The organism is Paeniroseomonas aquatica (assembly GCF_030409335.1).
Lineage (GTDB): Bacteria > Pseudomonadota > Alphaproteobacteria > Acetobacterales > Acetobacteraceae > Belnapia > Belnapia aquatica.
Genome location: NZ_JAUFPN010000020.1, coordinates 55,297 through 109,434, shown reverse-complemented (window position 1 = coordinate 109,434; position 54,138 = coordinate 55,297). Strand labels below are relative to the sequence as shown.

Below are 54,138 nucleotides of genomic sequence, written 5' to 3'. Positions count from 1 at the left end.
GCGAGGCGCATGTCGAGGGCGCCGTCCATCCGATGCGCCCCGGCACCTGCTTCTTCTTCCCGCGCGACCGGCCGCACAGCTTCCACAATACCGGCAGCGGGCCGCTCACCTTCCTCTGGATCATCCTGCCGGGCGGGCTCGAGACCTTCTTCGCCCGCATCGGCCGCCCCCGCGCCGAGGGCGAGGCCCCGCCGGCGCCCTTCCCGCGGCCGGAGAACGTGGCGCAGATCGAGGCCGAGACGGTCTTCGGCCAGGTCCCCGCCGCCAGGGTCTGACCCTCGGCCGCACTGCTGCGCTTCGCACCGCATCCCGGCGGCACGGCGCCCGCCGCCCCTGGCTGCCATCCGCCCCGTCGCGGACGGCAGCGGGCCTGCTAAGCGAAGACGATGCCGAGTTCGACCTGGGCACCGGCCTGGAACTGCAGCCCCTGCCAGTTGAGGTAGATGTTGTTGGCATCGAAGCTGATGTCCGTGGCGTCGAGGCCGGCATTGTTCCCGTTCTGCAGAAGGGTGACGCCGGCGATGTCGCTGACCGTGCCGAACTTGTCGGCAAGCCGGAAGCCATTGAAGGATGCGGCATTCCAGCCCACGGGGTTGTTGAAGGTGACCAGCACATGGTCATTGCTGATATCCATCGAGCCGATATTGGAATCCGGATTGATGGATGCGAGCTCGATACCCGCGCCGACGGTGACATCCCTGGCGGTGTTCCCGTAGGCATCCGAGATGGCCGGGAAGAGGTAGGTATAGCCGATGGTCTTCCCCTCGAATCCCGGAACCACGTCGGTGACGCCGGATAGGGCCACGCCGACCGTCCCCGTGGCCTGGCCGCCTGCGCCGTCACTCACGGTGTAGGAGAAGCTGTCGTTGCCGCTCTGGCCGTTGTTTAGCGCCTGAAGCTGGGCCGAGGTGGTGGGATCGTAGTGGATCTGGCCGCCGATGAGGCTGATCGTCGCGCCCAGGGCGGTCTGGTTGCCTGCCTTGCCGGGATCGGCATCCGAAAGGGCGGTGATGGTCAGGGGGTCGCCGTCCGCATCGGTGAAGGCGGCGAGCCCGTTGATGGTGATCGCCGTGTCTTCGTTGGTCGCCCTCCCGACCGCGCCGCTGGCCACCGGCGCGTCGTTGGTACCGGTGACGGTGACGGTGACCACCTGGCTGGCGGTGCCGCCATGGTGGTCGTCGACGGTGACCGTATAGGCGAGTTCGAGCACCTGGTTCCGGGCCAGGAAGTTGAAGGCCTCGGTGCCGGAATTAAAGGCCAGTTGATCTTGCCGCCGGCGGTCGCCGCCGTATCGGTGGAGCCGGCGGTCATGAAGCCCAGCAGCTGCACCGGGCTCAGCCCGGCCGGCAGCAGGGCGGCGCCCTGGGTTACGTGGAGCACGGTCACCGCAGCGGCGACCACATCCGTGACATCGGCGTCGCCCAAGGTCAGGCTGCCCGAGGCGGTCAGCCCGGCATTGGTCTCGACCAGCGCGGCCGAGATCCGGTCGGTCGCACTGGCCGACAAGGCCGGCCCGTCATTGGCGCCGGCGATGGTCAGGTCGACGGTGGCGTTGCCGAAGTCGCCATCGGCATCGGTCACCCGGTAGCTGAAAGCGACATGGGCGAGCTCGCCCACCGCCAGATACTGGAAGGCGAGGCCGGGGTCATAGGTGAAGCTGCCGCTGGTGGTGTTCAGGGCGAGCGTGCCCTTGCCCGCCGGCAGCGGCGTGGTCAGCAGCACGCTGGCGACGAGGTCGGGGATGGTATCGTTTCCGACCACGTTGCCGCTGATGGGCAGGGAATCCTCGCCCAGGGTGAAGAGATCGTCCCGGGCGGTCACCGCGTCATCCGCGACCGACAGGTCGGTCCCGTCCACCCTAACGACGCCGCTCTCGAAACCGGCGGCGGTCAGCCCGAAGGTGCTGAAGGTGAAGCTCTGCCAGGCCGCGTTCGGGCTGGCCAGGAAGGCCGCATAGCGGGCGATATCGCCCTGCACCGAGGCCGAGGCCCACTCCGCCCTGGTCAGCTCCAGGCGCAGGGTGTCGAAGCCGGAGCCGCCATCGGCGAGGTCGGCGGCGCCGCCATTGGCGGCCCGGCTGTAGACCACGGTGTCGTTGCCGTCGCCAGCCCAGACCGTGTCGCTGCCGGCTCCGGCGTCGATCAGGTCATCGCCGCCGTCGCCCGTGACCAGGTCGTTGCCGCCGCCCGCGAGCACGCTGTCGCCGCCCTGGCCGGCGTAGACCGTGTCGTTGCCGGCACCGGCCGATATCCAGTCGGCGCCGTCGTCGCCGGTGATGAGGTCGATCCCCGACCCCGTGGTGAGGATGTCGTCGCCCAGGCCGCCGTAGACGGAGTTGTTGCCGTCACCCGCGCTGATGCTGTCGTTGCCGGCATCGCCGGTGATGCTGTCGCTGCCGGTGCCGGCGGCGACGCTGTCGTTGCCGCTGCCGGCCCAGATGACGTTGACCCCGTTGCCGGCACTGATCCAGTCGTCGCCGTCGCCGCCACCGATGGTGTCGTTGCCGGACCCGGCGATGATCCGGTCCTGGCCCGCCCCGCCGGTGACGTTGTTGTTGCCGGCGCCGGCCGCGATCGAATCATCGCCGTCGTCGCCGGCCAGGATGTCGTCGCCGGCGCCAGCGTTGATGGTGTCGTTGCCGATGCCGCCCCAGGCGGTGTTGTTGCCTGCGCCGGCGTCGAGCCGGTCCTCGCCCGCCCCGCCGTCCAGCTGGTCGTCGCCAAGGCCGCCGCTCAGGCTGTCGTTGCCGTCGCCGCCGTAGAGGCTGTCGCGGCCGGCGCCGCCGGTGATGGTGTCGGCGCCGGCATCGCCGTAGCCCTGATTGTTGCCGTCGCCGAGCAGCAGGCGGTCGTTGCCGACACCGCCGAAGGCCATGTCGTCGCCGCCGCCGCCGTCCAGCGTGTCGTTGCCGTCGCCGCCGTAGAGCTGGTCGTTGCCGTCCTCGCCATAGAGGTAGTCGTCGCCGCCATTGCCCCAGAGCTGGTCATTGCCCAGCCCGCCATGCAGCCAGTCGCTGCCGGCGCCGCCCCAGACCCCGTCATTGCCGGTACCGGCGAAGACGTTGCTGCTGTCGCCTGGGGCCGCCAGCTGCGACCCGACATCGATCCAATCCGATCCGGATGTGCCGTTCAGAGTCTTGCGCGGGGCGAGGGCCATGGACACAACCTGCTGTTGATAGGGTTTACGAACCGTAAACCAAACGATAATAAACCGCAATGAGTTTGATAAGCTTCGGCTAACCGACGGCCCGCCTCAGGCCCATCCCGGAGAAGGCATCGCTCCTTCCTGGGGAGCGTCCCCGGGATGCCGTCTGACCGGGCGATGGGCGGGGATCTCGGCGCCGGCCAGGCCCTCGCGGCGGAGCAGCACCAGACGCTCGTCACCGACGGCATGGCGGGCCCCATGGACGGCGAAGCCCATCCCCGGTGGACCCTCGGCCGGATGCGGCCAGGATTCGGCCTGCCGAGCCCGGCCGCCTCACCCGGCGCGGGCGAGCAGTTCCGTCAGCTCGGTGCTGCTTGCCAGCGTCTCGAGCCCCGCGACCAGCGCCACCACCCGTCCGGTTGCGGCCGCATCCAGCATCCCCGCGACATTGGCGCGGAACTTCGCTTCCACCTCGGCCGGGGACACCGGGTTCTCCGGGCTGGCGCGGCGGTGCAGCACCTCGTGCCGGTGGACCCCGCCGTCCCGGGCATGGACGACCATGCGGCAGGCATGGCGGAAGGGGGCGCCCATGGCCTCGAGCTCCGCGTCCTCGGTCACCGCGATGCGCGGGATGAAGCCGAGGATGGCGGGGTCGGCCAGGTACGCCTCGCGGTAGAAGCCGGCGGTCGGCGCGCCGTGCAGCGCGGTCACCGCCAGGCCGAAGAAGATGTTCATCTGCGCCGCGGTGACGCCAGCCGGCCGGTAGGGCCAGGCGGTATGCACATGCGTCATGTGGCCGACCCCGACCTCGATCCGCGCGATGTCGGCGGCCGCGAGCTTCGCCTCCGCCATGACATGGCGCAGGGCGTCGAGGGCGCTGTGGATCGAGGTGACCGAGGGGTACATCTTGAAGCCGGTCTTTGCGGTCTCCCAATCCTCGCCCAGGCCGGCGGTCAGCCTCGCCGCCGCCGGGGTGCGGGCGAGGGCCGAGAGGAAGCCGCCATAGGGCGCCTCCAGCACGTCCGAAATGCCGGTGAAGCCGGCCTCGGCCAGCAGCGCGGCGCGGACGCCGCTCTCGGCCGCGCGCCCGGCATGCAGGCGCTTGACCATGGCGCCTTCCTGCGCCGCCATCAGCCCGGCGCCCATGGAGCCGGCGATGCCGAGGCCATGCCGCATCCGCGCCGCATCGAGGCCGAGCAGCCGCCCGGCCGCGGCGGCGGCGCAGAACACCCCGCTGGTGCCCTGCGGGTGGAAGCCGTTGAGGAACAGCGCCATGGTCGCGGCATTGCCGACCCGGGTGCCGGTCTCGTAGCCGGCGACGATCGCGGTCAGCAGGTCGCGGCCCGGCAGCCCGCCGCGCATCTCGGCGAAGCCCAGGGCGACCGGCGTGGTCAGCGAGTTCGGGTGCAGGATGCTTTCCTTGTGGATGTCATCCATCTCGAAGCCATGTCCCGCAGTGCCGTTGACCAGCGCCGCCTGGGCCCAGGAGCCGCGCCGGCCGGTCCCCCAGAGCGTCGCGGCCGGTGTCGCCCCCTCGGCCAGCGCCAGGGCCTGCACCTGCCGCGTCCAGGGCAGGGTGGCGCCATGCAGGCAGACGCCGATGCCATCCAGCAGCGAGAGCTTCACCTGGGCGATCACCGCGGCGGGGATCGCCTCGAAGTCCAGCCCGGCGGCGAAGGCCGCGAGGTCGCGCGTCGCATGCGCCAGCAGGGGCGGGGCGGCATCCATCCCGGTCAGCCCTGCGTCGCCGGCACCCGCAGCACCAGCCCGTCGAGCGCCGGCGTCACCGGGATCTGGCAGCACAGCCGGCGGCCCGCGGGGACGGAGCCGATGGTATCCTCGATCATGTCGCGCTCGTCCGGGCCGGCGGGCGGCAGCCGCGCCACCCAATCCTCGGGCACGTCGACCATGCAGGTGGCGCAGGCGAGCTGGCCGCCGCATTCGGCCGGCAGCCCGGCCACGTCGGCGCGGATGGCCACATGCATGACGGTCGGTTCGTCCCCGGCCTCCAGCGCCCGGCGCGTCCCGTCCGGCTGCACGAAGGTGATCGACGGCATGCCCTGCTCCCTCAAACCGGCCGCCATCCTGCCCGCGGGCTACTCCGGCTTCAATCCGGCCAGGTCGATGGCGCGGCGGGACAGCAGCCGCTCGCGCTCGATGAGCGCCGCGAAGCCCTCGGGCGTCCGCTCCGCCGGCGTCGCCAGCAGGTTGCCGATGGCCTCGACCCGGGCCTGCAGCGCCGGGTCCGCCAGCGCCCCGGCGAAGGCCTGCTGCAGCCGCCGGCGGGGCTCCTCCGGCGTCGCCGCCGGCACCAGCAGGCCGATGAAGGAGACCAGCCCGCCATCCTGCAGCCCGACCTCGGCGAAGGTCGGCACCTCCGGCAGCAGCGGCGCCCGCTGGCCGAGCCCGATCCCGAGGATGCGCAGCGCCCCGTCGCGGTGCTGCGGCAGCGCCGTGGTGATCTGGTCCATCGAGGCCGTCAGCGCGCCGGAGAGCAGGTCGGCCAGCGACGCGCCGCTGGCGCGGTAGGGGACATGCACCATGCCCATGCCGGTCGCCGCGTTCAGCAGCTCGATCAGCAGGTGGTTGGTGGTGCCGGTCCCGGCCGAGGCGCAGGTCACCCGGCCTGGCCGCGCCTTGGCATAGGCGATGAATTCGGCCAGCGAGGCGACCGGCAGCTTCGGGCCGACCACCAGCACGTTCGGCGTGCGGAAGCCGAGGCCGATGGGGGCGAAGGCGCGCGCCGCGTCGTAGGGCATCCGGGCCATGAGCATCGGGTTGGTCACCAGCCCGCCGTTGGAGCCGACCAGCACCGAATAACCGTCCGGCGCCGCGGTGGCGACGAGTTCGGCGCCGAGGTTGCCGCCGGCGCCCGGCCGGTTCTCGATCACCACCGGCTGGCCGCCGAGGCGCTCCGACATCCCAGGCGCCACCAGCCGGGCCAGGGTGTCGAGGTTGCCGCCGGCGCCGAAGGGCACCACCAGCCGCACCGGGCGGTCCGGGAAGGCGGCCCGCGCCAGCCGCGGCATTGCCAGCAGGCCGGCCGCGGTCAGCATCCCACGTCGCGTGACCATCCGCATCCTCCCTCGTTTTGCCGCCAGCCTGCGCGGCGCCGGGCGCGGCGGCAAGCGCTGGACAGCGGCGGGCGCGGGCGGCATCACGGCGGGACAACACGGGGAAGGAACCGCACCATGGCCTATACGCCATTCGATCTGACGGGGAAGGTGGCGCTGGTCACCGGCGGCAACGGCGGGATCGGCCTCGGCATGGCCGAGGCGCTGGCCCAGGCCGGCGCCGATGTCGCGATCTGGGGCACCAACCCGGCCAAGAACGCCGCCGCCCGCGCCCGGCTGGAGGCGACCGGCCGCCGCATCCTGGCGCTCGAATGCGACGTCGGCGAGGAGGACCAAGTCGAGGCCGCCTTCGCCGAGACCGTGCGGGTGCTGGGCCGGGTGGACGGGTGCTTCGCCAATGCCGGGATCTCCGGCGGGCGGTCGAGCCCCTTCCTCGAGCGCACCAAGGAGCAGTGGGACCGGGTGCTGCGGGTCAACCTGACCGGCGCCTTCCTGACCTTCCGCGCCGCGGCGCAGCACATGAAGGCGCGCGCCGATGCCGGCGACAAGGGCGGCGTGCTGGTCGGCACCGCCTCGCTCGCCGCCATCGAGGGCGCGGCGCGCAACGAGCATTACGGTGCCTCGAAGGGCGGCATGGTCTCCATGGTCCGCGCCCTGGCGGTGGAGCTGGCCCGGCACGGCATCCGCGCCCATTCCATCCTGCCCGGCTGGATCGAGACGGACATGACCGCGCGCTCGGTCGCCGACCCGAAATTCGCCGGCAACGTGCTGCCGCGGGTGCCGATGCGCCGCTGGGGCAATGGCGGCGACTTCGGCGGCATGGCGATCTATCTGATGAGCAGCGCCAGCGCATTCCATACCGGCGACACGCTGGTGATCGACGGCGGCTACTCGCTGTTCTAGCCAGGGCGGCGGCGCTAGCCTGAGGCAAAGTCCAGGGAGACGCCGCCATGTCCGCGCCGCTCGAATTCGGCTGGTTCCTGCCCACCTCGGGCGACACCACCTGCTACGGCGACCGCAGCTGCGCCGTGCCGCCCTCCGCCGCGCTGTTCGACCGGGTGGTGCTGGCGGCCGAGGCGGCGGGCTTCGAGTATTTCCTCGTCCCCGTCGCCGCCACCTGCTGGGAGGCCTGGATCAGCAGCGCCATGGCGGTGGCGAAGACCAAGCGCATCAAGGCGCTGGTCGCGGCCCGGCCGGGCTATGTCAGCCCGGTCCAGCTCGCCAGGATGGCGGCGACCTTCGACCAGCTCTCGAGCGGGCGGCTCTCGGTCAACCTCATCGCCGGGCAGAGCGAGGCGGAGGCGACCGCCGAGGGCATCACCCTGGCGAAGGAGGACCGCTACGCGCTGATGGCCGAGGATGTCGCCATCATGAAGGCGCTCTGGACCGCGCGCGGGCCGGTCGATTTCGCCGGGCGCTTCCATACCCTGAAGGGCGCCCGGATCGCGCCGCAGCCGCTGCAGCAGCCGCATCCGCCCTTCTACCTCGGCGGCGGCTCGGCCGAGGCCTGGGCGCTCTCGGCCGAGCATGCCGACACCCACCTCTTCTGGGGCGACACCCCTTCCCGCATCGCCGAGAACATCGCCACCATCCGCGGCCTGGCGGCCCGCCACGGCCGGGCGGAGGCGATCGGCTTCGGCATGCGGCTGCAGATCTGCTGCCGGGAGACCGAGGCCGAGGCCTGGGACGCCGCGCATGAGCTGGTGCGCGACGTGACCGAGGCGCAGACCCGCTTCATCCGCACCCATTACGCCGCCTCCGTCGCCAACCAGCGGGTGCAGCAGCTGGCGCGGGAGAAGGGCGAGCTGATCGCCCCGCATCTCTGGACCGGCATCACCCGGGTGCGGCCGGGCGCCGGCATCGTGGTGGTCGGCGACCCGCGGCAATGCGCCGCCACCCTGCAGGAATTCATCGACCTCGGCTGCCGGTCCTTCTGCCTCTCGGGATACCTGCACGACGAGGAGGCGATGCGCTTCGCCCGCTGGGTGCGGCCGCTGCTGGCCGAGCGCAACCCGGGCCGCATGCTGGCCGCCTGAGGCGGGCCGGGCTAGGCTGGGCGCCAATCACCGGGAGACACGGCCCATGACCGAGCTGAACGCGACGCACGACCCGGACCGGCAGAGCTGGCTCGAATCCGCGAACGAGCCGGACTGCGACTTCCCCATCCAGAACCTGCCGCATGGCGTCTTCTGCTGGCCCGGCGAGGCGCCGCGCGGTGGCGTGGCCATCGGCGATGCCATCCTCGACATGGCGACCGCGGTGGAGGCGGGCCTCTTCGCCGGCATCCCCGCCGAGGCGGCCCGCGCCGCGGCCGAGCCCTCGCTCAACCGGCTCATGGCCATGGGCAACGGCGCCGCCTCGGCGCTGCGCGCCCGGATCTCGGACATCCTCCGCGCCGACCATCCGGATGCCGCCCGCTTCGCCGCCATGGCGCAGCGCATCCTGGTGCCGATGGAGGATGTCGAGATGCGTCTGCCGGCCGGGATCGGCGCCTTCACGGATTTCTTCACCAGCAGCTACCACACCGAGCGCGGCCGCCGCGCCCGCGGCGAGGAGCCGGCGCTGCCGCCGAATTTCCAGTACCTGCCGATCGCCTACAACAGCCGCGCCAGCTCGGTCCGCGTCAGCGGCGAGGCGGTTCGCCGGCCCAACGGCCAGCGCCAGCGGGCCGATGGCACCGTCGCCTTCGGCCCCTGCGAGGGCCAGGATTTCGAGCTCGAGCTCGGCATCTTCGTCGGGCCCGGCAACATGCTGGGCGAGCCGATCCCGCTGCGCGCCGCGCCCGAGCACATCTGGGGCTTCTGCCTGGTGAACGACTGGTCCGCGCGCGACATCCAGCGCTGGGAGAGCACGCCGCTCGGCCCCTTCCTGTCCAAAAGCCTCTCGACCAGCATCTCCCCCTGGGTGGTCACCGCCGAGGCGCTCGCACCCTTCCGCGCCCCGGCGCTGGTGCGCCCGGCCGGTGATCCGGCGCCGCTGCCGCATCTGGCGCATGACCAGGACCAGCGGCTCGGCGGCTTCGACATCGACCTCGAGGCCTGGCTGCTGACGCCCGACATGGCCGCGTCGGAGGAGGAGCCGGCCCGCATCACCCGGACCAATTTCCGCCACATGTACTGGACGCTCGGGCAGATGCTGACCCACCACGCCAGCAACGGCTGCAACCTGCAGCCCGGCGACCTGATCGCCAGCGGCACCGCCTCCGGCCCCACCGACGAGAGCCGCGCCTGCATGGCCGAGATGACCCGCGGCCGCGACCCGATCACCCTGCCGAACGGCGAGACGCGGATCTGGCTGCAGGATGGCGACGAGGTGATCCTCCGCGGGCGGGCGCATCGCCGCGGGCATGTCGGGATCGGCTTCGGCGAGTGCCGCGGGCGCATCGACCCGGCGCTGGCCTGGCCCGCCTGAGCCGCCACCGCGTTCCGCAGGACCAGCACAGGGGAGAAGGCTGAATGGCCCGCCGCTTCATCGATATCTCCGTCGCCCTCAAATCCGGCATCAGATCCGATCCGCCGGGGATGGAGCCGAAGATCGAGTACACCGACCACCACCAGTCGGCGCCGAAGATGGCGGCCTACATGGGCGTGCCGGTCGAGGCCCTGCCCAACGGCGAGTACGCCGCGGTGGAGCGGGTCGACATCAGCACCCACAACGGCACCCATCTGGATGCGCCCTACCACTACTTCTCCCGCATGAACGAGCGGCTGGTTCCCGGCGGCGAGGCCTCCTGGCGGATCGACGAGGTGCCGCTCGAGTGGTGCCACAACCCCGGCGTGAAGCTGGACTTCCGCCACTTCGAGGATGGCTATGTCGTGCAGCCGGCCGATGTCGAGGCGGAGCTGCGGCGCATCGGCCACACGCTCAAGCCGCTCGAGATCGTCGTGGTCAATACCCGCGCCGGCAGCCGCTACGGCGAGGACGACTACATCGACACCGGCTGCGGCATGGGCAAGGCGGCCACCCTCTGGCTGCTGGAGCGCGGCATCCGCCTGGTCGGCACCGATGGCTGGTCCTGGGACGCGCCCTTCAGCCACACGAAGCGGAGGATCGAGCAGGGCGGCGATGCCTCGCTGATCTGGGAAGGCCACCGCGCCGGGCGGGAGATCGGCTATTCCCACCTCGAGAAGCTGCACAACCTGGAAGCCCTGCCGGCGGACGGCTTCCAGGTGGTCTGCTTCCCGGTGAAGGTCCACCGCGGCTCCGCCGGCTGGACCCGCGCCGTCGCCATCATCGACGACTAGAACAACAGGCCAGAGCGGTCTCCGTGAGCCAGTGCGAACGGAAACCGCTCCAGGCCGGGCCTGCCCGCGGCCTCACCGCCACGGGATGGGCACCGTCGGCGGCGGCGCCACCTCGAAGGTGTTCAGCTGCATCGCCAGCAGGCTGTAGTAGCCGACCAGCCCGGTCAGCTCGACCGTGCCGCGGTCGCCCAGCAGCGCCTGGGCGGCGGCGTATTCGGCCTCGGGCACCCGCCCGGTCCGCAGCAGCGCCCGGGTGAAGCCGACCACCGCCGCATCCGCCGGCGCGTCGAAGGGGATGCGCTCCGCCCCGGCGCCGACCGCGGCGATCACCGCCGCCGGCACGCCCTGCTGCGCTGCGATCTGCGCATGGGCGAACCATTCGTAGTCGGCCCGCCAGTGCTGGCCGACGCAGAGGATCGCCAGCTCGCGCAGCCGCATCGGCACGCTGCACTCGTAGCGGATGAAGACGCCGAGCTGCTCGACCCGGCTGCAGAGCTCGGGGCTGCGGATCAGCGCGGTGAAGGGGCCGCCCACGCCGCCCCGGGCGCCGGCGGCGATGCGGTCCCAGCCCGCCTGCGCCGCCGGGTCGAGGCTGGCGCGGTCGGGCGCCGGCAGCCGGCTCATGCCGCGGCCACCGCGTGCGACGGGCCGAAGGCCGGCATCACCTCGGCGGCGAAGGCGCGGAGGTTGGCGATGCTGGCATTGGGATCGACCAGCAGGATGGTCTCGACCCCGCCGGCCGCCAGCCGCCGCACCCGTTCGACGATCTCGGCCGGGGTGCCGAGCAGCGGTGCGTCATCCTCCTCGATGCTGGCGGCCTTGCGACCCTTGTGCAGGTCGCCGATGACGCCGACGACGCGCCTGCGGGTCTCATAGGCGGCGGCGCGTTCCTCCTCGCTGCGGACCATCTGTAGGGCGCGGGCCACGGCGACCATGCTTCCGTCGTAGGCGCGGCCGACCCGCGTGCATTCGGCGCGGAAGATCGCCACCCGCTCGGTGATCTGCTCGACCGAGGCGAGCTGGTCGAGCAGCAGGTTGAAGCCGTCCCGCGCCGCGCGCCGGATGCTCTCGCCGCTGCCGGCGGCCAGCCAGAGGGGCGGGTGCGGCCGCTGGACGGGTGCGGGCTCCACCACCACATCCTCGAAGTGCCAGCGCCGGCCGTGGTGGCTGAAGCGCTCCTCGCTGGTCCAGGCGCGCCGGATCACCGCGATGGCCTCGTCGAAGCGTTCGGAAGCCTCCTCCGGCGGGATGCAGAAGCCGTCGAATTCCGCGGCTCGGTAGCCCTTGCCGACGCCGAAGTCGAAGCGCCCGCCGCTCAGCAGGTCGAGCGTCGCCGCCTGCTCGGCGATCAGCACCGGGTTGTGCCAGGGCAGCACCACCACGGCGGTGCCGAGCCGGATGCGCGAGGTCTTGGCCGCGAGATAGGCGAGCAGGGTGAGCGAGGCCGAGACCTGGCCCTGGCCGGTGAAATGGTGCTCGACCATGAAGACGCTCCGGAAGTCGAGCCGCTCGGCCTCCTGGACATACTGGATGAAGCTTTCGTAGCCCTGGCTATCCGCCAGGCCGACCGCACGCCTGGCGCGCGCCCCCCCGAACAATCCGAAGCGCATCCGCGGCATCCTCCTCGCCCGCCCCGGGTCCAGGATGGACCCGGGGCGGGCGGAAAAAAAGGCCGCAATGCGCGGGGATGCCGTGACACTCTGCCCGCCAGGCCCCGCCATGCCGCCGCCCGGATGGGGCAGGGCCCGAGGGAGCGCCGCCCATGCCGCTGCAACGCCTCCAGCACGTGCTGATCCAGACCACCGACCTCGCCGCCACCAGCCGCTGGTGGGAGGAGGTGCTGGGCCTGCGCGCCGGTCCGCACCCGGACTTCGGCTTCCCCGTCGCCTGGCTCTATTGCGGCGAGGAGGACGTGGTCCACCTGACCGAGGGCGGCGCCGCGGTCTCGGCCAACCGCCAGGCCTATCTGGCGCAGCAGAGCCAGGCCGAGCGCGGCACCGGCGTGCTCGACCACATCGCCTTCCATGCCACCGGGCTGGCGGAGATCCTGGCCCGGCTGCAGGCCCGTGGCGTGCCCTTCCAGTCCCGCCGGGTCGATGCCCAGGGGCTGTTCCAGCTCTTTCTCTTCGATCCCAATGGCGTGAAGGTGGAGCTCAACTTCGCCGGGAGCGAGGCCGATGCCGCCGGCATCGCGCCCCAGCTCATGGCCAGCAGCCTGCCGCGCTGAGCCGGCCCGGGGCGGGGCGGTGCGATGATCCAGGGCATCCGCCCGCCCTCCGGCCGGCCCGGGACAGCAGGGCGGCCGCGACGGGCAGGGTCTGGTCCCGCCCCGGCCGCCGTAGCAGACTGTGCGCTGCAGCAAAGGTTGTCCCATGCCGAAGATCGATGCCGAACGCTTCCTCAAGGACCTGAACGATCTGCGGAAGATCGGCCAGTACCGGACCGGCGTGCATCGCCCGACCTATTCGCCCGAGGACATGGAAAGCCGCCGCTGGCTGATGGCGAGACTCGAGGAGATCGGGCTCGAGGCCAGCATCGACGGCATCGGCAACGTCTATGGCCGGCACCGCGGCCCGGGCCCGCACCTGCTGGCGGGCAGCCACATCGAGAGCCAGAACCAGGCGGGCTGGCTCGACGGCGCGCTGGGCGTCATGGCGGCGGTGGCGCTGGCCCGGGCCGGGCTGCCGGTGGACGTCGCCGCCTTCGCCGATGAGGAAGGGCATTTCGAGGGCGGCTTCCTCGGCAGCAAGTCGATCATCGGCATCCTGTCGGAGGAGGAGATCGACCGCAGCCGGAGCCGCAACGATGGCACCCCGCTGCGCGAGGCGCTGGCCGCCGCCGGCCTCGCCGGCCTGCCGCGGATGCAGCTCGAGCCCGGCCGGCACAAGGCCTTCCTCGAGATGCACATCGAGCAGGGCACGCAGCTCGAGAATGCCGGGCTGCAGGTCGGCGTGGTCACCGGCATCGTCGCCATCTGGCAGTGGCGCATCACCATCGAGGGCATGCAGGACCACGCCGGCGGCACCACCATGGCCGAGCGCCGCGACGCCGGCCTCGCCGCCGTGCGGCTGCTGGCGATGATCGACGCCGAATTCCCCAAGGTCTGCGGCGAGCGCAGCACCTGGACGACCGGCCGCATCGCAGTCGAGCCCGGGGCGCCCAGCATCATCCCCGGCCGCGCCGATATCCTCTTCCAGTTCCGCGACATCGCGCTGCCGGTGCTGGAGCGGATGGAGGCCTGCCTGCGTGCCTGCGTGCAGGAGAGCAACCGGCGCGAGCGCTGCACCGCGACCCTGACCAATGTCAGCAAGTCGCTGCCCGCGCCCTGCGACCCGGCCACCATGGCGGCGCTGGAGGCGGCGGCCGAGACGCATGCGCCCGGCCGCTGGCAGCGGATGCCGAGTGGCGCCGGGCACGACGCGCAGTACATCGCCCGGGTCATGCCGGTCTCGATGCTCTTCACCCCCTCCATCAAGGGCATCAGCCACCACTGGGCCGAGGACACCAAGGAGGAGGATCTGGCGCTCTGCTGCCAGGTGCTGGCGGATGCGGCGGAGGCCTATCTGAAGGGCTGAGGCGCCGCTGCTCCGCCGACACGCCGGCCACCAGCGGGCGCCAGCGCGCCGTCTCCGCCGCCGCCACCCGGGCGAAGGCGGCGCCGTCGCCCGGGTGGCGGCACGGTGCCCTGATGCCGGAGGCGGGCCTGGACCTCGGGCGCCGCCAGCGCCGCGGCGACGGCGGCGGCAAGCCGCGCCGGCACCGCCTCCGGCACGCCGCGCGGGGCGACGATGCCGCTGACCGAGCCGTTCCCGAAGCCGGGCAGGCCCGGCTCGGCCGCCGTCGCCACCTCCGGCAGCAGACCGAGGCGTTCGGGCGCGGCCACGCCCAGCGCCGGCTGGCTGCCGGCGCGGACCTGCCCGGCGACGATGGGCGTGGCCTCGGCGGTCGCGTCCACCCCGCCCGCGAGCACCGCCTGCACGCTGGCGGCGCCGCTGCGGCAAAGCATCGTCAGCAGCCGGGCCGCGGCCAGGGACTGCAGCAGCAGGGTCAGGTGCGGCGAGGAGCCGCTGCCGGCGGTGCCCCAGCTGACCGCCTCCGGCCGCGCCGCCTCACGGCATCAGGCTCACATGCGCGGCGACGATGCGCCAGCCGTCGTCCGGGAAGCGGACCCAGGTCTGGCTCTGCCGGCCGCGCCGGCCGGCGCGGAGGAATTCGGTATTGGCGGTGGCGAAGTCGCGGCCGTAGGTGGTGATGACGGTATTCTCGAGGCTGCGCTCCAGCCCGACCGGGGAGCGCCCGGCGCGGAAGGCGGCGATGGCGTCCCAGCCCAGCAGGTTCTCGGCCGGGCCGTAGCGCAGCGTGCGCGGGTCGCGGCGGAACAGCCGCTGCAGCACCGCCACGTCGTTGCCGGTCAGCGCCCGTTTGTATTCGGCGAAGCAGGCCCGCATCTCGGCGAGCACCTCGGGGATATCGACGTCCATCACGTGTTGTCCTTCATCGCCAGATAGGCCCGCCAGCCGCCGGTCGCCGAGATGTCGGGCGTGCCCGCCGCCCCCGCCGCCTCGCAGAGGAAGCCGAGGGGGGCGTTGCCATCCGCCAGCTCCACCCGGCCGAAGCCGAGGGGGGGCGGGATCTCCGCCAGGAAGGGGCCGATGGCGGCGGCGGGGAAGGCCCAGACCTCGCCGGCCACGGCGACGCCGCCGGCGGCGACCCGCACCAGCCCCGGACGGCCGCCGAGGTCGTGCAGCCGGTAGGCCGGCGCGGTGGCGGCCTCGGCCAGGAAGCGCCCGCCGTGGCGCAGCATCTGCGGGTTCAGCGGCAGCCCGGACATATGCGCGCCGATCGCCAGCAGCGGCAGCTCGTCGGCGGCGAGGGCCGGCGGCGCCGGCGGCGGCGGCACCGCGGCCCCGAGGGCGCCGAGCCCGCCCCCGGCGGCGGCATGCAGCGCGGCGCCGAGCCCGGCCAGCCGCGCCTCGGCGAAGGCCGGGCCGACCAGGGTCAGCCCCACCGGCCGGCCGTCCCGCCGGTACCCCGAGGGAATGGCGAGCGCCGCGAGGTCGCAGATATTGACGAAATTCGTATAGGTGCCGAGCCGGGAATTGGCGGCGACCGGCGCGGCCGCCAGCTCGGCCAGGCTCGGCAGGCCGGGGGCGGTGGGCAGCAGCAGCAGGTCGGCGCCGGCGAAGAGCACGCGGGCCAGCCGCCGGGCCTCGGCGGCGGCGTGGAAATCCTCCCAGGCGTCGATGGTCAGCAGGGGCAGGCCGGCGGCCAGGATGCCGCGGGTGATGGGGTGGAGGCTGTCGGGCTTCTCCGTCAGCATCCCGCGCAGCGCCGCGCTGCGCTCCGCCACCCAGGCGCCGTCGTAGAGCCGCCGGGCGATGGCGAGGAAGGGCGCGATATCGACGCGCGCGATGCGGCCGCCGAGCGCCGCGGCGCGGGCCAGCGCCGCCTCGTACAGCGCGGCGTCATCCGGGCTGTCGAAGATGAGCTGCCCGTCCAGCGGCACCGCCAGGCGCCAGCCGGGCTGGGGGGCCGGGGCCGCCCGCCAGCCGGCCGGCGCGGCGCGGGCATAGCGGTCTGTGGGCGTCGGGCCGGCGATCACCGCCAGCACCGCGGCGGCATCGGCGACGGTCAGGGCGAAGACCGAGACGCAGTCGAGCGAGCGGCAGGCCGGCACCACCCCCTCGGTCGGGACCAGCCCGAGGCTCGGCTTCAGCCCGACGATATTGTTCGCCATGGCCGGCACCCGGCCGGAGCCCGCGGTATCCGTGCCCAGCGAGAAACCGGCGATCCCGGCGCCCACCGCCGTCGCCGAGCCGGAGGAGGAGCCGCCGGGGATGCAGGCCGCCGCCACCGCGTTGCGCGGCGTGCCATGCGGGCTGCGGGTGCCGTTCAGCCCGGTGGCGAATTGGTCGAGGTTGGTCTTGCCCAGCAGCACCGCGCCGGCGGCGAGCAGCCGGGCGACGGCGGGGCTGTCGGCCGCCGGCTGGTAGGCATGGTCCGGGCAGGCGGCGGTGGTCGGCAGGCCGGCGGCGTCGATGTTGTCCTTCACCACGAATGGCACGCCATAGAGCGGCCGCCCGCGCGGCCCTTCCGCCGCAAGCGCCGCGGCCCGGGCCCGCACCGCCTCGGGCGGGACGGCGGTGATGAACAGCGCCGGGTCGGCCCAGGCCGCGATGCGGGCCAGCGCCGCCTCCGCGACCTCGGCCGGCGAGCCGCCTGCGGCGTGGAAGGCCGCGAGCGCATCCAGGGTGAAGGCGGGCGGTACCGTCATCGTCGGTGCCTCAGCAGGGCTTCGCTGGCGCGCGGCAGCTCGCCGCCCGGGGGCTGCTGCGCCTCCAGGATGCGGAAGTGATCGGCGCTGGCGACGGGGATGAGCGGTCCGGGCGCATGCGCCCCGGCCCGCCGGGCATGGACGTCGCGCGACTGCCGCGCCGGGAACAGGTCCCAGGCATTGCGCGGGCCGGCGTCATAGCCGAGGCCGGGGTGGCCCGGCCGCGCCGCGCGGAAGGGCGCGGCCTCGGCGTTGCGCGCCGCGATCAGCGCCGCGCTGTCCGGCACGGCCCGGCCGCTGTCATGGGCCGCGCTGCGTTCGGCGGGGCTCGCGGCGGCCCAGAGGCCGGGCAGGGGCGTATGGCGCATCGGGCGGATCCCATTCTCGCTGCCGGCGGAAGGCCTGCCTGCTTGCAACGCCCGGGCCACCGGCCGGCAACGCCCGTGCCGCGGGCAGGCCGGGGCGGCGGCCGCCGCCGCCGATCCCCCGGCCTGCCCGCGCAGCAGGCAGCCGCCGCTCAGTCGGCGCGCAGCTGCCGCACCGGCGCCCCGGCCAGGTAGCCCTCCACCGCCTCGACCGCGCCGAGGAAGTACTGGCGGTAGTTCTCCTCGGTCACGTAGCCGAGGTGCGGCGTCAGCACCGTGTTCGGCGCCGCCAGGATCGGGTGGCCGGGCGGCAGCGGTTCGGCGTCGAAGACATCGAGCCCGGCGCCGGCGATGCGGCCTTCCTGCAGCGCCGCGATGAGGGAGGGTTGGTCGATCAGCGGGCCGCGGCTGGTATTGACGATGACGGCGGTCTTCTTCATGCGCGCCAGATCCGCGGCGCCGATGATCCCGCGCGAGCGGTCGGACAGCACGAGATGCATGCTGACGACATCGGCCTCGGCCATGAGCGTCGCCTTGTCCACGGCGGTGGCGCCGGCGGCGGCGGCCTTCTCCGCGGTCAGGTTCTGGCTCCAGCCGATGACCTTCATGCCGAAGGCGGCGCCGACCTTCGCCACGCGGGTGCCGAGGTTGCCGAGGCCGACCATGCCCAGCGTCTTGCCCTCGAGCGTGTCGCCGACGCTCCCCCCCGGGGCGAGCTGCCAGCCGCCGGCCCGCAGCGAGGCCTGCTGCTCCGGGATGCGGCGCATGAGCGAGAGGATCAGCCCCCAGGTCAGGTCGACCGTCGGGTTGCCGAAGCCCGGGGTGCCGCAGACGGTGATCCCCTGGGCAGCGGCGGCCGCCAGGTCGATGCTGCGGTTGCGCGCCCCGGTGGTGATGAGCAGCCTGAGGTTCGGCAGGCGGGAGAGCAGCGGCTGCAGGAAGGCGGTGCGCTCGCGCATCATCAGGATGGCGTCGAAGGGCGCGAGGCGGGTGGCGAGCGCGTCGACATCGGTGAGGGTGTCGCGGAAGACCTCGAGGGTGATCTCCCGGGGCAGCCGGTCCCAGGGGCCGCGGGTCAGGGCGACGCCCTGGTAGTCGTCCAGGATCGCCAGACGGGTCAGCTTCGGCATGTTGGTTCCTCCAGGGAGAGTCTAGCCGCGCAGCACCCGCAGGGCATTCAGGATGACCGCGACGTCGATCCCCTCCTGCAACACCGCGCCCTGCACCGGTGTCAACTGCCCCGCCGCCGCCGCCAGCATCCCGAGGGTCGAGAGGCCGATGCCGGCGCCGACGCTCTGCAGGGCGATGCCCCGGGCGCGGCGGGCGATGCGCATCGCTTCGGCCAGCCGGTCGATGCGGTCCACCAGCACCACCGCATCGGCGGCCTCGGCGCTGGCCACGGTGCCGCGGGCGCCCATGGCGACGCCGATATCGGCCGCCGCCAGGGCCGGGGCGTCGTTCACCCCGTCGCCCAGCATCAGCACCGGACCTGCCGGCTTCTCCCGCAGCACCGCCGCCACCTTCTCGGCCGGGGAGCGCTCGGCCAGCACGGCGTCGACGCCGAGGCTCCGCCCGACTGCCTCGGCGATGGCCAGCCGGTCGCCCGAGAGCAGCACCACCCGGCGGATGCCGGCCGCCCGCACCGCCGCCAGCATGGCCGGCGCCTCGGCGCGCACCGGGTCGGCGAAGACCAGCACCCCGGCGGGGGCGCCATCGAGCGCGACCAGCACCCGCGCCGCGCCGGGGGCCTGGACATCGGCCAGCGCCGGGAAGTCGCCGACGAACTCCGGCCCGCCGAGCGCCACGCTGCGGCCCTCGACGATGCCGGCGATGCCGGCGCCGGCGACTTCGCGCAGCGCCATCGGCGTTGCCAGCGCCAGCCCGGCCTCGCGCGCCGCGGCGACCAGCCCGACCGCCAGGACATGCGCCGAGGCCTGGTCGAGCGAGGCGGCCAGCCGCAGCAGGTCGGCCGGATCGACGCCGGGCAGCACCAGGGTCTCGACCAGCCGGGCACGGCCCTCGGTGAGCGTCCCGGTCTTGTCCAGCATCAGCACCCGCACCCGGCCGAGCAGCTCGAGCGCCGCGCCGCTTTTGACCAGCACGCCGACCGCGGCGCAGCGCGACAGCCCCGCGATGATCGCCACCGGCACCGCCAGGATGAGCGGGCAGGGGGTCGCCACCACCAGCACCGCCAGCACCCGGCGCGGGTCCCCGGAGGCCAGCCAGGCCAGCAGCGCGATCGCCGCCGTCGCCGCCAGGAAGCCGAGCGCCCAGCGGTCGGCCAGCCGCGCCATCGGCGCCTTGCTGGCCTGCGCCTGGGCCACCAGCCGGATGATCCCGGCAAAGGTGCTCTCGGCGGCCGGCTTCGTCGCCAGCAGGTCGAAGGCCTCGCCGGCATTGCTGCTGCCCGAGAGGATGCCGGCGCCGGGTGCCAGTCGCCGCGGCGCCGCCTCCCCGGTCAGCGCCGAGGCATCGATCACCGCCACGTCCGACTCGAGCGTGCCGTCGGCCGGCACCACCTCGCCCTGGCGGACCAGGATGCGGTCGCCGGGGCGGATGGCCTCGATCGGCACCTCCTCCAGGCCGGCGGCGCCGTGCCGCGCGGCATGGCGCGGCTGGCGGGCCAGCAGCGCCGTCATCTCCCGGCGGGCGCGGGCGCGGGCGAAATCCTCGAGGAAGGCGCCGCCGGCGACCATCAGTGCGATCACCGCCCCCGCCAGCTCCTCGCCCAGCAGCAGCGCCCCGGCCATCGACAGCGCCGCCAGCAGATCGAGCCCGGCATCGCCCCGGCGCAGCTTCTGCAGGATGTCCCACAGCAGGAGGCCGAGCACCGGCAGCATGCCGAGCCGGTAGGCCGGCGCCACCCCGGCCAGCCCGGCCGCGAGGCCGAGGGCGGCGACCGCCAGGGCGGCACGGCGCAGCGCCTGGCCGGTCACCGGCCGGCCCACCCCGGCGATCACCCGGGAGGCAGCAGCAACCGCGCCGCCACCTCCCGCAGCCGCGCGGGCAGCGGCACGCTGCGGGTCTGCTCGGCCCGGGCGACGTAGACGTGGATGAAATGCGCCTCGGCGCTGGCGGCGTCCTCGTCGTTGCGGAAGATGCCGATCTCGTAGCGGATGGAGGCGCCGCCGAGCCGGCCGCAGCGCAGGCCGCAGGTGACGCGGTCCGGCCAGGCGATGGGGGCGAAGTAGCGGCACTGGGTCTCGACCACCAGCCCGACCTCGGCGCTGCTGGCGAGGTCGAGCACGCCGTGCCCGACCAGGAACTCCGCCACCGCGGTGTCGATCCAGCTGTAGTAGGTGACGTTGTTGACGTGGCCGTAGACGTCGTTGTCCATCCAGCGGGTCGGCACCGTGGTGAACCAGCGGTAGTCGGCGCGGGTGCCGACCGGCGGGCGCGTGCTCATGCCAGCGCCTCCGCGACGATCTCCCGGTCGACGCAGGCCTCGAAGGGCGGCACGTGGGAGATGGCCCCGGCGGCGAGCATGGCGGCGCCCAGGGTCTCGAAGGCCGCGCGCGGAAAGGTGGGGCCGGCCTCCCAGAGGCCCAGCGCCTGGTAGCGGGCGATGGCGCGCAGCCGGTGCGCCGCCGGCACCTCGGGGAAGCGCGGCGCGATGAGGTCGGCGACCTCCGCGGCCGGCGCGGCGCGGATGAAATCCAGCGCGTCGGCCATGGCGCGGATCATCGCCATGAGCTCGGGGCGCCGGGCGGCGATGCCGGCCTCGGTCGCGTAGAAGCTGGTATAGGCGGTCGGGCCGCGGCTGGCCTGGGCGTGCCAGACCGCGCCGCCGGCATCCTCGACCTGGCAGGCATAGGGCTCGAAGAGCTGCGCCACCTCGATGTCGCCGTCGGCGAGGCCCGCGACATTCCCGGCCATCGTGCGGTGCGCGATGACGTTCGTGGCGTCGAGGTCGATCGATGCCCTGGCAAGATCCCCCCTCAGGCACCAGCCCGGCGTCGGCACCTCGGAGACGAGGCCGAGCCGCAGCCCCGGCAGGTCCTGCAACCGGAAGCCGGACCGCGGCGCCGCGCCGGCCAGCAGGAAGGGATCGCGCATCACCACGGCGCAGAAGCTGCGGAGGGTGCAGGACGGGTCCTGGCTGCGCAACAGCAGCGGCCGCATCGGCCCGGACCAGGCGAGGTCGGCCTCGCCGGCCAGCAGCATCGCCGCCGCGCGGTCGGTGGTGCCGGCGGTGACCAGCCGGAGCGCGAGTCCCTGGGCGGCGAAGCTGCCGCGCGCCTCGGCGAGGTAGAAGGGCGCGTAGAACAGCGCGCGGAAGGGCTCGAGCAGGGTCATCGGACGCATGGCGCCCTCCTTGGTGTGCGGCGGCATTATGACGGGGCCGGGCCCGAATCCAATCCGGGCGCCCCCGGCCAAGGTGCCCCGCCCTGGCCGCCGCCCGCTGCGCCCATTCGGTCCCGGTGTGGCCCATTCCGGCCCTGGCGATGCATTCGGGCTTCGCCGCCGCCGATGCGGCGGCTATAGACATCACGCGGGCGGCACCGACGCCGCCCGGTCGCTTAACCCTTATGCCCGCCGCGGCAGGTCCGAGAGCGCCTTTGAGCAGCCAGACGCTTCCAGAAGCATTCCGCCTCCGCGCCGGCAACTTCAACCTGCTCGTCCTGCGCCTGCTGGACCCGCGGCCGGATGCGGTGCTGCCCGCGCTGGGCGACCAGTTCCGCCGCGCGCCGGGCTTCCTGCGCTTCGCGCCGCTGGTCATCGGCCTGGCCGACCTCGAGGTGGCGCCCGAGTCCGTCGACTTCCGCGGGCTGATCGCCGGGCTGCGGGCGCTGGAGATCGTGCCGATCGGCACCACCGGCGGCAGCCAGGCGATGCGCCAGGCTGCCCAGCATGCCGGCCTGCCGCCGCTGCGCCCGGTCGGCCTGCCCGGCGGCAAGGAGAGCGAGACCGATGTCGCCCTGGCCCCGGCCGAGGCGGCCGCCGCGCCGGCCCCGGCCGCCGCCATCCCCGCCGCGCCCGAGCCGCCGCCGGCCGCTCCGGCGGTCGACTTCAGGGGCTCCGGCCGCGCCGCCATGCTGGTGACCGAGCCGGTGCGCTCCGGCCAGCGGATCTATGCCCAGGACGCCGACCTCATCATCACCGCGACGGTCAATCCGGGCGCCGAGATCGTCGCCGACGGCAATATCCACGTCTATGGTGCCTTGCGGGGCCGTGCCGTCGCCGGCGCCTCGGACGATGCCACGGCGCGGATCTTCGCCATGAATTTCGACCCGGAACTGGTCGCCATCGCCGGCTTCTACGCGGTGCGCGAGGGCCTCGGGACGGCGCCCATCGGCAAGCCGACGCAGGTCCGGCTCGAGGGCGAGGAAATGCGGTTCACGCCGCTGGGCGCCTAGCGTGCCCGGCAGGCGCCTGAACCGGGGGATTGGCATGCGGACAAGGGGAATGCGTCCATGGCGCAAGTGATCGTCGTCACCTCGGGCAAGGGCGGCGTCGGCAAGACGACAACCAGCGCCGCCATCGCCACCGGCCTCGCCCAGCGCGGCAAGAAGACGGTGGTGATCGACTTCGACGTCGGCCTGCGCAACCTCGACCTCATCATGGGGGTCGAGCGGCGGGTGGTCTTCGACATCGTCAACGTCATCCAGGGCGAGGCGCGGCTGAACCAGGCGCTGATCCGCGACAAGCGGGTGGACACGCTCAGCATCCTGCCGGCCAGCCAGACCCGGGACAAGGACGCGCTGACCCGCGAGGGCGTCGCGACCATCATCGACCAGCTCAAGGAGGATCACGACTTCATCCTCTGCGACAGCCCGGCCGGCATCGAGAAGGGGGCGCTGCTGGCGCTGTACTTCGCCGACCAGGCGATCGTGGTCACCAACCCCGAGGTCTCCTCGGTCCGCGACTCCGACCGCATCCTCGGCGTGCTGCAGTCGAAGTCGAAGCGGGCGGAGGAGAAGCGGGACAAGGTGAAGGAGCATCTGCTCGTCACCCGCTACGACCCCAACCGGGTCGAGCGCGGCGAGATGCTGAAGCTCGAGGACATCCGCGAGATCCTGGCGATCCCGCTGCTCGGCGTGATCCCGGAGAACGAGAGCGTCCTCCGCGCCTCGAATACCGGCACCCCCGTCATCATGGACCAGGAAAGCGCCGCCGGTCAGGCGTACAAGGATGCGGTGTCCCGGTTCCTCGGGGAGGACGTGCCGCACCGCTTCCTCGAGCCCGACAAGAAGCCGGGCCTGTTCAAGCGCCTGTTCGGAGGGAGGGCTGCGTGATGAGCTGGCTCGATTATTTCCGCGCCAACCGGAAGCCTGAGCCTCCCGCCACCGCCTCCGCCGCGAAGGAGCGCCTGCAGATCGTGCTGGCGCACGAGCGCATCGGCCGCACCCGGGAGGATTTCCTGCCCAAGCTGCAGATGGAGCTGGTGGCGGTGGTCGCCCGCTACGTCGCGATCGACCCGGGCAAGGTGAACATCAACCTCGACCGCGGCGGCGACATGTCGACGCTGGCGATCGAGATCGAGCTGCCCGGCCCGCCCTCGGTCCGGGGGCCCCGCGCCGCGACCGGCTGAGGCCGCCGCCACCGGGCCGGGCGGGCGCCCTGGCGCGGGCGCCGGCCCGGCCATAGGCTCCCGCCATGGACCAAGCATCCCCCGCCGGCGCCTATGGCCCGGCCGTCGCCTTCGCCCTTGCCCATCCCTCGCCCTGGCCGCTGGACATCCGCGCCCACATCGCCGGCGGCTTCTTCGAGCCGCCGCCGGACAACGCCATCCTCGGCCCGGTCGAGTCGCGCGGCCCGGCCAACGGGCTGATCCTGCGGCACGGCCGGCCGGTCGCCCGCTGGGGCGACACGCGGCAGGTCGACATGACCTTCTCGGTCGCCAAATCCTACCTGGCGCTGCTGGCCGGCATCGCGGTGGGCGACGGGCTGATCCCCGACCTCGACGCCCCGGTCCGCGCCCTGGTCGAGGACGGCGGCTTCGAAGGGCCGCACAACGGCGCCATCACCTGGCGCCACCTGCTGACCAATACCTCGGAATGGGAAGGCGCGCTCTTCGGCAAGGCCGATACCATCGACCGCGGCCGCAACCTGGTGGTGGAAGGCCAGGGCCGGAAGGGCCTGCCGCGGCCGCTGCAGCCGCCCGGGCAGTACTGGGAGTACAACGACGTCCGGGTGAACCGGCTGTCGCTCGCCCTGCTGCGGGTCTTCGGCCGGCCGCTGCCGGAGGTCTTCGCCGCGCGCATCATGCAACCCATCGGCGCCTCGGCCGACTGGCGCTGGAATGGCTACGAGACCTCCTGGGTCGAGGTCGGCGGCCGGCGGGTCCAGAGCGTCTCCGGTGGCGGCCACTGGGGCGGCGGCGTCTTCATCCATGCCGAGGACCAGGCCCTGGTCGGCCAGCTCACCCTGCAGGACGGCATCTGGGACGGGACCCGGCTGCTGCCGGAAGGCTGGGTCGCGCAATGCGCCACCGCCTGTCCGCTGAATCCGCACTACGGGCTGCTGTGGTGGCTGAACACCGGCCGCAGCCGCTGGCCCGCCGCCAGCGCCGCGAGCTGGTGCTTCCTCGGCGCCGGCGGCAACGTCACCTGGGTCGATCCCGAGGCCGGGACCGTGGCGGTGCTGCGCTGGGTCGATGCGACGAGGCTGGACGGCTTCATGGCGGCGGTCGCGGCCGCCGCCGGCTGAGCCGGCCGGCCCGGCGGTCACCGGCGGCGGGCGTCGCCGCCGGTGACCGCTGCGGGGATCAGGGCCGCGGCTGCACCGCGTAGCGGCCGGGGCCGGTCCAGGCCAGGATCAGGAAGCCGCCGCACATGGCGATGTTCTTGAAGAAGGAGAAGATCTGCCCGACCTGCGCCCCGCCGGTGAATTCCCAGAAGCGGTGGGCGATGGCATTGGTGCCGAGGGTGTAGAGGATCAGGCCGAAGGCGGCCCAGCGGGTCTGCAGCCCGAGGATGATGAGCAGCGGCAGGATGGTCTCGGCCGCCACCGCCAGCATGCCGCCCAGCATCGGCAGCGGCGCGCCCTGGGTGGTCAGCAGGGTGACGATGCCCGGCCACTGCATGATCTTGAAATAGCCGCTGATCGGAAAGAGCAGCACCAGCGCGATGCGGCCGATCAGCAGCACCAAGTCGGTATTGCCGGGCGAATAGGGGGTGGGCGAAGTGGGCGAGGTGGCGGACATGCAGGTCTCCGGGAGGGGGCGTGGCGAAAGCCGGCGGGCGGGTGCGGGGTCGCAGTCGCGTCGCGCGCCCCGCCGCCCGGCCGAAGGCCGGGGCCTGCGAGGCCCCTCCATCCCTGCCGCCGCCGGCACCCCCGGCGGCCATGGACGGGGATACTAGGGGAAAGCCGCAGGCGCGGGAAACCTTCGACCGGCGGCCTCGCCGGGGGGGCGCGGCTTGCGGTGCCCGGCCGGCATGCGACACTGCGGCGCACCCTACGCACCCGCTTCAAGGAAATGCCGCATGCCCTTGCAACCCATGGTTTCCGGCCGTCGCCACATGGTCTCGGCCGGGCATTGGCTGGCGACCGAGGCCGGCCATGCCATTCTCGAGGCCGGCGGCAATGCGGTGGATGCGGCCGCCGCCGCCGGCATCGCCCTCGGCGTCCTGCATCCCGACCAGGTCCAGTTCGCCGGCGTCGCCCCCATGATCATCCACCTGCGCGAGCGCGGCGAGACGGTGAGCATCGCCGGGCTCGGCTGGTGGCCGCGCGCCGCCGACATCGGGCTGATCGAGCGCGAGCATGATGGCCACATCCCCGAGGGGATCCTCCGCACCGTCATCCCCGCCGCCCCCGATGCCTGGATCCTGGCGCTCGAGCGCTATGGCACGATGTCCTTCGGCGAGGTCGCCGCGGCCGCCATCCGCCATGCCCGCGAGGGCTTCTGCGTGCATCCGGTCATGGCGCATTTCATCGGCACCTTCGCCGAGAGCTACCGCCGCTGGCCGCAGAATGCCGCCATCTTCCTGCCGGGCGGCGCGCCGCCGCGGGAGGGCGACCTCTTCGTGCAGGAGGATCTCGCCCGGTCGCTGCAGTACATGGCGGACGAGGAGCGCGCCGCCGCCGGCGGCGGCCGCCTGGCCGGCCTCGCCGCTGCCCGGGCCGCCTTCTACGAGGGCGACCTCGCCGCCGCCATGGCCCGCTTCCACGCCGAGAACGGCGGCTGGCTGACGCGGGAGGATCTGGCCGGCTACCGCTCGGTGGTCGAGGCGCCGGTCCGGCGGATGGTCGCGGGCACCGAGATCCACGCCTGCGGCCCCTGGTCGCAGGGTCCGGTGCTGCTGCAATTCCTGGCCATGCTGGAGGGCATCGACCTCCGCTCCCTCGGCCATAATTCAGCGGCTTACGTGCATTTGTTGACGGAAGTCATAAAGCTCGGCTTCGCCGACCGGGACCGTTTCTACGGCGACCCCCGCTTCGTCGACGTGCCGCTGGCGGCGCTGCTCTCCCCGGCCTATGCCGCCGCCCAGCGGGCGCGGATCGACCCCGCCCGCGCGGCGCCGGGGGTGCCCGAGACGGCGCGGGACTTCCCCTGGGATGCGGGCGATCCCGCCCTGGTCGGCGACACCTCCTATGTCTGCGCGGTCGACCGCTGGGGCAATGCGGTTTCGGCCACGCCCTCGGATACCTCCTGGGACAGCCCGGTCATCCCGGGCCTCGGCTTCGTGCCCTCCTCCCGCGGCTCGCAGAGCTGGGGCCGGCGGGACCATGCCAGCAGCCTCGCCCCGGGCAAGCGGCCGCGGCTGACGCCGAATCCGGCGCTCGCCATCCGCCAGGGCGAATGGGTCATGCCCTTCGGCGGCCCCGGCGGCGACCTGCAGCCGCAGGCCATGCTGCAGGTCTACCTGAACCACGCCGCCTTCGGCATGAGCCTGCAGGAGGCGGTCGAGGCGCCGCGCTTCGTCACCCACAGCTTTCCCGGCAGCTTCGAGCCGCATGCCTGCCACCCCGGCCGGCTCGACCTGGAGGAGCCGATCGGGGAAGAGGCCGGCGAGGTCCTGGCCGCGCTCGGCCATGCGATCCAGTGGCGGCCGCCGCTGTCGCTGAACACCGCCGGGGTCATGGCGATCAGCCGGCGGGAGGACGGGCTGCTCCAGGGCGGCGCCGACCCGCGGCGGGCGGCGCGGGTGATGGGGATCTAGCCGGGCAGAGCAATGTTTCAAGAACAACGGCTTGCAGGCATAAATGAAGATTGTGCCCGAGCTGTGCGGCCGGGAACATCATGGCGTCCGTTGGCCGGTGCCATGGCGCCTCCCGGCGGCCCGGCGCCCGTCGCCGCCGGGCCCCAGTGGCCCGCCGGGCCGGAGGGGCGCGCATCCGAATAGCGGTGATGGAGTTCCTTGTATTTCACCCGATGAGAGGCGAAACAACCGGCGGGGGTCCGCCGCACAATCCAGTCGCGCCGTCCCCGCCAGAAGGGCTCTCGCCGGAATGCGCGCCAGAATGCTTCCCGTCGCGGCAATCGCCGTCCTGCTCGCCGCCTGCGGGTCCGACAGCACCACCACCGCCGGCACCGCCGGCCAGGGGACGGAATCGGGCCTGGGATCGAGCCTCGGCACCACCGATGGCCGGGCGACCGGCCGCGCCGGCGGTGCCGCCACCGGCCCCGGCAGCCAGGAGGATCTGGTGGCCAATATCGGCGACCGGGTCTTCTTCGTGACCGACAGCGCCAGCGTCGGCGCCGACCAGCAGCCGGTGCTGGCCCGCCAGGCCGGCTGGCTGCAGCAGTACCGCCAGGTCACCGTCCAGGTCGAAGGCCACGCCGACGAGCGCGGCACCCGCGAGTACAACCTGGCGCTGGGCCAGCGCCGCGCCAATTCGGCGCGGGACATCCTGGTCGCCCAGGGCGTGGCCGGGACCCGGATCACCACCATCAGCTTCGGCAAGGACCGCCCGGCCTCGCTCGGTTCCGACCAGCAGGCCTGGAGCCAGAACCGCCGGGCGGTGACCACCGTCCGCTGACGCCGGCCGGCGCCGGGCGGACCGGGCCCGGCGCTACCGCGGCGGCGAGACCGCGTGCTCCTTCAGGCTGGCGCCGGTGGCCGGGTCCATCTCCCGCAGCAGCACGTCGTAGCCCCAGAGGCTGGCCAGGTGCCGCAGCACCTGCCGCGCCTCCTGCTCCTCGAGCAGCCGCCCGGAATGCACCCGGTGCTCCAGGATCAGCCGGCGGTCACCGGCGAGGTCGACATCCGTCACCTGGATGTCGGGGTCGGTCCAGGCGGGATCGTACTGCTTGGCCAGCGCCCGGCGCAGGCGGCGGTAGCCGCGCTCGTCGTGCATGGCATCGACCCGCAGCGCCGGCTGCTTCTCGTCGTCCCGCAGGTGGAAGAGCTTCAGCTTGCGCATCAGGTGCGGGCTCAGGAACTGCAGGATGAAGCTCTCGTCGCGGAACTCGGCCCAGCCGTGCCGCAGGGTCGGCATCGGGTCGCCGCTGCCGGCGAAGTCGGGGAACCACTCCCGGTCCTCCTCGGTGGGGTCGCGGCAGATGCGCTCGATATCCTCCATCATGGCGAAGCCGAGCGCATAGGGGTTGATGCCGGAGTAGCGCGGGTCGTCGAAATCCGGCTGCATGATGACGCTGGTATGGGAATGCAGCGCCTCCAGCAGGGCGCCGTCGGTCAGCCGGCCCTCCCGGTGCAGGGTGTTCAGGATGCGGTGGTGGACGTAGGTGGCGCAGCCCTCGTTCATCATCTTGGTCTGGCGCTGCGGGTGGAAGTACTGCGCCATGTTGCGGACGATGCGCAGGATCTCCCGCTGCCAGGAGGTCAGCTTCGGCGCCGATTTCTCGAGGAAGTAGAGGATGTTCTCCTGCGGCAGCTGCAGCAGGGCGCGGCGCTTCTCGACGTCGCCGGCGATGGCCTGGGTGCTCGCCTTCTCCGGCAGGGTCGACCAGAGCACGTTGAACATCTGCTCGTCGTGCGCCCGGCGCTCCCGCACCCGCTTCTCCTCCGACCGCAGGTCGATGGTGCGGCGGTGGTGGCGGTGGACGCCGTAGTTCATCAGCGCATGGGCGGAGTCGAGCACCCGCTCCACCGCCTCCTCGCCGTATCGCTCCTCGCAGTCGGCGACGTAGCCCTTGGCGAATTCGAGGTAGTCGAGGATGCCCCTGGCATCCGTCCACTCCTTGAACAGCCGGTTGTTCTTAAAGAAGTGGTTATGCCCGAAGGCGGCATGGGCGATGACCAGCGCCTGCAGGGTCGCGGTGTTCTCCTCCATCACGTAGGAGAGGCAGGGGTCGGAGTTGATGACGATCTCATAGGCCAGGCCGCGCAGGCCCTTGCGGTAGAGCGCCTCGTGATGGGCGAATTGCTTGCCGAAGGACCAGTGCCGGTAGAACAGCGGCAGGCCGGTGCTGGCATAGGCATCCAGCATCTGCTCCGCCGAGATGATCTCGATCCGGTTGGGATAGACATCGAGGCCGAGGTCGCGGTGGGCGACGACCTCGCAGGCGTCGTGGATCTTCATCAGGGTGGCGAAGTCCCAGTCCGCCCCCTGGTACAGCAGCTCGTCGGGCGTCACCGGCGCGTTCATCCCTTGGCCTCCTCCAGGATGCCGCGCTTGGCGAAGAGCTCCCGGAAGACCGGGAAGATCTCGCGCCGGTTGCGGACCTTCTTCATCGCCATGGGCGCGCCGGCGGAGACCAGCTGCTCGTAGGTCCGCCAGAGGTCGGTCGGGCCGCGGGGGAAGCCGGGCATGCCATGCTCGCCGTCGCGGCCGACCTCGATGTAGGCGTAGTACTGGCAGGCCGGCAGGATGGTATCGATCAGCAGCCGGGCGGTGCGCTGGCTGTCGCCGGCGGCATTGTCGCCGTCCGAGGCCTGGGCGGCGTAGATGTTCCAGTCGGACGGCGGGTAGCGGTCCTCCACCACCTTCCGCATCTCCTCGAGCGCGGTCGAGACCAGGGTGCCGCCGGTCTCCCGGCTGTGGAAGAAGGTCTCCTCGTCGACCTCCGCCGCCTCGTGGGTGTGGCGGATGAAGACCAGGTCGACATGCTTGTAGCGGCGCTGCAGGAAGATGAAGAGCAGCGTGTAGAAGCGCTTGGCCAGGTCCTTCATGTCCTCGGTCATGCTGCCGGAGACGTCCATCAGGCAGAACATCACCGCCCGGGCGACCGGCCGCGGCACCGGCTCGAACCGGCGGTAGCGGACGTCGATCGGGTCGATCCAGGGGATGCGCTGGCTGCGCTTGAGCTGGCTCGCCAGCTCCGCCCGCAGCAGGACCAGCCGCTCCGCCGCCGCCGGGTCGCCCTCCAGCGCGGCGATCTCGGCCTCCAGCGCCAGCACCTCGGCCGGCTTCGGCCGCTTGAGCGCGATCCGGCGGGAGAGGCTGTTGCGCATGGTCCGGGCCAGCGACAGGTTCGAGGGCGTGCCCGCCACGGAATAGCCGGCCCGGTGCCAGGCCGGGTCGGAGCCCTCCACCAGCCGGCGCTTGGCCAGGTCCGGCAGCTCCAGGTCGTCGAGGAAGAGAGAGAGGAACTCCTCCCGGGTCAGGACGAAGCGGAAGGCATCCTCGCCGCTGCCGTCCTGCGCCCCCTCCGAGCCGCCGCCGCCGCCGCCGCCGGGCGGCCGCTGGATCTCGTCGCCCTCCCGGTATTCCTTGTTGCCGGGCAGCACGTGGTCGCGGATCCCGCCGCCGCCATGGTGGAAGCTCGGCTCGCGGATGCCGTGCAGGGGAATGCTGACCTCGCCCCCCGAATCGGCGCTGCGGATGTCCCGCTTGGCGGAGGCATCCCGCACCGCCTCCTGCACGAGCGTCTTGGCCCGGCGCAGGAAGCGCTGACGGTTGGGGAGGCTGCGGCCGCTGGGATTCAGGCGGCGGTCAAGGATCTGCATCGAGTCTTGGGCCTCGCGATCCGGTTCGGGGTTAGCCGGCCTGCTTCACCCGCATGTACCATTCGACCAGCCGGCGAACCTGCCTCTCGGTATACCCCCGCGAGGCCATCCGTTGCACAAATTCACCGTGTTTCTTCTCACTCTCGCCGTCCTTCTTCGAGCCGAAGGAGATGACCGGCAGAAGGTCCTCGACCTGGCTGAACATCCGCCGCTCGATCACCTCGCGGATCTTCTCGTAGCTGGTCCAGGAGGGGTTGCGGCCGCCCCGGTTGGCCCGGGCGCGGAGGGCGAATTTCACAACCTCGTTGCGGAAGTCCTTGGGGTTGGCGATGCCGGCCGGCTTCTCGATCTTGGTGAGCTCCTGGTTCAGCAACTCACGGTTGAGCATCTGGCCGGTGTCCGCATCCTTGAAGTCCATGTCCTCGACCCATGCGTCGGCATAGGCGACGTAGCGGTCGAACAGGTTCTGACCGTAGTCGTTGTAGGATTCGAGGTAGGCCTTCTGGATCTCGTTGCCGATGAACTCGGCGTAGCGCGGCGCCAGCTCGCCCTTGATGAATTCGAGGTAGCGCTTCTCGGTCTCGTCCGGCAGCTGGTCGCGGCGGATGGTCTGCTCCAGCACGTACATCAAATGCACCGGGTCGGCGGCGATCTCGGTGGTGTCGTAGTTGAAGGCCGCGGCCAGCACCTTGAAGGCGAAGCGGGTGGAGGCGCCCTCCATGCCCTCGTCCGGCCCGGCCGAGTCGCGGTACTCCGACAGGTTCTTCGCCCGCGGGTCGGTCTCCTTCAGGGATTCGCCGTCGTAGACCCGCATCTTGGCGTAGATGTTGGAATTTTCGTGCTTCTTCAGTCGGCTGAGCACGGTGAAGCGGGCCAGCATTTCCAATGTCGCCGGGGCGCAGGGGGAGGCCGCGAGCTCGCTGGAGGAGACCAGCTTCTCGTAGATCTTCTGCTCCTCGGTCACCCGCAGGCAATAGGGGACCTTGATGACATAGATACGGTCGATGAAGGCTTCGTTGTTCTTGTTGTTCTTGAAGCTCTGCCACTCCGATTCATTGCTGTGGGCCAGGATGATGCCCTGGAAGGGCAGGGCGCCGATGTTCTCGGTGCCGATATAGTTGCCCTCCTGCGTCGCCGTCAGCAGCGGGTGCAGCATCTTGATCGGCGCCTTGAACATCTCGACGAATTCCAGGACGCCCTGGTTCGCCCGGTTCAGCCCGCCCGAGAAGCTGTAGGCGTCCGGGTCGTTCTGGCCGAACATCTCGAGCTTGCGGATGTCGACCTTGCCGACCAGGGAGGAGATGTCCTGGTTGTTCTCGTCGCCCGGCTCGGTCTTGGCGATGGCGATCTGGCGGAGGCGGGAGGGGCGGACCTTCACCACCCGGAACTGCGAGATGTCGCCGCCGAAGGCATCGAGCCGCTTCAGCGCCCAGGGACTCATCAGGCCGTTGAGCCGCCGGCGGGGGATGCCGTAGCGCTCCTCGAGCATCGGCCCCATGCGCTCGGGATCGAACAGGCCGAGCGGGCTCTCGAATACCGGGCTCATCTCGTCGCCGGCCTTCAGCACGTAGATCGGCTGCGCCTCCATCAGCGCCTTCAGCCGCTCGGCGAGCGAGGACTTGCCGCCGCCCACCGGGCCGAGCAGGTAGAGGATCTGCTTGCGCTCCTCGAGGCCCTGGGCCGCGTGGCGGAAGAAGCCGACGATCCGCTCGATCGTCTCCTCCATGCCGTAGAACTCGGCGAAGGCCGGATAGGTGCGGATGGTGCGGTTGAGGAAGATGCGTCCGAGACGGACGTCCTTGGCGGTATCGACGACGGTCGGCTCGCCGATCGCCTGGAGGATCCGCTCCGGCGCGCTGGCGTAATGGCCGGGATCGGTCCGGCAGGCTTCGAGGAATTCGGAGATCGACATGTCGGTTTCGCGCCGGGACTCATAGGCCCGGGCGTAGTCGGCGAAGATGTCCTGCGTGCTGTTCATCGGCCGCCCCTGCAAGTGCTGCCAGTCAGATGGCAACGCCGTCAGTGTGCGGAATGCCCAAACCGATTGCGGTAAACTTTTATTGCTGCGGCGCACCCCCGCCCTGTATGCTGCAAATCACGGGGAGGCGAGGTGGGTCGCGGCAAGGCGATACACCCCGCGATGCCGGCCGTCCGGCAAGTCAACCGCCCGGCAACGCCGGCTCCGGTTCCTGGGTTGGCTCAGCCGCATCTGTGCGGTTTCATCGAGCGGCATTAAAACGGCTCGAAGACCATTTGCAGACCGCGTTAAGTTTGCAGTTACACTTGGAAACGCCAAGTCCGGGCGCTGCGACCGATGTCCGCCGCGCCGCCCGCGGATGGCCGCCGGCCCTCCGGGTGCCAGATCTCATGCAAGCAGCGCGCCACGAGGGCGGGCGTTCCCCGGGCGCGTGCCATGCCCGGCCCGGGGTGCCGCGGCCGGCTCAGTCGTCGCTATTGGCCGGGGCGCCGCAGAGCACGCCGCCGTCGATGATCATGTGCTGCCCGGTCATGAAGCTGCCGGCAGGCGAGGCCAGGAAGACCGCGGCGCCGGCGATCTCGTCCGGCTCGCCGATCCGCTTCAATGGCGTGTCGCGGGTCCGCTTCTTGTAGTTCACCGGGTCCTCCCACAGCGCCCGGGCGAAGTCGGTCCGCACCAAGCCGGGGGCGATGCAGTTCACCCGGATGTTCTTCGGCCCCCATTCGACCGCCAGGTTCCGCGCCAGTTGCAGGTCCGCCGCCTTGGTGATGGCATAGGCGCCGAGGTTGACCGAGCCCTTGAAGCCGCCGATCGAGGAGACGATCACGATCGCCCCGCCGCCGCGGGCCTCCATGCTGGGGATGCACATGTGGGACAGCCACATGTTCGACTTGATGTTGGTCGCCATCATCTTGTCGAAGATGTCGTCGGCGATACCCATGGCCGGGCCGAAATGCGGGTTGATGGCGGCGTTGCAGACCAGGATGTCGACCCCGCCCCAGAGCTTGATGGTCTCGTCCGCCAGCGCCTGCAGTTCCGGCTTGCGGCCGATGTTGCAGGCCATGGCGACGGCGGTGCCGCCCTTCGCGGTGATGGCATCGACCACCACTTGGCAGGCATCCAGCTTGCGCGAGGAGACGACAACCTTGGCGCCGTGCTCGGCCATGCGCTCGGCGATGGCCCGGCCGATGCCGCGCGAGCCGCCGGTGACGACGGCGACCTTTCCGCTGAGGTCGAATAGGGATGACATGCTTGGGTTCCTCCGGGTGTTGGGCGATTGTCCGCAGCGGAATTGCCCCGCGTCAACCCGTGGCCCCCCGGCGACCCGCCGCGGCCCCGACAGGAGTGCCCCAGCCTTGGACCTGCCCCATGCCGTGCCGCTCGAAGGCGCCTCCAACCTCCGCGACCTCGGCGGCTGGCCTGTGGCCGACGGCCGCCGGGTGAGGCGCGGCATCCTGTTCCGCTCCGCCACCCTGGCGGCGCTGACGCCGCGGGACGTCGACACCATCGCGGGGCTGCGTCTGCGGACGGTCTGCGACCTCCGCGGGGTGGCCGAGGCGGCGCAGCACCCCTCCCGCCTGCCGGCGGGGGCGGCGCGGGTCGCGCTGCCGATCGAGCCCAGCGTCGGCGCCTCGCTGCGCGACCTGATGCGGCGGGAGCAATCGACCGGGGAGGACGTGGTCGCCCTGCTGCGCACCGCCTACCTCGACTACGGCACCCGCTTCATCGGCGCCTACCGCGGGCTGTTCGAGCTGCTGCTGGACCCGGCGCGGCATGCCCTGCTGTTCCATTGCTCGGCGGGCAAGGACCGCACCGGGCTCGGCGCCGCGCTCGTCCTCACCGCCCTCGGCGCCAGCCGGCAGACGGTGCTGGCCGATTACGTCGCCACCGACCGGCTCTGGCAGCGCGACTTCGCCCTGCCGCCGGAGACCCCGAAGCCGCTGGCCGAGGCCCTGCTCGGCACCCATCCGGCGCTGCTCGAGGCCGCGCTGGACGCCGCCGAGGCGGCGCATGGCGGCTCGGTGCCGGTACTGCTCGAGCGCGGCCTCGGCCTCGGTGCCGCGCGCCTCGCCCGGCTGCGCGACCTGCTGCTGGAATAGGCTCCTACGGCATGTAGCCGCCGCCGTTCACGTGGTAGACCTGCCCGGTGATCCAGGCCGCCTGGGGCGAGGCGAGGAAGACCGCCATGGCGGCGATATCCTCGGGCGTCCCGAGCCGCCCCAGCGGCAGCGCCGCCCCCATGGCGCGGACCTCGGCATCGCTGTTGCCGTAGCGGGGCTGGGCGGTATCGGTCAGGCCGGGGGCGATGGCATTCACCCGGATGCCGTGCGGCGCCAGGGCCAGGGCCATGGAGCGGGTGATGCCGACCACGCCGTTCTTGGTCGCGCTGTAATGGACGCCCACGGGCGTGCCCCGCACCGCGGAGGAGCTGAGGTTCATGATCGAGCCCTTGATCCCCGCCGCCACCATGGCCCGCGCTGCCGCCTGGGCGCAGAAAGCGCTGCCCTTCAGGTTCACCGCGAGCACCTGGTCCCAATCCGCCTCGGTCATCGCCAGGAAATCGACGCGAGGGAAGATCCCGGCATTGTTCACCAGCACGTCGATCCGCCCGAAGTCCTCGATCGCCTTCTGCACCACCGCGGCGCAGGCGGCGGCCCCGGCGCCGACATCCCCCTGCACCAGCACCGCCTGCCGGCCTGCGGCGCGTACGGCCTCGGCCACCGCCTCCGCCGCCGCGCGGTCGTCCAGCCAGTTGATCGCCACGTCGTGCCCCGCCGCGGCGAGGCCGAGGGCGCAGGCGCGCCCGATTCCCTGCTGCGCACCCGTCACCAATGCCACCATGATCGCCTCCGCCCCGCTTGCTGCGGTGCAGTATGCGGGGGGCGTCAGCGGCTGACGAGGGCGCGATAGCGCTCCAGCATCTGGCCGCCGTCCTGGCCGGCCCGGGCCAGCCATTCCTGGGTCTGCTTCGCCCCGATCTCGCGCAGTTGGGTCTGCATCTCGGCCGGCGCCGAGGCCACGGTCATGCCATGGCTGCGCAGTCGTTCCGTTGCCTCGCTCTCGGCGGCCCGCGCCATCTCGGTGCCGCGGGCCTCGGCCTGCTTCGCCGCGGCGATGAGGGCGGAGCGCACCGCCGGCTCCAGCGCCGCCAGCGCCCGGCTATTGGCGAAGATGGCGTTCTTCGCCCGCATGCCGCCGACATCGAGGAAGTGCCGGCTGAAGTCCCAGGCGCTGGTATCGACCCCGGTCTGCGCCGCGGTGAAGAGCACGTTGACCAGGTTGGTGGCGAAGGCCTGGGGGATGTCCGGCACCTGCACCGTCACCGGCTGGGCGCCCAGCAGCTCGGCGAAGCGGGTGGTCAGGGTGTTGTAGGCGCGGAAGCGGGTGCCGCGCAGCTCGGCGAGGGCGGTCAGCGGCGTCCGGGTATAGAAGCCCTGGCTCGGCCAGGGGACCAGGGAGAGCAGGGTCAGCCCCTGGCGTTCCAGCCGGGCGCGGATGAAGGGCTCGGTCGCCTGGGTGAGCGCCGCCGTCGCCTCCCAGGTATCGGCCAGGAAGGGGATGCTGTCGGCCTCGAAGAAGGGGTCCTCGTTGCCGTGGATGGACAGCAGCACCTCGCCGAGCTGCACCTGGCCGGTCTGCACCCCCCGCTTGATCTGCGGCAGCGGCAGCAGGCTGCCGTTGTGATGCGCCTGGATCGCCAGCCGGCCCTGGGTCGCCTGCTCCACCTCGCCGAGGAAGCTGCGGACATTGCGGGTGTGGTAGTTCTGCTCGGCATAGGGCGTGGCCATGACCCAGCGTGTCTGGGCCTGCGCGGCGGTCGCGAGCATGGCGATGGCCGCGCCGGCCAGCGCGGCGGATAGGCGATTCATCGGGGTCCCTCCGGTCGCCGCGGCGTGGCCCCGCGGTCGTTGCGGCATCTTCCGGGGCGGACCCCGGGGTGGCAACCCCCTGGACCGCAGCGCCCGGGCTTGTAGTCTGCCGCCCATGCCGATCACCCTGCCGACCACCCCGAGCTTCCGCCTCGATGGCCGCCGCGCCCTGGTCAGTGGCGCCGGGCGGGGCATCGGCCTGGCCGCCGCCGCCGCCCTGGCCGCCGCGGGGGCTGCCGTCACCCTGCTCTCCCGCACCGCCGCCGAGATCGAGGCCGCCGCCGCGGCGATCCGGGCGGCGGGCGGCACCGCCGATACGCTGGTGCTCGACATCGCCGATATCGCCGGGGTCCAGGCCGCCATCGCCGCCCGCCCGGCCTACCATGCCTTCGTCAACAACGCCGGCTCGGCCCGCCACGCCCAGTTCCTCGAGGTGACGGAGGGGGATTTCGACGCGGTGATGGGGCTGAACCTGCGCGGCTGCTTCTTCGCGGCGCAGGCCGTCGCCCGGCGCATGGCCGCCGAGGGCGTGCGGGGTTCCATCATCAACGTCTCCTCGCAGATGGGCCATGTCGGCGGGCCCAACCGCAGCGTCTACTGCGCCAGCAAATTCGCCATGGAGGGCTGGACCAAGGTGATGGCGATCGAGCTCGCCCCCTTGGGGATCCGCGCCAATACCATCGGCCCCACCTTCATCGAGACGCCGCTGACCCGGCCCTTCTTCGAGAAGCCGGAATTCTCCGCCTGGGTCCTCTCCAAGCTCAAGCTCGGCCGGGTCGGCCAGGTGGAGGAGCTGATGGGCCCGGTGGTCTTCCTCGCTTCCGATGCGTCTTCTCTGATGACGGGCTCCGCGCTGCTCGTCGACGGCGGCTGGACCGCCGAATAAAGGACTGCGACCTATGGCACGCTGGTTGAAGACAAGCATCTCCGCCGCCGACAAGGCCGATGCGGATACCAAGGTCCGCGGCATCGTCGAGGGCCTGCTGGCCGATATCGCCAGGCGCGGCGATGCGGCGGTGCGCGAATACTCGGTCAAGTTCGACGGCTGGGACCGGATCGACTACCGGCTGACCGATGCCGAGATCAAAGCCTGCCTCGATGAGCTGACCGGCCAGGACCTCGAGGACATCCGCTTCGCCCAGGCCCAGGTCCGCAACTTCGCCGAGCACCAGCGGGCCGCGCTGAAGGATATCGAGGTCGAGACGCTGCCTGGGGTGGTGCTGGGGCACAAGAACATCCCCATGAATTCTGTCGGCTGCTACGTGCCCGGCGGCAAGTATCCGCTGCTGGCCTCCGCGCACATGTCCGTCGTCACCGCCAAGGTCGCCGGGGTGCCGCGCATCGTCACCTGCGCGCCGCCCTACCACGGCAAGCCGGCGCCGGCGATCGTCGCGGCCCAGCATCTGGCCGGCGCCGACGTGATCTACTGCCTCGGTGGCGTCCAGGCCGTCGGCGCCATGGCGCTGGGGACCGAGAGCATCCCCTCGGTCGACATGCTGGTCGGCCCTGGCAATGCCTTCGTCGCCGAAGCGAAGCGGCAGCTCTACGGCCGGGTCGGCATCGACCTGTTCGCCGGGCCGACCGAGACGCTGGTCATCGCCGACGAGTCGGTCGATGCCGAGATCTGTGCCACCGACCTGCTCGGCCAGGCCGAGCACGGCCCGACCAGCCCCGCCATCCTGCTGACGAACTCGGAAAAGCTCGCGCGGGAGACCATGGCCGAGGTCGAGCGGCTGCTGGGCATCCTGCCCACCGCCGAGGTCGCCCGGCAGTCCTGGCGCGACTACGGCGAGGTGATCGTTTGCGACAGCCTGGAGGAGATGGTGGTCGAGGCCGACCGCATCGCCTCCGAGCATGTGCAGGTGATGACGCGGAACGACGATCTGTTCCTGCAGAAGATGACCAACTACGGGGCGCTCTTCCTCGGCCCGCGCACCAACGTCGCCTTCGGCGACAAGGTCATCGGCACCAACCACACCCTGCCGACCCAGGGCGCGGCGCGCTATACCGGCGGGCTCTGGGTCGGCAAGTTCCTGAAGACCGTGACCTACCAGCGGGTGCTGACCGATGCCGCCAGCGCCGGCATCGGCGAGGTCTGCTCCCGCCTCTGCATGCTCGAGGGCTTCGCCGGCCATGCCGAGCAGGCCAATGTCCGGGTGCGGCGCTACGGCGGCCGCAACATCCCCTATGCGACCGCGGCGGAGAAGCTCGGATGAGCTTCGACCTCATCCTCCGCGATGCCCGGCTGCCGGATGGCACCGCCACCGACATCGGCGTCGCCGGCGGGGTGATCGCGGCGCTGGCGTTGGGCCTCCCCGCCGAGGCCGCCGAGGTGGTGGAGTGCGGCGGCCGGCTGGTCTCCCCCGGCTTCGTCGAGACCCATATCCACCTCGACAAGACCTGCACCATCGACCGCTGCGCCTGCGAGACCGGCCGCTTCCCCCACCGCGCGATGGAGCGGACCAGCGCCATCAAATCCACCTTCTCGGTCGAGGACGTCACCGACCGCGCCAGCCGCACCCTGCAGAAATGCATTGGCCACGGCGCCACCACCATGCGCACCCATGTCGAGGTGGACCCGCTGGTCGGGCTGCGCGGCTTCGAGGGCGTCAAGGCGCTGGTCGAGGCCTACAGATGGGCCATCGACATCGAGATCTGCGTGATGCCGCAGGAGGGCTTGCTGAACAACCCCGGCACCGACGCGCTGATGGTCGCGGCGTTGCGCAACGGCGCCCGCGTGGTCGGCGCCGCGCCGAGCTACGACAGCGACCCGGCCGGGCAGATTCGCCGGGTCTTCGAGCTGGCCCGGGAATACGACGCCGACATCGACATGCATGTCGACAGCGGATCCTCCGCCGCGCATCTCGACACCCGCCTGGTCTGCGACCTGACCGAGCAATACGGCTGGGGCGGCCGGGTCGCCTGCGGCCACCTGACCAAGCTCTCGACCATGCCGCTGCCGGAGCTGGACGCGATGGCCAGGCGCATGGCCGATGCCGGCGTGGCGCTGACGGTGCTGCCCTCGACCGACCTCTACCTCGGCGGCCGCGACAGGGATCATCGGGTCGAGCGTAGCGTGGCCGACGCCAACCGGCTGCACCGGCTCGGCGTCACCTGCTCGATCTCCTCGAACAATATCCTGAATGCCTTCACCCCGATGGGCGACGGGCAGCTCATCCGCATGGCCAACCTCTATGCGAACGTCGTGCAGCAGGCGATGCCGGAGGCGCTGCGCGATACCTGGGGCATGTTCACCAGCAATTCCGCGAAGCTGCTGCGGAAGTCCGACTACGGCATCGCGGTGGGCAACCCGGCCGACCTTATCCTGGTGGATGCCCCCGACCCGGTGGCCGCCATCCGCGAGATCGCGCCGACCCTGATGGGCTTCAAGCGCGGCCGCCGCACCTTCACGCGGACGCCGGTGGTGCTACACAGGCCGCACTAGGGCAGGGGGGACTCCGGGAGCCATGGCCACGCGCCGCATCGGCATCATCATGCATGGGGCGACCAGCCGCATCGGCACCACCCAGCACCTGATCAACAGCCTGCTGCCGATCCGCGCCGAGGGCGGGCTGCCTCTGGCCAACGGCGACCGGCTGCTGCCCGACCCCATCCTTGTCGGCCGCACCCCGGACAAGCTGGAGGCGCTGGCGCATCGCCTCGGCGTCACCCGCTGGACGACCGACCTCGATGCGGCCCTGGCCAACCCCGAGGACGAGCTCTTCTTCGAATGCGCCTTCGGTGGCGGCCGGCCGGAACTGGCCCGCCGGGCGCTCGCCGCCGGCAAGCACATCTACCTGGAGAAGCCGGTCGCCGAGACGCTGGCCGAGGTCGTCGCCCTGCGCGCCGAGGCCGAGGCCGCCGGCGCCAAGCACGCCGTCATGCAGGACAAGATCCACCTGCCGGGGCTGGCCAAGCTGAAGACCGTGCTGAACCTCGGCAGCCTCGGCAGGCTGCTGTCGATGAAGCTGGAATTCGGCTGGTGGGTCTTCGATGGCGAGCATATCCCGGCGCAGCGCACCTCCTGGAACTACAGGAAAGCGACCGGCGGCGGGCTGGTGCTCGACATGTTCCCGCACTGGCGCTACGTCATCGACCACCTGTTCGGCGCCCCGACCGCGCTCACCTGCCACATGCGGACCGCGCAGCCGAGGCGCTGGGACGAGCAGCACCGACCCTACGACGTCGACGTCGAGGACGAGGCCCGCGCCATCCTCGAATGCCCCGGCGGCGTTGTCGGCGAGATCTTCAGCAGCTGGGCGACGCGCATCCGCCGTGACGACATGCTGGTGGTGACCGCGGAAGGGACCCAGGGCTCCGCCGTCGCCACCCTGCAGCAGTGCTGGACCCAGTCGCTGGCCAATACGCCGAAGCCGGTCTTCCCGGTGCAGGCGCCGCAGGCCATGGATTTCCGCAGTCAATGGGCGGAAGTCCCCGACATGGTCCCGTTCAAGAACAGCTACCGCCAGGCCTGGGAGCTCTACCTCCGCCACATCGCCGAGGATGCGCCGAATACCGCCTCGCTGGCCCAGGCTGCCCGCGGGTTGCAGCTGATCGAAGCCTGCCACGAAAGCCACAACGCGCGGCGCTGGGTCAACCTGCCCGCCCTGGAGGGATGATCCCGTGAATTCCGTCACCGACCGCCGCATGCGGTTCCGCAACGTCCTCGCCGGCCCCGTCTGCGTCCATCCCGGCTCGGTCTTCGACCCGATGTCGGCCCGCATCGCCGAGGAGCTCGGCTTCGAGGTCGGCATGTACGCGGGCTCGACCGCCTCGCTCACCGTGCTCGGCGCGCCCGACCTCATCGTCCTGACCCTGTCGGAATTCGCCGAGCAGGCGCGGCGCATCTGCCGCGCGGTGAAGACCCTGCCGGTGCTGGTCGATGCCGACCACGGCTACGGCAATGCGCTGAACGCCATGCGCACCTGCGAGGAGATGGAGAATTCCGGCGTCGCCGCCATGACGCTGGAGGACACCGTGCTGCCGCGCCCGCATGGCGACGGCAAGGTCACGCTGATTTCGATCGAGGAAGGCATGGGCAAGGTCCGCGCCGCGCTGGCGGCCCGCGACGATCCCTCCTTCTGCATCGTCGCCCGCAGCGGCGTCGTCTCGGTCAACGGCATCGAGGATGCGGTCGCCCGCACCAAGGCCTATACCACCAGCGGTGCCGATGCGCTGTTCTACACCGGCATCAAGACCCGGGCCGAGCTGGACGCCGTCTCGGCCGTCGCCACCCTGCCGATCATCGTCGGCGGCGTCGAGGGCACCGAGATCAACGACAAGGCCTATCTCGCCGCCCGCGGCGTCCGCGTCGCGCTGCAGGGCCACCAGCCGATCATGGCGGCGCAGCAGGCGGTCTATGCCACGCTGAAGGCGCTGCGCGACGGCACCCAGCCCAAGGACCTGCCCGGCCTGCCGACCGGCGGGCTGATGGGCCGCATCACCCGCGAGGGCGATTACCAGCGCTGGACCAAAGACTACCTCGGAGGGAAGTGAAGCCATGTCCAACGAAGCCGAGAGCCCCTTCCAGACGCTGCATGAGTTCGTCAAGGAAGCCAAAGGCCGCCTGAGCCCGGGCAACTGGGACTACCTGGTCGGCGCGACCGAGACCGAGACGACGATGATGCGCAACCGCGCCGCCATCGACAGCCTCGCCTTCCGTCCGCGGGTGCTGCGCGACGTCTCGACTATCGATCTCACCGGCCGCTTCCTCGGCCGCCCGATCACCCTGCCGATCATGCTGGCCCCGGTCGGCGGCCTCGAGAATTTCGATCCCGAGGGCGGCGCTCCGGCGGCCCGCGCCGCGGCCGAGTTCGGCGTCCCGATCATGGTCTCCTCCGTCTCCATGCCGGGGCTCGAGCCCATGGCGGCGGCGGGGAAGGGGCCCAAGGTCTTCCAGCTCTATGTCCGCGGCGACAGCGCCTGGATCGACGAGGTGGCGAAACGCGCCATCGACCACGGCTACGACGCCTTCTGCTTCACGGTGGATACCGCCATCTACAGCCGCCGCGAGCGCGACATCGCCAAGCGCTTCGTCAAGCCCTGGCGCGCCCGCGCCACCGGCCAGCATTTCCAGGCGGCGCTGAACTGGGACGAGATCAAGCGCTTCAAGGACAAGTACGACATCCCCGTCGCGCTGAAGGGCATCGCCACCGCCGAGGATGCGGCGATGGCGGTCGAGCATGGGGTCGAGATCGTCTATGTCTCGAACCACGGCGGCCGGCAGCTAGACCACGGCCGCGGCTCGCTCGACGTGCTGCCGGAGGTGGTGAAGGCGGTCGAGGGCCGCGCCAAGGTCTGGGTCGACGGCGGCTTCGTCCGCGGTTCGGATATCGTCAAGGCGGTCATCCTCGGCGCCGAGCTGGTCGGCTTGGGCCGGATGTACTGCTACGCCCTGGCCGCGGCGGGCGAGGCGGGCGTGGCGCAGATGTTCAAGCTGCTGGAGACCGAGGTGCATGAGGTGCTCGGCCTGCTCGGCGTCACCAGCTTCGGGCAGCTGGACGGCAGCTACCTGCACCCGGTGTCGCCGGTGGTGCAGCCGCATGTGCACAGCAGCTTCCCGCTGACCAACCTGAGCGATCCCGGCTACCGGTGAAGGCAAGGCCGGGGGAAGGCACTTCCCCCGGACCCCCTTCGTTTTCTCATCTTAAAGCGTAGAAATAGATGGGGTTGGACGCATGCGTCCAACGGGGGAATACCTTCCCCCAACCTTCCTTAAACCCCCGCAGCATAGCCATCCCGCTGTGGATCGGCCCCACCCTCCGGCACGCCATCCCACAGCGAGATTCCATGCACCCCGGCGAAGGCGTAGCTCTGGTAGCTGCGCTTGGTCGCATGGCCCTCCGCCTGCAGCGCCTTCTCCACGCCACGCGGGATGCGGTTGGAGAGGTCCACCGTCTCGCTCGTCGCCGAGAAGCGCGGCGCGCTCACCGCCTCCTGCATGCCCATCCCCCAGTCCAGCAGGTTCAGCAGCACCTGCATCACCGCGACGGTGATCCAGGCCCCGCCCGGCGCGCCCAGCGTCGCCACCGGCCGCGCGCCCTCCAGCACGATCGTCGGGCTCATCGAGGAATAACGCCGCTTGCCCGGCGCGATCGAGCCGGCCCGCCCCGGCCGCGGGTCCATCCAGTTCATCGCCCCGTTCAGCATGAAGCCGGTCCCCGGCGGGATGACGCCGGAGGGGACCGCCAGCGTATGGGTCATGGAGACGACCATGCCGTCCGCGTCCGTGCAGGAGACATGCGTGGTATTCGGCGCATCGCTGACCGCCCGCACGAGCGAGGCCCGCTCGCCCGCCCGGATGCGCGCCGCCAGTGCATCGGCATAGGCATCCGACAGCAGCATCCCGACCGGCACCTCGCGGAAGGCGGGGTCGCCGACATGCGCCTCCTTGTCGAGCCCGGCCAGCTTCATCGCCTCCGCCACCACCGCGATATAGGCCGGCGTGTTGTGGCCCAGCGCCACCAGGTCGAAGCGCTCGAGGATGCGCAGCATCTCGCCCACCACCACGCCGCCGGCCGGCGGCTCCGGCAGCGCCACGGTGAAGCCGCGGTAGGGGACCAGCAGCGGCGCGCTCTCGGCGGCGCGGAAGCCGGCGAGGTCGGCGAGCGACAGCAGCCCGCCCTTGGCCTCCATGTCGGCGACGATCCGCCGCGCCAGGCCGCCGGTGTAGAAATCCTCCGCCCCGTCGCGGGCCAGGCCGCGCAGGGTGGCGGCCAGCGCCGGGTTGCGCACCGCCTCGCCCAGGCGCTTCGGCGTCCCGTCCGGCCGCAGGTAGAGCGCCCGGCCCTCCTCGGTGTGGCCGAGCTTCTCGACATAGCTGAGCCTCCCGTAGGGCCGCTCATCCATGGTGAACATGGCATGCACATGCGGCCGGATGATCCAGCCTTCCTCGGCGAAGCCGATCGCCGCATCGAACAGCGCCGCCCAGGGCTTCCGCCCCAGCCGGGCATGGGCATCCGCGAAGACCCGGAGCGCGCCGGGCACCGTCACCGCCAGCGGCCCGCGCTCGTTCACGTAGCCCTTGACGCGATAGCCGAAGCCATCGGCGCATTCGCCCTCGAAGGCGTCCGCCCACATGTCCTCCCGCGCCGCGCCGGGGCAGGTGCCGAGGCCGTTCAGCACGAGATGCGTCCCGGTCGCGGGGTCGAGGATCTGCAGGGTGGCGATGCCGCCGATGCCGCACATCATCGGGTCCACCACGCCCTGCGTGAGGGCGCAGGCCAGCGCCGCATCCAGCGCATTGCCGCCGGCGGCCAGCATGGCGGCGCCGGCCTCCACCGCCTCGGGCTGCGGGGCGACGATCATGGCGCGCGGGACGGGCAGGCGGCGGGCGGGGCGGGGCATGGTCGCGTCTCCTCTTGGCGGGGCAGCTTCGCCCCGTCACCATGCCCGCCGCAATACGTCCGGGAGCCCCTCCATGCGCCTGCTGCTCGCCGCCCTCTCGCACGAGACCAATACCTTCTCCCCGGTGCCGACCCCGCGGGAGCGCTTCTGCCGCACCGGCGGCGCGCTGCTGGAGGGCCAGGCCGCGATCGACTTCTACCGCGACACCGGCACCTGCCTCGGCGGCTTCCTCAAGGTCGCCGAGGAAGCCGGCGCTGCGGTCACCATGTCCATCGCCGCCCATGCCCCGCCCAGCGGCAAGGTCGAGGCTGCGGCCTATGAGGGCTTCTGCGACAGCATCTGCGCGGCGGTCGCCGCCGGCGGCCATGACGGCATCCTGCTCGACCTGCACGGCGCCATGGTCGCCGAGGGCTTCGACGACGGCGAGGGCGAGCTGGTCCGCCGCATCCGCGCCATCGACGGCACCACGCCGATCGCCATCGCCTACGACATGCACGCCAACGTCCATGCCAATATGGTGGAAGGCCCGGTCGTCACCTGCGGCTACCACACCTATCCCCACGTCGATCAGGCCGAGACCGCCGAGCGCGCCGCCCGCATCCTACTGCGCGTCCTGGCCGGGGAGGTGAAGCCGACCACCGCCTGGGCCCGGGCGCCGATGCTGCCCCACGTCATGGCCCAGGGCACCCATGCCTTCCCCAACCGCGAGCTGCAGGCACTCTGCGCCGGCTGGGAGGCCAGCGGCCGGGCGCTGGCCGCCAGCCTCTACGTCGGCTTCCCGCATGCCGACATCGAATACGCCGGCCTCTCCGCCGTGGTCACCACCGACGACGATCCGGCCGAAGCCCAGGCCATGGTGGCCGAGCTGATCGACTTCGCCTGGAAGGCGCGGCAGGACTTCACCTTCAGGCCCGAGCCGCTGGCGGAAAGCGTCGCCCGCGCCAAGGCCGCCGGCGCGACCAGGGCGGATCTTCCCGTCGTGCTGCTCGACCACTACGACAATTGCGCCAGCGGCGGCACCATGGACACGACCGAGACCCTGGCCGAGATCCTGCGCCAGGGCCTGGAGGATGTCGCCTTCTTCGGCCTCTGCGACCCGGAAGCCGTCGCCGCCTGCCAGGCGGCCGGGATCGGCGCCACCGTCACCCTGGCCCTCGGCGGCAAGCTGCCGATGCCGGCGCTGCCGCAATCCTCCAGGCCGCTGACGGTGACCGGCACGGTGAAGACCATCTCGGCCGGCACCTTCGTCACCAAGGCGGGGCTCTCGCCCGGGCTCAAGGTCTACATGGGCCCGACCGTGGTGCTCGATACCGGCGCGGTCGAGATCGTGCTGGTGACGCGGCAGATCGAGCCGGTCTCGCCCGACATGTTCCGCATCCTCGGCATCGAGCCGCGCGACAAGCGCTACCTGGCGATCAAGAGCCGGGTGCACTGGCGCGCCGCGCTCGGCCCGCTGGCGCGCGAGATCGTCGAATGCGCCGGCATCGGCGTTTGCACCTCGGACTATGGCCAGCTCACGTTCCGCAACGTGCGACGGCCGATCTACCCGCTCGATCCCGGGGCGAACGGGCCGACCCTCTGATCAGTCCGGCCTGGCGCCGCTGGCCCTGATCACCGGGGTCCAGCGCGCCGTCTCGCTGGCCCAGAGCGCGGCGAAATCCGCCGCCCCGCCCTCCAGCGGCAGCAGCCCGTTGCGGTGGAACAGCGCCCGCACGCCGGCATCGGCCACCGTCTCCCGCAGTGCCGCCTCCAGCCGCGCCACGATCGGCGCCGGCGTGGCGCGCGGCACCACCAGCCCGCCCCAGCCGGCGACGCCGAAGCCCGGCACCCCCGCCTCGGCGATGGTCGGCACCTCCGGCAGCCAGGGCTGCCGCACCGGGGAGGAGACCGCCAGCGCCCGCAGCTTGCCCTCGCGGATCTGTCCCAGCACGCTGGCCGAGGTCGAGAGCGCATAATCCAGCCGCCCGCCCATGAGGTCGGTCGCCAGCGGCGCCCCGCCGCGATAGGCGACGCCGACGGTCGAGATCCCCGCCATCTGGTCGAGCAGGTAGGCCGCGAGGAAGCCCGCCGTGCCGACCCCGCTATGCCCCCAGTTCAGCGAGCCCGGCCGCGCCCGCGCCGCGGCGAGAAATTCCTCCAGCCGGTGCCAGGGGCGGGAGGGCGGCACCACCAGCACATTGGCGATATCCGCCAGCAGCCCGACCGGCTGGAGGTCCTGCGCCGGGTCGTAGGGCAGGTCGCGGAAGACCAGCGGCGCCACCACCAGCACGCCGACGCTGGCATAGCCGAGGGTCAGCCCGTCCGGCGGGGCGCGCACCACCGCCTCGGTGGCGATCGCCGCGCCGGCGCCCGGCCGGTTCTCCACCACCACCGGCTGGCCCAGCGCCTCGCCCAGCCGCGGCGCCACCGCGCGGGCCAGGATGTCGACCGCCCCGCCGGGGGTGAAGCCGATCACGATCCGCACCGGCTTCCCGGCCAGGCCCGGCGGCGGCGCCTCCTGCGCCCGCCCCGCCGCCGGCAGCGCCAGCGCCGCGGCGCCGAGCAACCCGCGCCGCCGCATCATTCGGCCGCCCGCAGCTGGTCCCACCAGGGGCAGGCGCCGGGCATCACCGCGTGGTTGCCCGGCAGCACCTGCACCGGCGCCCGCTCGCCGGCGGCGGCGGCCTGCAGCATCAGCCGCCGCGCCTCGGCCCGCATCTCCGGCGAGCCCCAGGACCGCTCATGCCCCCAGAGGCTCGGCCCCGAGGTCATCTCCACCGGCTGCCAGCGCGCCGGGTCCACCACGCGGCCGCCCCAGCCGTACTCCACCAGGAAGCCGCCGGGGGTGCGGGCGTAGAAGCTGGTCATGTAGTCGTTGGTGTGGCGCCCGAGGGTGGTGGCGACGCGGCCGTCCTCGAGCTGGGCCAGGTCGTAGCCCTGGCCGACGTCGTCGAGGCTGAACAGCTCGAGCATCAGGTGGTGCAGCCCGGCGCTGCCGGTCTCGATCAGCGCCAGCGAATGGTGCCGCCCGTTCACGTGCAGGAACCAGGCGGTGAAGGGGTGGGTGACGTAGTCGGAGACCCCGAAGCCGAGCAGGTCGCGGTAGAAGGCGAGCACCGGCGCCGCCCGCTCCACCGTCAGCACCGCATGGCCCATGCCGAGCGCGCCGGTACGGAAGCCGCTGATGCAGCGCCCCGGCCGGAAGGGCGCGTCGGCGGCCTCGGCGCCGTGGACCAGCTCGATCCGGTTGCCCGCCGGGTCGGCGGCCACCACCAGCCCGGCGACGCGCCGCTGCGCCGCCAGCGCCGCGTCGCCGCGGGCGACCGCCACCCCGGCCGCCTCCAGCCGGGCGGCCAGCGCCTCCAGCGCCGCGGCATCGGCGACCTCCCAGCCGAAGCAGCGGGCGCCGTCCCGCGCGCCTGGGGTCACCACCAGCCGCTGCCGGCGGTCGTCCATGCGGAAGACCAGCTGCGCCGCGCTGCGCTCGGCGAGCTGCAGCCCGAGCAGGCCGGTGCCGAAGCCGGCCCAGTCCGCCGGGCTGGTCGCCTCGATCCCGACATAGCCCAGGGCCTGGATGCCCGGCCCCTCCGCCGCGCCGGAATGCGCCTGCCTGGCCATCGCCCGCTCCCCATCCGTCTTGCTTGGGCGGATGCTAGGGCATTCCCGGCATCGGGTGGAACGCCCGCGTGCGGGCTAGGCCTTGGCCGCCGCCTTCTCCTGCGCCAGCAGCGCCCGCTTGCGCGGCACCCCCCAGCGGTAGCCGGTCAGGTCGCCGTCCTTGCCCACCACCCGGTGGCAGGGCACCGCCAGGGAGACATGGTTCTGCGCGCAGGCCCGGGCCACCGCCCGCACCGCCTTCGGCGCCCCGATGGCGACCGCCATCTCCCCATAGGTCCTGGTCTGGCCGAAGGGGATGGCCTGCAGCGCCTCCCAAACCCGGCGCTGGAAGGCGGTGCCGCGCAGGTCGAGCGGCAGGGCCAGCGCGGCTCTCGGCTCCGCCAGGAAGCCCACCACCTGCCGCACCGTCCCGGCCAGCGCCTCGGGAGCCGCCTCGATCCGCGCCTGCGGGAAGCGCTGGCGGAGGTCGCCCTCCAGCGTCCCGAAATCCTCGGCAAAGCCGATGAAGCAGACGCCGCTGTCAGTGGCGCCGATCATCACCGGGCCCAGGGCGCTGACGGCCGTGGCGATGCGGATGGTCTCGCCGGCGCCGCCGCGCCGGGCCGCGCCGGGGGTCATGCCGAGCACCCGGCCGGGGGCCTCGTAGACCCGGCTCTCGCTGCCGTAGCCGGCGCCGGCGACGGCCTCGGCGACGCGGTCGCCGGCGGCGAGCGAGGCCTGCAGCCGGCGGGCGCGGACGGAGGCGGCATAGGAATGCGGGGTCACGCCGGTGATCTCCTTGAACAGGCGGAGGAAATGGTGCCGGGCATAGCCGGCGCGCCCGGCCAGGGCGGCGAGCGAGGGGATGCCCTCGCTGGCCTCGATCAGGGCGCAGGCGGCGCCGATGGCCGCGGCATGGATCGCCGCCCGCTCGCCCTTCGGGTCGCAGCGCTTGCAGGCGCGGAAGCCGGCCGCCTCGGCGGTGGCGGCGTCGGCGTAGAAGCGGACGTTCCGCCGCAGTGGCGGGCGGGAGGGGCAGCCGGGGCGGCAGAAGACCCCCTGCGTCGTCACCGCATAGAGGAAGGGTCCGCCGGCCGGGGCGGGGTCGCGCGCCACCAGGGCCTCCCAGCGGGCATCGTCGCCGCCGGCCGCGGGCGCTTCGGGAAGGAGGTCGGGGAGGGGGCTGCTGTCGGGCATGCCAGGATGATGCGCCCGGCGCGGGGCTTGCGGCCATCCGGGCGTTGCGCTGGCATGGCGGCGCAGGAAGGACGATCCCGATGGCCGCGACGATCACCGGCTGGCACGCCCATGTCTACTACGACCCGGTGACCACCCGCGCCGCGGCCGAGGCGCTGCGGGCGGCGATCGCGGCCCGCTTCCCCGCCGCCGTGCTCGGCCGCTGGCACGACCGGCCGGTCGGGCCGCATCCCGGCGCCATGTACCAGGTCGCCTTCGCGCCGGATCTGCTGGCCGGCCTGCTGTCCTTCCTGGTGCTGCACCGGGCCGGGCTGGTCGTGCTGGTGCACCCGGAGACCGGCCATGCCCGGGCCGACCATACCGCGCATGCGCTCTGGCTGGGGGCGGTGCTGCCGCTCGAGCTCAGCGTGCTGCCGGAATAGCCGCCAGCACCGCGGCCGCCAGGCCGGCCAGCGGGGCGCCGGAGTCGAGCCGCAGCACCGGGCAGGGCAGATCGGCCAGCCAGCTCTCCTGCTGCGCCCGGCTGCTGGTCGAGGCCGCCGGTGTCATAGGCCGCGGCCCAGGCGAGGAAGGCGGCATGCACCGCGGCCAGGTCGCCGCCCGGCGCGATCCGCGCACCATGCCGCGCCGCCTCCCGCGCCCGCAGCCGGGCGAGGCGGGTCGGCGCGTCCAGGTGCAGGAAGACCACCAGCCCGAACTCCGGCACCAGCGCATCGCCCCAGCCGCCCAGCGCCCCCGCCAGCACCCAGTCGGCGCTGCGGCCGAGGTGGCGCCGCAGCCGCTCGAGCCGGGCCGGCATCGGCCGCGGCCTGAGGAAGGGCGGGTCGGTGGGAAGCCAGTAGTGCGCGTCGGCATCGTGCAGCGGGCAGCCGAGCCGCTGCGCCACCGCCGCCCCCAGGGTGGAGGTGCCGCTGCCGGAGGCGCCCATGATGCGCACGCGTGCCATGCCCGCGGATGTACACCGCCGACCGGGACCGGCAAGGCCTGTTGCTGCGGCCCCGACAGGTGACAGCCCGAAGGGTTGCGTGACATCCGGTGACAATTTTCCGCGACGCCGGGCTCGGCGCCGGACAAACGTATACGATCTTCCCCCGGCGGCCCGGTGGCGGCCGTTGTGGGAGGATCCTCTCGTGTCACGCAAGCTCGTCGCTGAATTCTTCGGTACGCTGTGGCTGGTGTTGGGCGGATGCGGCAGCGCCGTATTGGCCGCCGCCTTTCCCGAGGTGGGCATCGGCCTGCTCGGCGTCTCCCTGGCCTTCGGGCTGACCGTGCTGACCATGGCCTTCGCCATTGGCCACATCTCCGGCTGCCACCTGAACCCCGCGGTCACCTGCGGCCTGGTCGCCGCCGGGCGGTTCCAGGCCAGCGAGGCGCTGCCCTACATCGCCGCGCAGGTGATCGGCGCCGCGGCCGGCGCCTTCCTGCTCTATGCCATCGCCTCCGGCCAGCCGGGCTTCGACCTAGCGGTGAAGGGGCTGGCGGCGAACGGCTTCGGCGCGGCCTCGCCCGGCAAGTTCGACCTGGTCTCGGGCTTCGTCACCGAGGTGGTGATGACCTTCTTCTTCCTGATGGTCATCCTCGGCGCCACCTCGGCCCGGGCGCCGGCCGGCTTCGCCCCCATCGCCATCGGCCTCTGCCTGACGCTGATCCACCTGATCAGCATCCCCGTCACCAATACCAGCGTGAACCCGGCCCGCAGCGCCGGCCCGGCCTTCGTGCTCGGCGGCGTGGCCTTGCAGCAGCTCTGGCTGTTCTGGGTGGCGCCGATCCTCGGCGGCGTCGCCGGCGGGCTGCTGCACCGCTGGCTGAGCACGGAGGAGGGCGCCGATGCGCGGGACCGCGACGCCGCCATCGCCGAGGCGCGCGGCGCCGATCCGGAGGCGCTGGCGCCGATGCCGGCGCGCCAGCCCCGCTAGAGCGGTTTCCGTTCGCAGTGGCTCACGGACCCCGCTCTAGTGTGTTGTTCTGGCGAGCAAAAATCTCCGGTCCGATGAGTCCATCGGATCGGAGTTTGCTCTAGGCGGTCGCGGTCACCAGCCAGATCGCGGCGGGCATCACCACGCCCGCCGCGCTGTCATGGGCCTGGTAGAAGGCGGCGATGCCCTCCCGGACCGCCGCCCGCGCCGCCTCGGGCAGGCCGGCCGCGGCGCGGCTCGCCTGGCCGATGGTCATGGCGAAATCCGCCGCCTCCGCCGCGTCGGCGCCGAGCCGCATCGGCAGATCCGCCGCCTCCAGCGCCACGTCGCGGAAGCCGGCCCCGAGCAGGATCCGCTGCACCCGGGCCGGATCGGCGAAGGCGAACTGCCCCGGCTCCTCCGGCCCCGGCGGGATCGCCGGCGGCAGCAGGTGGCGGACCGCGGCGACCGGGCCGGTCGCCCAGGCATTCTCGGCCGGGCTGCGGAAGGCCGCGAGCACCACCGCCGCCCCCGGCTTCAGCGCGCCCCGGATGTGGCCGAAGGCGGCGACCGGGTCGAGGAAGAACATCACCCCGAAGCGCGAGAACAGCAGGTCGAAGCCCGCGGGTGCGAAGGGGTGGGTCGCCGCGTCGGCCAGCATCACCCGGGCCTGGGCGAGGCCCGCCGCGGCGATCCGCCGCTCCGCCACCGCGACCGAGTCCGCGGCGATGTCGAGGCCGAGCACCGCCCCCTGCGGCCCGACCCGCTCGGCCAGCGCCAGGGTCGAGGTGCCGCTGCCGCAGCCGATGTCGAGCACCCGGGCACCCGGCCGCGGCGCGGCCCGATCCAGCGCCCGCGCCAGCACCGGGGCGAAGCGGGCGTCGATCCGCGCGTGGTGGGTCGCCCAGGCGCGGGTGCTCGGGCCGTTCCAGTAGGCGGCCTGCGCGGCATTGGGTCCGGCCCTGTCATCCGCCATGCTGCATCTCCCTATCGGTAGGTGGCCGCGATCTCGTCCCGGTACTGGGCCAGCACCGCCCGGCGCTTCACCTTCATCGTCGGCGTCAGCAGCCCGTTCTCGACCGAGAAGGGGCTGGGTGCCAGGGTCCAGCGGCGGATGCGCTCGATGCTGGACAGCCTGGCATTCACCCGGGCGACCGCTTCGGCGATGCCCTCCGCCTGGCCCTCGGCCGCGACCAGCAGCGCCACCACCCCGGCCTGGCCCTCGCCGGCGACCACCGCCTGGGCGATCTCGGGCTCGGCCATCAGCAGGGATTCCAGCTTGGCCGGGCTCACCATGTCGCCGCCGAGGGTCTTGATGAAGTCCCGCTTGCGGTCGGTGATGGTGATCCGCCCCTCATCCGGGCCCGCCGCCTCGATGCTGGCGACGTCGCCGGTATGCAGCCAGGGCGCCGCGCCCGGGGGGTCGCCCTCGGCCGGGCGGATGGCGGCGGCGGTCGCCTCCGGGTTGCCCCAGTAGCCGTCCATCACCAGGGCGCCGCGGACCAGCAGCTCGCCATCCGCGGCCAGCCGCGCCTCGACGCCGGGCAGCGGGTAGCCGACGGTCTGCCGCAGGTTGTCCCAGGGCGGGTTGACCGCGATCACCGGCCCGGCCTCGGTCTGGCCATAGCCCTGGATCAGCGGCAGGCCGAGGCCGATGAAGAAGCCCGACAGGTCCGGGTCCAGCCGCGCCCCGCCGGAGACCAGCGCCTGCAGCCGGCCGCCGAAGCGGGCCCGCACCTTGTCCCGCACCAGCCTGTCGAGCACCGCATCCTGCAGCCTTTCCCAGGCCGAGAGCGGCAGCCGGTCGGCGCGCTTCAGCCCCAGCGCCAGGGCGCGCCGGAACAGCTTTTGCTTGAACGGCGCCTCCTTCTCGAGCTGGGCCAGCATCCGGGTCCGCAGCACCTCGAAGAGCCGCGGCACGGTGGTGACGATGCTCGGCTGGAATTCCTGGAATTCGGCGGCGATGCGGTCGGCGCCGCGGGAGTAGACCACCTCGACGCCGAGCGAGGGCAGCAGGAAGACGCCGACCGTGTGCTCGTAGCTGTGCGAGAGCGGCAGGAAAGAGAGGTAGACGGTGCCGTCGAGATGCAGCCGCTCGGCCAGCGCCGCGACGCCGTCGCGGTTCGCCAGCATGGCCCGGTGCGGCAGCATGACCCCGCGCGGGGTGCCGCCGGTGCCGGAGGTATAGATCAGGCAGGCCAGCCGCCCGGGGGGGATCAGCTCGACCTCGGCCAGCAGCATCGGCAGGTCGCCCGGCGTCGCCAGCACCTCGGGCCAGGCCGCGACCCGGCCGGCGGCCCCCGGGGCGGGCAGCGCATCGAAGCCGAGCAGCAGCTCGAGCGGCGCCGGCGCCGCCGCGGCGATGCGCGCGGCCAGGGCG

The 54,138-nt window shown here is 72.4% G+C and carries 50 protein-coding genes and 2 pseudogenes (2 of these 52 cut by a window edge); 23 read left to right on the top strand and 29 right to left on the bottom strand.

Annotated elements, in window-relative coordinates:
• Window positions 1-275, top strand: the 3' portion of a protein-coding gene (locus tag QWZ14_RS02675) for a cupin domain-containing protein (RefSeq protein WP_290315020.1). Its footprint begins 235 nt before the window's first position; only the last 275 of its 510 coding nucleotides appear in the window; the start codon falls outside the window, past its left edge; the stop codon is at window positions 273-275.
• A gap of 98 nt (window positions 276-373) precedes the next feature.
• Here QWZ14_RS02675 and QWZ14_RS02670 read toward each other — a convergent pair whose 3' ends face one another.
• From QWZ14_RS02670 to QWZ14_RS02650, 5 genes and pseudogenes are all read right to left on the bottom strand, one after another.
• Complete coding sequence (locus QWZ14_RS02670; RefSeq protein ID WP_290315019.1) at window positions 374-1,210, bottom strand: Ig-like domain-containing protein; 837 nt, start codon at window positions 1,208-1,210, stop codon at window positions 374-376.
• Window positions 1,211-2,097: 887 nt separating this feature from the next.
• Window positions 2,098-3,156: pseudogene (locus QWZ14_RS02665) on the bottom strand (calcium-binding protein); the annotation flags it as partial.
• Window positions 3,157-3,477: 321 nt separating this feature from the next.
• The gene (locus QWZ14_RS02660; RefSeq protein WP_290315018.1) at window positions 3,478-4,872 is read right to left on the bottom strand and encodes an MmgE/PrpD family protein; all 1,395 of its coding nucleotides are present in this window, start codon (window positions 4,870-4,872) and stop codon (window positions 3,478-3,480) included.
• A 5-nt stretch (window positions 4,873-4,877) separates the two neighbouring features.
• Window positions 4,878-5,201, bottom strand: coding sequence for a 2Fe-2S iron-sulfur cluster-binding protein (locus tag QWZ14_RS02655; protein WP_290315017.1), 324 nt, complete (start codon window positions 5,199-5,201; stop codon window positions 4,878-4,880).
• Window positions 5,202-5,240: 39 nt separating this feature from the next.
• Complete coding sequence (locus QWZ14_RS02650) at window positions 5,241-6,218, bottom strand: Bug family tripartite tricarboxylate transporter substrate binding protein (protein ID WP_290315016.1); 978 nt, start codon at window positions 6,216-6,218, stop codon at window positions 5,241-5,243.
• Window positions 6,219-6,335: 117 nt separating this feature from the next.
• On the opposite strand from QWZ14_RS02650, the gene QWZ14_RS02645 reads away from it, so the two are divergent.
• From QWZ14_RS02645 to QWZ14_RS02630, 4 genes are read left to right on the top strand one after another with little or no spacing between them, the layout of a single operon-like run.
• Window positions 6,336-7,121: an SDR family NAD(P)-dependent oxidoreductase gene (locus tag QWZ14_RS02645; RefSeq protein WP_290315015.1), complete on the top strand. Its 786-nt coding sequence runs from the start codon at window positions 6,336-6,338 to the stop codon at window positions 7,119-7,121.
• A 47-nt stretch (window positions 7,122-7,168) separates the two neighbouring features.
• Complete coding sequence (locus tag QWZ14_RS02640; RefSeq protein WP_290315014.1) at window positions 7,169-8,254, top strand: LLM class flavin-dependent oxidoreductase; 1,086 nt, start codon at window positions 7,169-7,171, stop codon at window positions 8,252-8,254.
• Between the two features lie 46 nt (window positions 8,255-8,300).
• Window positions 8,301-9,629, top strand: a complete 1,329-nt coding sequence (fahA, locus tag QWZ14_RS02635; protein WP_290315013.1) for a fumarylacetoacetase — start codon at window positions 8,301-8,303, stop codon at window positions 9,627-9,629.
• Window positions 9,630-9,673: 44 nt separating this feature from the next.
• Window positions 9,674-10,462 (top strand): cyclase family protein, encoded by a 789-nt coding sequence (locus tag QWZ14_RS02630; RefSeq protein ID WP_290315012.1) that lies wholly within the window; start codon window positions 9,674-9,676, stop codon window positions 10,460-10,462.
• Window positions 10,463-10,534: 72 nt separating this feature from the next.
• Here the strand turns inward: QWZ14_RS02630 and QWZ14_RS02625 are convergent, their stop codons facing one another.
• Together QWZ14_RS02625 and QWZ14_RS02620 are read right to left on the bottom strand one after the other, a co-directional pair.
• Window positions 10,535-11,086, bottom strand: a complete 552-nt coding sequence (locus QWZ14_RS02625; protein ID WP_290315011.1) for a carboxymuconolactone decarboxylase family protein — start codon at window positions 11,084-11,086, stop codon at window positions 10,535-10,537.
• Complete coding sequence (locus QWZ14_RS02620) at window positions 11,083-12,072, bottom strand: LLM class flavin-dependent oxidoreductase (RefSeq protein ID WP_290315010.1); 990 nt, start codon at window positions 12,070-12,072, stop codon at window positions 11,083-11,085. The genes QWZ14_RS02625 and QWZ14_RS02620 overlap by 4 nt, the downstream gene beginning before the upstream one ends.
• Window positions 12,073-12,224: 152 nt before the next feature.
• Between QWZ14_RS02620 and QWZ14_RS02615 the strand changes: the two genes are divergently transcribed.
• Window positions 12,225-12,689, top strand: coding sequence for a VOC family protein (locus QWZ14_RS02615; RefSeq protein ID WP_290315009.1), 465 nt, complete (start codon window positions 12,225-12,227; stop codon window positions 12,687-12,689).
• 145 nt (window positions 12,690-12,834) lie between these two features.
• On the top strand, window positions 12,835-14,037 hold the full coding sequence (locus tag QWZ14_RS02610) for a Zn-dependent hydrolase (RefSeq protein WP_290315008.1): 1,203 nt from the start codon (window positions 12,835-12,837) through the stop codon (window positions 14,035-14,037).
• On the opposite strand, the pseudogene QWZ14_RS02605 reads toward QWZ14_RS02610, so the two are convergent.
• The 8 genes and pseudogenes from QWZ14_RS02605 to QWZ14_RS02570 form a co-directional block, all read right to left on the bottom strand.
• Window positions 14,022-14,552 (bottom strand): annotated as a pseudogene (locus QWZ14_RS02605) (tripartite tricarboxylate transporter substrate-binding protein); the annotation flags it as partial. The gene QWZ14_RS02610 and the pseudogene QWZ14_RS02605 sit on opposite strands and share 16 nt — an antisense overlap.
• Before the next feature lie 19 nt (window positions 14,553-14,571).
• Window positions 14,572-14,943 (bottom strand): oxalurate catabolism protein HpxZ, encoded by a 372-nt coding sequence (gene hpxZ, locus QWZ14_RS02600; RefSeq protein ID WP_290315006.1) that lies wholly within the window; start codon window positions 14,941-14,943, stop codon window positions 14,572-14,574.
• Window positions 14,943-16,736: an allophanate hydrolase gene (atzF, locus tag QWZ14_RS02595; protein ID WP_290315005.1), complete on the bottom strand. Its 1,794-nt coding sequence runs from the start codon at window positions 16,734-16,736 to the stop codon at window positions 14,943-14,945. Before atzF ends, hpxZ begins: the two co-directional genes overlap by 1 nt.
• Window positions 16,733-17,104, bottom strand: coding sequence for a hypothetical protein (locus QWZ14_RS02590; protein WP_290315004.1), 372 nt, complete (start codon window positions 17,102-17,104; stop codon window positions 16,733-16,735). The genes atzF and QWZ14_RS02590 overlap by 4 nt, the downstream gene beginning before the upstream one ends.
• Window positions 17,105-17,253: 149 nt before the next feature.
• The gene (locus QWZ14_RS02585) at window positions 17,254-18,231 is read right to left on the bottom strand and encodes a D-2-hydroxyacid dehydrogenase family protein (RefSeq protein WP_290315003.1); all 978 of its coding nucleotides are present in this window, start codon (window positions 18,229-18,231) and stop codon (window positions 17,254-17,256) included.
• Between the two features lie 21 nt (window positions 18,232-18,252).
• Window positions 18,253-20,061, bottom strand: coding sequence for a heavy metal translocating P-type ATPase (locus QWZ14_RS02580; RefSeq protein ID WP_290315002.1), 1,809 nt, complete (start codon window positions 20,059-20,061; stop codon window positions 18,253-18,255).
• Entirely contained in the window at window positions 20,058-20,507 is a 450-nt protein-coding gene (locus QWZ14_RS02575; RefSeq protein WP_290315001.1) for an acyl-CoA thioesterase, read from the bottom strand. The genes QWZ14_RS02580 and QWZ14_RS02575 overlap by 4 nt, the downstream gene beginning before the upstream one ends.
• Window positions 20,504-21,406, bottom strand: coding sequence for an ABC transporter substrate-binding protein (locus tag QWZ14_RS02570; protein ID WP_290315000.1), 903 nt, complete (start codon window positions 21,404-21,406; stop codon window positions 20,504-20,506). Before QWZ14_RS02570 ends, QWZ14_RS02575 begins: the two co-directional genes overlap by 4 nt.
• Before the next feature lie 254 nt (window positions 21,407-21,660).
• Between QWZ14_RS02570 and minC the strand changes: the two genes are divergently transcribed.
• The 4 genes from minC to QWZ14_RS02550 all read left to right on the top strand — a co-directional run bounded on the left by minC (window position 21,661) and on the right by QWZ14_RS02550 (window position 24,751).
• Window positions 21,661-22,458: a septum site-determining protein MinC gene (minC, locus tag QWZ14_RS02565; RefSeq protein ID WP_290314999.1), complete on the top strand. Its 798-nt coding sequence runs from the start codon at window positions 21,661-21,663 to the stop codon at window positions 22,456-22,458.
• A 57-nt stretch (window positions 22,459-22,515) separates the two neighbouring features.
• Window positions 22,516-23,337 (top strand): septum site-determining protein MinD, encoded by an 822-nt coding sequence (minD, locus tag QWZ14_RS02560; protein WP_290314998.1) that lies wholly within the window; start codon window positions 22,516-22,518, stop codon window positions 23,335-23,337.
• On the top strand, window positions 23,337-23,633 hold the full coding sequence (gene minE, locus QWZ14_RS02555; protein ID WP_290314997.1) for a cell division topological specificity factor MinE: 297 nt from the start codon (window positions 23,337-23,339) through the stop codon (window positions 23,631-23,633). Before minD ends, minE begins: the two co-directional genes overlap by 1 nt.
• Before the next feature lie 65 nt (window positions 23,634-23,698).
• Window positions 23,699-24,751: a serine hydrolase domain-containing protein gene (locus QWZ14_RS02550; protein ID WP_290314996.1), complete on the top strand. Its 1,053-nt coding sequence runs from the start codon at window positions 23,699-23,701 to the stop codon at window positions 24,749-24,751.
• A 58-nt stretch (window positions 24,752-24,809) separates the two neighbouring features.
• Here QWZ14_RS02550 and QWZ14_RS02545 read toward each other — a convergent pair whose 3' ends face one another.
• Window positions 24,810-25,247 (bottom strand): DoxX family protein, encoded by a 438-nt coding sequence (locus QWZ14_RS02545; protein WP_290314995.1) that lies wholly within the window; start codon window positions 25,245-25,247, stop codon window positions 24,810-24,812.
• A 280-nt stretch (window positions 25,248-25,527) separates the two neighbouring features.
• On the opposite strand from QWZ14_RS02545, the gene QWZ14_RS02540 reads away from it, so the two are divergent.
• A complete protein-coding gene (locus QWZ14_RS02540) occupies window positions 25,528-27,207 on the top strand; it encodes a gamma-glutamyltransferase family protein (RefSeq protein WP_290314994.1) in 1,680 nt (559 codons plus the stop codon).
• 289 nt (window positions 27,208-27,496) lie between these two features.
• Window positions 27,497-28,027: a peptidoglycan-associated lipoprotein Pal gene (gene pal, locus QWZ14_RS02535; RefSeq protein WP_290314993.1), complete on the top strand. Its 531-nt coding sequence runs from the start codon at window positions 27,497-27,499 to the stop codon at window positions 28,025-28,027.
• Between the two features lie 33 nt (window positions 28,028-28,060).
• On the opposite strand, the gene QWZ14_RS02530 is transcribed toward pal, so the two are convergent.
• The 4 genes from QWZ14_RS02530 to QWZ14_RS02515 form a co-directional block, all read right to left on the bottom strand.
• On the bottom strand, window positions 28,061-29,596 hold the full coding sequence (locus QWZ14_RS02530; protein ID WP_290314992.1) for a SpoVR family protein: 1,536 nt from the start codon (window positions 29,594-29,596) through the stop codon (window positions 28,061-28,063).
• Window positions 29,593-30,897, bottom strand: coding sequence for a YeaH/YhbH family protein (locus tag QWZ14_RS02525; RefSeq protein ID WP_290314991.1), 1,305 nt, complete (start codon window positions 30,895-30,897; stop codon window positions 29,593-29,595). The genes QWZ14_RS02530 and QWZ14_RS02525 overlap by 4 nt, the downstream gene beginning before the upstream one ends.
• A 31-nt stretch (window positions 30,898-30,928) precedes the next feature.
• Window positions 30,929-32,875: a PrkA family serine protein kinase gene (locus QWZ14_RS02520; protein ID WP_290314990.1), complete on the bottom strand. Its 1,947-nt coding sequence runs from the start codon at window positions 32,873-32,875 to the stop codon at window positions 30,929-30,931.
• Between the two features lie 463 nt (window positions 32,876-33,338).
• Window positions 33,339-34,124: an SDR family NAD(P)-dependent oxidoreductase gene (locus tag QWZ14_RS02515; RefSeq protein WP_290314989.1), complete on the bottom strand. Its 786-nt coding sequence runs from the start codon at window positions 34,122-34,124 to the stop codon at window positions 33,339-33,341.
• Window positions 34,125-34,230: 106 nt separating this feature from the next.
• Here QWZ14_RS02515 and QWZ14_RS02510 point away from each other — a divergent pair, with 106 nt between their 5' ends.
• Window positions 34,231-34,974: a tyrosine-protein phosphatase gene (locus QWZ14_RS02510; RefSeq protein ID WP_290314988.1), complete on the top strand. Its 744-nt coding sequence runs from the start codon at window positions 34,231-34,233 to the stop codon at window positions 34,972-34,974.
• A 4-nt stretch (window positions 34,975-34,978) separates the two neighbouring features.
• Here QWZ14_RS02510 and QWZ14_RS02505 read toward each other — a convergent pair whose 3' ends face one another.
• Together QWZ14_RS02505 and QWZ14_RS02500 are read right to left on the bottom strand one after the other, a co-directional pair.
• Window positions 34,979-35,716 carry an SDR family NAD(P)-dependent oxidoreductase gene (locus QWZ14_RS02505; protein WP_290314987.1) on the bottom strand — a complete coding sequence of 246 codons (738 nt, stop codon included), beginning with the start codon at window positions 35,714-35,716 and terminating at the stop codon, window positions 34,979-34,981.
• 44 nt (window positions 35,717-35,760) lie between these two features.
• Window positions 35,761-36,744 carry a TRAP transporter substrate-binding protein gene (locus tag QWZ14_RS02500; RefSeq protein ID WP_290314986.1) on the bottom strand — a complete coding sequence of 328 codons (984 nt, stop codon included), beginning with the start codon at window positions 36,742-36,744 and terminating at the stop codon, window positions 35,761-35,763.
• 115 nt (window positions 36,745-36,859) lie between these two features.
• Between QWZ14_RS02500 and QWZ14_RS02495 the strand changes: the two genes are divergently transcribed.
• The 6 genes from QWZ14_RS02495 to QWZ14_RS02470 are packed head-to-tail and all read left to right on the top strand — an operon-like array spanning window position 36,860 to window position 43,339.
• On the top strand, window positions 36,860-37,630 hold the full coding sequence (locus tag QWZ14_RS02495) for an SDR family NAD(P)-dependent oxidoreductase (protein WP_290314985.1): 771 nt from the start codon (window positions 36,860-36,862) through the stop codon (window positions 37,628-37,630).
• Window positions 37,631-37,643: 13 nt separating this feature from the next.
• Complete coding sequence (gene hisD / locus QWZ14_RS02490) at window positions 37,644-38,960, top strand: histidinol dehydrogenase (protein WP_290314984.1); 1,317 nt, start codon at window positions 37,644-37,646, stop codon at window positions 38,958-38,960.
• A complete protein-coding gene (locus tag QWZ14_RS02485) occupies window positions 38,957-40,189 on the top strand; it encodes an amidohydrolase family protein (protein WP_290314983.1) in 1,233 nt (410 codons plus the stop codon). Before hisD ends, QWZ14_RS02485 begins: the two co-directional genes overlap by 4 nt.
• Before the next feature lie 22 nt (window positions 40,190-40,211).
• Complete coding sequence (locus tag QWZ14_RS02480; RefSeq protein ID WP_290314982.1) at window positions 40,212-41,363, top strand: Gfo/Idh/MocA family protein; 1,152 nt, start codon at window positions 40,212-40,214, stop codon at window positions 41,361-41,363.
• A gap of 4 nt (window positions 41,364-41,367) precedes the next feature.
• Window positions 41,368-42,240, top strand: coding sequence for an isocitrate lyase/PEP mutase family protein (locus QWZ14_RS02475; RefSeq protein WP_290314981.1), 873 nt, complete (start codon window positions 41,368-41,370; stop codon window positions 42,238-42,240).
• 4 nt (window positions 42,241-42,244) lie between these two features.
• Window positions 42,245-43,339, top strand: coding sequence for an alpha-hydroxy acid oxidase (locus QWZ14_RS02470; protein WP_290314980.1), 1,095 nt, complete (start codon window positions 42,245-42,247; stop codon window positions 43,337-43,339).
• A 119-nt stretch (window positions 43,340-43,458) separates the two neighbouring features.
• On the opposite strand, the gene QWZ14_RS02465 is transcribed toward QWZ14_RS02470, so the two are convergent.
• A complete protein-coding gene (locus tag QWZ14_RS02465; protein WP_290314979.1) occupies window positions 43,459-45,090 on the bottom strand; it encodes a gamma-glutamyltransferase family protein in 1,632 nt (543 codons plus the stop codon).
• A 73-nt stretch (window positions 45,091-45,163) separates the two neighbouring features.
• Between QWZ14_RS02465 and QWZ14_RS02460 the strand changes: the two genes are divergently transcribed.
• Window positions 45,164-46,672, top strand: coding sequence for a M81 family metallopeptidase (locus QWZ14_RS02460; RefSeq protein WP_290314978.1), 1,509 nt, complete (start codon window positions 45,164-45,166; stop codon window positions 46,670-46,672).
• On the opposite strand, the gene QWZ14_RS02455 is transcribed toward QWZ14_RS02460, so the two are convergent.
• The 3 genes from QWZ14_RS02455 to ada form a co-directional block, all read right to left on the bottom strand.
• Window positions 46,673-47,653, bottom strand: coding sequence for a Bug family tripartite tricarboxylate transporter substrate binding protein (locus QWZ14_RS02455; protein ID WP_290314977.1), 981 nt, complete (start codon window positions 47,651-47,653; stop codon window positions 46,673-46,675).
• Window positions 47,650-48,687 (bottom strand): VOC family protein, encoded by a 1,038-nt coding sequence (locus tag QWZ14_RS02450; RefSeq protein WP_290314976.1) that lies wholly within the window; start codon window positions 48,685-48,687, stop codon window positions 47,650-47,652. Before QWZ14_RS02450 ends, QWZ14_RS02455 begins: the two co-directional genes overlap by 4 nt.
• 75 nt (window positions 48,688-48,762) lie before the next feature.
• Complete coding sequence (gene ada, locus QWZ14_RS02445) at window positions 48,763-49,863, bottom strand: bifunctional DNA-binding transcriptional regulator/O6-methylguanine-DNA methyltransferase Ada (protein ID WP_290314975.1); 1,101 nt, start codon at window positions 49,861-49,863, stop codon at window positions 48,763-48,765.
• Between the two features lie 80 nt (window positions 49,864-49,943).
• On the opposite strand from ada, the gene QWZ14_RS02440 reads away from it, so the two are divergent.
• On the top strand, window positions 49,944-50,285 hold the full coding sequence (locus QWZ14_RS02440; protein ID WP_290314974.1) for a DOPA 4,5-dioxygenase family protein: 342 nt from the start codon (window positions 49,944-49,946) through the stop codon (window positions 50,283-50,285).
• On the opposite strand, the gene QWZ14_RS02435 is transcribed toward QWZ14_RS02440, so the two are convergent.
• Entirely contained in the window at window positions 50,266-50,412 is a 147-nt protein-coding gene (locus tag QWZ14_RS02435; RefSeq protein ID WP_290314973.1) for a hypothetical protein, read from the bottom strand. The genes QWZ14_RS02440 and QWZ14_RS02435 overlap by 20 nt on opposite strands.
• Before the next feature lie 581 nt (window positions 50,413-50,993).
• Here QWZ14_RS02435 and aqpZ point away from each other — a divergent pair.
• Window positions 50,994-51,779: an aquaporin Z gene (gene aqpZ / locus QWZ14_RS02430; RefSeq protein WP_290314972.1), complete on the top strand. Its 786-nt coding sequence runs from the start codon at window positions 50,994-50,996 to the stop codon at window positions 51,777-51,779.
• A gap of 100 nt (window positions 51,780-51,879) precedes the next feature.
• On the opposite strand, the gene QWZ14_RS02425 is transcribed toward aqpZ, so the two are convergent.
• Both QWZ14_RS02425 and QWZ14_RS02420 read right to left on the bottom strand, forming a co-directional pair.
• On the bottom strand, window positions 51,880-52,734 hold the full coding sequence (locus tag QWZ14_RS02425; protein ID WP_290314971.1) for a class I SAM-dependent methyltransferase: 855 nt from the start codon (window positions 52,732-52,734) through the stop codon (window positions 51,880-51,882).
• An 11-nt stretch (window positions 52,735-52,745) separates the two neighbouring features.
• Window positions 52,746-54,138 carry the 3' portion of an AMP-dependent synthetase/ligase gene (locus QWZ14_RS02420; RefSeq protein ID WP_290314970.1) on the bottom strand. It continues 425 nt past the right edge of the window, so the window shows 1,393 of its 1,818 coding nt (coding positions 426-1,818); the start codon falls outside the window, past its right edge; the stop codon is at window positions 52,746-52,748.

What these genes read in the sequence shown, in the direction of transcription:
- QWZ14_RS02660 (WP_290315018.1), bottom strand. Translation starts at nt 4,872, where the DNA reads ATGGATGCCGCCCCGCCCCTGCTGGCGCATGCGACGCGCGACCTCGCG.
- QWZ14_RS02655 (WP_290315017.1), bottom strand. Translation starts at nt 5,201, where the DNA reads ATGCCGTCGATCACCTTCGTGCAGCCGGACGGGACGCGCCGGGCGCTG.
- QWZ14_RS02650 (WP_290315016.1), bottom strand. Translation starts at nt 6,218, where the DNA reads ATGGTCACGCGACGTGGGATGCTGACCGCGGCCGGCCTGCTGGCAATG.
- QWZ14_RS02645 (WP_290315015.1), top strand. Translation starts at nt 6,336, where the DNA reads ATGGCCTATACGCCATTCGATCTGACGGGGAAGGTGGCGCTGGTCACC.
- QWZ14_RS02640 (WP_290315014.1), top strand. Translation starts at nt 7,169, where the DNA reads ATGTCCGCGCCGCTCGAATTCGGCTGGTTCCTGCCCACCTCGGGCGAC.
- fahA (WP_290315013.1), top strand. Translation starts at nt 8,301, where the DNA reads ATGACCGAGCTGAACGCGACGCACGACCCGGACCGGCAGAGCTGGCTC.
- QWZ14_RS02630 (WP_290315012.1), top strand. Translation starts at nt 9,674, where the DNA reads ATGGCCCGCCGCTTCATCGATATCTCCGTCGCCCTCAAATCCGGCATC.
- QWZ14_RS02625 (WP_290315011.1), bottom strand. Translation starts at nt 11,086, where the DNA reads ATGAGCCGGCTGCCGGCGCCCGACCGCGCCAGCCTCGACCCGGCGGCG.
- QWZ14_RS02620 (WP_290315010.1), bottom strand. Translation starts at nt 12,072, where the DNA reads ATGCGCTTCGGATTGTTCGGGGGGGCGCGCGCCAGGCGTGCGGTCGGC.
- QWZ14_RS02615 (WP_290315009.1), top strand. Translation starts at nt 12,225, where the DNA reads ATGCCGCTGCAACGCCTCCAGCACGTGCTGATCCAGACCACCGACCTC.
- QWZ14_RS02610 (WP_290315008.1), top strand. Translation starts at nt 12,835, where the DNA reads ATGCCGAAGATCGATGCCGAACGCTTCCTCAAGGACCTGAACGATCTG.
- hpxZ (WP_290315006.1), bottom strand. Translation starts at nt 14,943, where the DNA reads ATGGACGTCGATATCCCCGAGGTGCTCGCCGAGATGCGGGCCTGCTTC.
- atzF (WP_290315005.1), bottom strand. Translation starts at nt 16,736, where the DNA reads ATGACGGTACCGCCCGCCTTCACCCTGGATGCGCTCGCGGCCTTCCAC.
- QWZ14_RS02590 (WP_290315004.1), bottom strand. Translation starts at nt 17,104, where the DNA reads ATGCGCCATACGCCCCTGCCCGGCCTCTGGGCCGCCGCGAGCCCCGCC.
- QWZ14_RS02585 (WP_290315003.1), bottom strand. Translation starts at nt 18,231, where the DNA reads ATGCCGAAGCTGACCCGTCTGGCGATCCTGGACGACTACCAGGGCGTC.
- QWZ14_RS02575 (WP_290315001.1), bottom strand. Translation starts at nt 20,507, where the DNA reads ATGAGCACGCGCCCGCCGGTCGGCACCCGCGCCGACTACCGCTGGTTC.
- QWZ14_RS02570 (WP_290315000.1), bottom strand. Translation starts at nt 21,406, where the DNA reads ATGCGTCCGATGACCCTGCTCGAGCCCTTCCGCGCGCTGTTCTACGCG.
- minD (WP_290314998.1), top strand. Translation starts at nt 22,516, where the DNA reads ATGGCGCAAGTGATCGTCGTCACCTCGGGCAAGGGCGGCGTCGGCAAG.
- minE (WP_290314997.1), top strand. Translation starts at nt 23,337, where the DNA reads ATGAGCTGGCTCGATTATTTCCGCGCCAACCGGAAGCCTGAGCCTCCC.
- QWZ14_RS02550 (WP_290314996.1), top strand. Translation starts at nt 23,699, where the DNA reads ATGGACCAAGCATCCCCCGCCGGCGCCTATGGCCCGGCCGTCGCCTTC.
- QWZ14_RS02545 (WP_290314995.1), bottom strand. Translation starts at nt 25,247, where the DNA reads ATGTCCGCCACCTCGCCCACTTCGCCCACCCCCTATTCGCCCGGCAAT.
- QWZ14_RS02540 (WP_290314994.1), top strand. Translation starts at nt 25,528, where the DNA reads ATGCCCTTGCAACCCATGGTTTCCGGCCGTCGCCACATGGTCTCGGCC.
- pal (WP_290314993.1), top strand. Translation starts at nt 27,497, where the DNA reads ATGCGCGCCAGAATGCTTCCCGTCGCGGCAATCGCCGTCCTGCTCGCC.
- QWZ14_RS02530 (WP_290314992.1), bottom strand. Translation starts at nt 29,596, where the DNA reads ATGAACGCGCCGGTGACGCCCGACGAGCTGCTGTACCAGGGGGCGGAC.
- QWZ14_RS02525 (WP_290314991.1), bottom strand. Translation starts at nt 30,897, where the DNA reads ATGCAGATCCTTGACCGCCGCCTGAATCCCAGCGGCCGCAGCCTCCCC.
- QWZ14_RS02520 (WP_290314990.1), bottom strand. Translation starts at nt 32,875, where the DNA reads ATGAACAGCACGCAGGACATCTTCGCCGACTACGCCCGGGCCTATGAG.
- QWZ14_RS02515 (WP_290314989.1), bottom strand. Translation starts at nt 34,124, where the DNA reads ATGTCATCCCTATTCGACCTCAGCGGAAAGGTCGCCGTCGTCACCGGC.
- QWZ14_RS02505 (WP_290314987.1), bottom strand. Translation starts at nt 35,716, where the DNA reads ATGGTGGCATTGGTGACGGGTGCGCAGCAGGGAATCGGGCGCGCCTGC.
- QWZ14_RS02500 (WP_290314986.1), bottom strand. Translation starts at nt 36,744, where the DNA reads ATGAATCGCCTATCCGCCGCGCTGGCCGGCGCGGCCATCGCCATGCTC.
- QWZ14_RS02495 (WP_290314985.1), top strand. Translation starts at nt 36,860, where the DNA reads ATGCCGATCACCCTGCCGACCACCCCGAGCTTCCGCCTCGATGGCCGC.
- hisD (WP_290314984.1), top strand. Translation starts at nt 37,644, where the DNA reads ATGGCACGCTGGTTGAAGACAAGCATCTCCGCCGCCGACAAGGCCGAT.
- QWZ14_RS02485 (WP_290314983.1), top strand. Translation starts at nt 38,957, where the DNA reads ATGAGCTTCGACCTCATCCTCCGCGATGCCCGGCTGCCGGATGGCACC.
- QWZ14_RS02480 (WP_290314982.1), top strand. Translation starts at nt 40,212, where the DNA reads ATGGCCACGCGCCGCATCGGCATCATCATGCATGGGGCGACCAGCCGC.
- QWZ14_RS02470 (WP_290314980.1), top strand. Translation starts at nt 42,245, where the DNA reads ATGTCCAACGAAGCCGAGAGCCCCTTCCAGACGCTGCATGAGTTCGTC.
- QWZ14_RS02465 (WP_290314979.1), bottom strand. Translation starts at nt 45,090, where the DNA reads ATGCCCCGCCCCGCCCGCCGCCTGCCCGTCCCGCGCGCCATGATCGTC.
- QWZ14_RS02460 (WP_290314978.1), top strand. Translation starts at nt 45,164, where the DNA reads ATGCGCCTGCTGCTCGCCGCCCTCTCGCACGAGACCAATACCTTCTCC.
- QWZ14_RS02455 (WP_290314977.1), bottom strand. Translation starts at nt 47,653, where the DNA reads ATGATGCGGCGGCGCGGGTTGCTCGGCGCCGCGGCGCTGGCGCTGCCG.
- QWZ14_RS02450 (WP_290314976.1), bottom strand. Translation starts at nt 48,687, where the DNA reads ATGGCCAGGCAGGCGCATTCCGGCGCGGCGGAGGGGCCGGGCATCCAG.
- ada (WP_290314975.1), bottom strand. Translation starts at nt 49,863, where the DNA reads ATGCCCGACAGCAGCCCCCTCCCCGACCTCCTTCCCGAAGCGCCCGCG.
- QWZ14_RS02440 (WP_290314974.1), top strand. Translation starts at nt 49,944, where the DNA reads ATGGCCGCGACGATCACCGGCTGGCACGCCCATGTCTACTACGACCCG.
- QWZ14_RS02435 (WP_290314973.1), bottom strand. Translation starts at nt 50,412, where the DNA reads ATGACACCGGCGGCCTCGACCAGCAGCCGGGCGCAGCAGGAGAGCTGG.
- QWZ14_RS02425 (WP_290314971.1), bottom strand. Translation starts at nt 52,734, where the DNA reads ATGGCGGATGACAGGGCCGGACCCAATGCCGCGCAGGCCGCCTACTGG.